Annotated in this window: 58 protein-coding genes and 1 pseudogene (1 of these 59 only partly in view); 27 read left to right on the top strand and 32 right to left on the bottom strand. The window is 44.2% G+C overall.

Annotated features, from left to right (window positions below):
- The 6 genes in view from CRENPOLYSF2_RS07175 to CRENPOLYSF2_RS07150 are tightly spaced (at most 24 nt apart) and all read right to left on the bottom strand, a layout consistent with a single transcriptional unit that may run on beyond the window.
- Positions 1 to 175: the 5' portion of a pyridoxamine 5'-phosphate oxidase family protein gene (locus tag CRENPOLYSF2_RS07175; RefSeq protein WP_245807935.1), read on the bottom strand. Its footprint begins 431 nt before the window's first position; 175 of the gene's 606 nt are visible here — the first part of the coding sequence; its start codon is at positions 173 to 175; the stop codon falls past the left edge of the window.
- Entirely contained in the window at positions 144 to 677 is a 534-nt protein-coding gene (locus tag CRENPOLYSF2_RS07170; protein WP_087143270.1) for a hypothetical protein, read from the bottom strand. The genes CRENPOLYSF2_RS07175 and CRENPOLYSF2_RS07170 overlap by 32 nt, the downstream gene beginning before the upstream one ends.
- A gap of 24 nt (positions 678 to 701) precedes the next feature.
- Positions 702 to 1,313, bottom strand: coding sequence for a hypothetical protein (locus tag CRENPOLYSF2_RS07165; RefSeq protein WP_087143269.1), 612 nt, complete (start codon positions 1,311 to 1,313; stop codon positions 702 to 704).
- A 19-nt stretch (positions 1,314 to 1,332) separates the two neighbouring features.
- Complete coding sequence (locus tag CRENPOLYSF2_RS07160; RefSeq protein WP_245807934.1) at positions 1,333 to 1,725, bottom strand: copper resistance CopC family protein; 393 nt, start codon at positions 1,723 to 1,725, stop codon at positions 1,333 to 1,335.
- The gene (locus tag CRENPOLYSF2_RS07155; RefSeq protein ID WP_087143268.1) at positions 1,718 to 2,143 is read right to left on the bottom strand and encodes a hypothetical protein; all 426 of its coding nucleotides are present in this window, start codon (positions 2,141 to 2,143) and stop codon (positions 1,718 to 1,720) included. Before CRENPOLYSF2_RS07155 ends, CRENPOLYSF2_RS07160 begins: the two co-directional genes overlap by 8 nt.
- Before the next feature lie 11 nt (positions 2,144 to 2,154).
- Positions 2,155 to 2,826, bottom strand: coding sequence for a hypothetical protein (locus CRENPOLYSF2_RS07150; RefSeq protein ID WP_245807933.1), 672 nt, complete (start codon positions 2,824 to 2,826; stop codon positions 2,155 to 2,157).
- Positions 2,827 to 3,138: 312 nt separating this feature from the next.
- On the opposite strand from CRENPOLYSF2_RS07150, the gene CRENPOLYSF2_RS07145 reads away from it, so the two are divergent.
- Complete coding sequence (locus CRENPOLYSF2_RS07145) at positions 3,139 to 3,594, top strand: hypothetical protein (RefSeq protein WP_087143266.1); 456 nt, start codon at positions 3,139 to 3,141, stop codon at positions 3,592 to 3,594.
- 108 nt (positions 3,595 to 3,702) lie between these two features.
- Here CRENPOLYSF2_RS07145 and lipA read toward each other — a convergent pair whose 3' ends face one another.
- From lipA to CRENPOLYSF2_RS07085, 12 genes are all read right to left on the bottom strand, one after another.
- Positions 3,703 to 4,662 (bottom strand): lipoyl synthase, encoded by a 960-nt coding sequence (gene lipA, locus CRENPOLYSF2_RS07140; protein ID WP_087143265.1) that lies wholly within the window; start codon positions 4,660 to 4,662, stop codon positions 3,703 to 3,705.
- Entirely contained in the window at positions 4,659 to 5,264 is a 606-nt protein-coding gene (gene lipB / locus CRENPOLYSF2_RS07135; RefSeq protein ID WP_087143264.1) for a lipoyl(octanoyl) transferase LipB, read from the bottom strand. The genes lipA and lipB overlap by 4 nt, the downstream gene beginning before the upstream one ends.
- A 37-nt stretch (positions 5,265 to 5,301) precedes the next feature.
- Positions 5,302 to 5,568, bottom strand: coding sequence for a YbeD family protein (locus CRENPOLYSF2_RS07130; protein ID WP_087143263.1), 267 nt, complete (start codon positions 5,566 to 5,568; stop codon positions 5,302 to 5,304).
- Positions 5,565 to 6,407 (bottom strand): D-amino acid aminotransferase, encoded by an 843-nt coding sequence (locus tag CRENPOLYSF2_RS07125; RefSeq protein WP_087143262.1) that lies wholly within the window; start codon positions 6,405 to 6,407, stop codon positions 5,565 to 5,567. The genes CRENPOLYSF2_RS07130 and CRENPOLYSF2_RS07125 overlap by 4 nt, the downstream gene beginning before the upstream one ends.
- A complete protein-coding gene (locus tag CRENPOLYSF2_RS07120) occupies positions 6,397 to 7,569 on the bottom strand; it encodes a D-alanyl-D-alanine carboxypeptidase family protein (RefSeq protein ID WP_419185547.1) in 1,173 nt (390 codons plus the stop codon). The genes CRENPOLYSF2_RS07125 and CRENPOLYSF2_RS07120 overlap by 11 nt, the downstream gene beginning before the upstream one ends.
- A gap of 104 nt (positions 7,570 to 7,673) precedes the next feature.
- The gene (locus CRENPOLYSF2_RS07115; RefSeq protein WP_087143260.1) at positions 7,674 to 8,450 is read right to left on the bottom strand and encodes a septal ring lytic transglycosylase RlpA family protein; all 777 of its coding nucleotides are present in this window, start codon (positions 8,448 to 8,450) and stop codon (positions 7,674 to 7,676) included.
- On the bottom strand, positions 8,447 to 9,439 hold the full coding sequence (gene mltB, locus CRENPOLYSF2_RS07110) for a lytic murein transglycosylase B (protein WP_087143259.1): 993 nt from the start codon (positions 9,437 to 9,439) through the stop codon (positions 8,447 to 8,449). Before mltB ends, CRENPOLYSF2_RS07115 begins: the two co-directional genes overlap by 4 nt.
- Before the next feature lies 1 nt (position 9,440).
- Positions 9,441 to 10,571 (bottom strand): rod shape-determining protein RodA, encoded by a 1,131-nt coding sequence (rodA, locus tag CRENPOLYSF2_RS07105; protein WP_087143258.1) that lies wholly within the window; start codon positions 10,569 to 10,571, stop codon positions 9,441 to 9,443.
- The gene (gene mrdA / locus CRENPOLYSF2_RS07100) at positions 10,549 to 12,420 is read right to left on the bottom strand and encodes a penicillin-binding protein 2 (protein WP_087143257.1); all 1,872 of its coding nucleotides are present in this window, start codon (positions 12,418 to 12,420) and stop codon (positions 10,549 to 10,551) included. Before mrdA ends, rodA begins: the two co-directional genes overlap by 23 nt.
- Before the next feature lie 14 nt (positions 12,421 to 12,434).
- On the bottom strand, positions 12,435 to 12,917 hold the full coding sequence (gene mreD / locus CRENPOLYSF2_RS07095; protein WP_087143256.1) for a rod shape-determining protein MreD: 483 nt from the start codon (positions 12,915 to 12,917) through the stop codon (positions 12,435 to 12,437).
- The gene (gene mreC / locus CRENPOLYSF2_RS07090; protein WP_245807932.1) at positions 12,910 to 13,812 is read right to left on the bottom strand and encodes a rod shape-determining protein MreC; all 903 of its coding nucleotides are present in this window, start codon (positions 13,810 to 13,812) and stop codon (positions 12,910 to 12,912) included. Before mreC ends, mreD begins: the two co-directional genes overlap by 8 nt.
- A gap of 141 nt (positions 13,813 to 13,953) precedes the next feature.
- Positions 13,954 to 14,997, bottom strand: coding sequence for a rod shape-determining protein (locus CRENPOLYSF2_RS07085; protein WP_087143254.1), 1,044 nt, complete (start codon positions 14,995 to 14,997; stop codon positions 13,954 to 13,956).
- 481 nt (positions 14,998 to 15,478) lie between these two features.
- On the opposite strand from CRENPOLYSF2_RS07085, the gene gatC reads away from it, so the two are divergent.
- The 4 genes from gatC (at position 15,479) to CRENPOLYSF2_RS07060 (ending at position 19,963) form a co-directional block, all read left to right on the top strand.
- Positions 15,479 to 15,766 (top strand): Asp-tRNA(Asn)/Glu-tRNA(Gln) amidotransferase subunit GatC, encoded by a 288-nt coding sequence (gatC, locus tag CRENPOLYSF2_RS07080; protein WP_087143253.1) that lies wholly within the window; start codon positions 15,479 to 15,481, stop codon positions 15,764 to 15,766.
- Positions 15,767 to 15,776: 10 nt separating this feature from the next.
- Complete coding sequence (gene gatA / locus CRENPOLYSF2_RS07075) at positions 15,777 to 17,228, top strand: Asp-tRNA(Asn)/Glu-tRNA(Gln) amidotransferase subunit GatA (protein ID WP_087143252.1); 1,452 nt, start codon at positions 15,777 to 15,779, stop codon at positions 17,226 to 17,228.
- Between the two features lie 9 nt (positions 17,229 to 17,237).
- Entirely contained in the window at positions 17,238 to 18,674 is a 1,437-nt protein-coding gene (gene gatB / locus CRENPOLYSF2_RS07070; protein ID WP_087143251.1) for an Asp-tRNA(Asn)/Glu-tRNA(Gln) amidotransferase subunit GatB, read from the top strand.
- A 569-nt stretch (positions 18,675 to 19,243) separates the two neighbouring features.
- On the top strand, positions 19,244 to 19,963 hold the full coding sequence (locus CRENPOLYSF2_RS07060; RefSeq protein ID WP_087143249.1) for an SIMPL domain-containing protein: 720 nt from the start codon (positions 19,244 to 19,246) through the stop codon (positions 19,961 to 19,963).
- A gap of 34 nt (positions 19,964 to 19,997) precedes the next feature.
- Here the strand turns inward: CRENPOLYSF2_RS07060 and CRENPOLYSF2_RS07055 are convergent, their stop codons facing one another.
- Positions 19,998 to 21,293, bottom strand: a complete 1,296-nt coding sequence (locus tag CRENPOLYSF2_RS07055) for an MFS transporter (RefSeq protein ID WP_087143248.1) — start codon at positions 21,291 to 21,293, stop codon at positions 19,998 to 20,000.
- Positions 21,294 to 21,468: 175 nt separating this feature from the next.
- Here CRENPOLYSF2_RS07055 and CRENPOLYSF2_RS07050 point away from each other — a divergent pair, with 175 nt between their 5' ends.
- The 11 genes from CRENPOLYSF2_RS07050 to CRENPOLYSF2_RS07000 all read left to right on the top strand — a co-directional run bounded on the left by CRENPOLYSF2_RS07050 (position 21,469) and on the right by CRENPOLYSF2_RS07000 (position 30,916).
- Positions 21,469 to 22,146: a uracil-DNA glycosylase gene (locus CRENPOLYSF2_RS07050; protein WP_087143247.1), complete on the top strand. Its 678-nt coding sequence runs from the start codon at positions 21,469 to 21,471 to the stop codon at positions 22,144 to 22,146.
- 2 nt (positions 22,147 to 22,148) lie between these two features.
- The gene (gene rimI, locus CRENPOLYSF2_RS07045; RefSeq protein ID WP_087143246.1) at positions 22,149 to 22,688 is read left to right on the top strand and encodes a ribosomal protein S18-alanine N-acetyltransferase; all 540 of its coding nucleotides are present in this window, start codon (positions 22,149 to 22,151) and stop codon (positions 22,686 to 22,688) included.
- 429 nt (positions 22,689 to 23,117) lie between these two features.
- Positions 23,118 to 23,321, top strand: a complete 204-nt coding sequence (locus CRENPOLYSF2_RS07040) for a DUF2281 domain-containing protein (protein WP_087143245.1) — start codon at positions 23,118 to 23,120, stop codon at positions 23,319 to 23,321.
- 796 nt (positions 23,322 to 24,117) lie between these two features.
- Entirely contained in the window at positions 24,118 to 25,917 is a 1,800-nt protein-coding gene (gene lepA / locus CRENPOLYSF2_RS07035) for a translation elongation factor 4 (protein ID WP_087143277.1), read from the top strand.
- 42 nt (positions 25,918 to 25,959) lie between these two features.
- Entirely contained in the window at positions 25,960 to 26,736 is a 777-nt protein-coding gene (gene lepB / locus CRENPOLYSF2_RS07030; RefSeq protein ID WP_087143244.1) for a signal peptidase I, read from the top strand.
- 42 nt (positions 26,737 to 26,778) lie between these two features.
- Positions 26,779 to 27,156 (top strand): DUF4845 domain-containing protein, encoded by a 378-nt coding sequence (locus CRENPOLYSF2_RS07025; RefSeq protein ID WP_087143243.1) that lies wholly within the window; start codon positions 26,779 to 26,781, stop codon positions 27,154 to 27,156.
- The gene (gene rnc, locus CRENPOLYSF2_RS07020; RefSeq protein WP_087143242.1) at positions 27,153 to 27,836 is read left to right on the top strand and encodes a ribonuclease III; all 684 of its coding nucleotides are present in this window, start codon (positions 27,153 to 27,155) and stop codon (positions 27,834 to 27,836) included. The genes CRENPOLYSF2_RS07025 and rnc overlap by 4 nt, the downstream gene beginning before the upstream one ends.
- Entirely contained in the window at positions 27,833 to 28,717 is an 885-nt protein-coding gene (era, locus tag CRENPOLYSF2_RS07015; RefSeq protein WP_087143241.1) for a GTPase Era, read from the top strand. The genes rnc and era overlap by 4 nt, the downstream gene beginning before the upstream one ends.
- Positions 28,707 to 29,429, top strand: a complete 723-nt coding sequence (recO, locus tag CRENPOLYSF2_RS07010; RefSeq protein ID WP_087143240.1) for a DNA repair protein RecO — start codon at positions 28,707 to 28,709, stop codon at positions 29,427 to 29,429. The genes era and recO overlap by 11 nt, the downstream gene beginning before the upstream one ends.
- Positions 29,422 to 30,168: a pyridoxine 5'-phosphate synthase gene (pdxJ, locus tag CRENPOLYSF2_RS07005; RefSeq protein WP_087143239.1), complete on the top strand. Its 747-nt coding sequence runs from the start codon at positions 29,422 to 29,424 to the stop codon at positions 30,166 to 30,168. Before recO ends, pdxJ begins: the two co-directional genes overlap by 8 nt.
- Positions 30,169 to 30,181: 13 nt before the next feature.
- Complete coding sequence (locus CRENPOLYSF2_RS07000) at positions 30,182 to 30,916, top strand: PP2C family protein-serine/threonine phosphatase (protein ID WP_087143238.1); 735 nt, start codon at positions 30,182 to 30,184, stop codon at positions 30,914 to 30,916.
- A 26-nt stretch (positions 30,917 to 30,942) separates the two neighbouring features.
- Here the strand turns inward: CRENPOLYSF2_RS07000 and CRENPOLYSF2_RS06995 are convergent, their stop codons facing one another.
- The 3 genes from CRENPOLYSF2_RS06995 to leuB form a co-directional block, all read right to left on the bottom strand.
- Positions 30,943 to 31,902 carry a sigma-54 interaction domain-containing protein gene (locus tag CRENPOLYSF2_RS06995; RefSeq protein ID WP_087143237.1) on the bottom strand — a complete coding sequence of 320 codons (960 nt, stop codon included), beginning with the start codon at positions 31,900 to 31,902 and terminating at the stop codon, positions 30,943 to 30,945.
- Positions 31,903 to 31,912: 10 nt separating this feature from the next.
- Entirely contained in the window at positions 31,913 to 32,644 is a 732-nt protein-coding gene (locus tag CRENPOLYSF2_RS06990) for a sulfite exporter TauE/SafE family protein (protein ID WP_087143236.1), read from the bottom strand.
- Between the two features lie 255 nt (positions 32,645 to 32,899).
- Positions 32,900 to 34,009: a 3-isopropylmalate dehydrogenase gene (gene leuB, locus CRENPOLYSF2_RS06985; protein ID WP_087143235.1), complete on the bottom strand. Its 1,110-nt coding sequence runs from the start codon at positions 34,007 to 34,009 to the stop codon at positions 32,900 to 32,902.
- Positions 34,010 to 34,492: 483 nt separating this feature from the next.
- Between leuB and CRENPOLYSF2_RS06980 the strand changes: the two genes are divergently transcribed.
- Positions 34,493 to 35,089, top strand: a complete 597-nt coding sequence (locus CRENPOLYSF2_RS06980; protein ID WP_087143234.1) for a Uma2 family endonuclease — start codon at positions 34,493 to 34,495, stop codon at positions 35,087 to 35,089.
- Between the two features lie 49 nt (positions 35,090 to 35,138).
- Here CRENPOLYSF2_RS06980 and CRENPOLYSF2_RS06975 read toward each other — a convergent pair whose 3' ends face one another.
- Positions 35,139 to 36,110, bottom strand: a complete 972-nt coding sequence (locus CRENPOLYSF2_RS06975) for a 2-hydroxyacid dehydrogenase (RefSeq protein WP_087143276.1) — start codon at positions 36,108 to 36,110, stop codon at positions 35,139 to 35,141.
- Positions 36,111 to 36,181: 71 nt separating this feature from the next.
- Positions 36,182 to 37,348, bottom strand: coding sequence for an aminotransferase class V-fold PLP-dependent enzyme (locus CRENPOLYSF2_RS06970; protein WP_087143233.1), 1,167 nt, complete (start codon positions 37,346 to 37,348; stop codon positions 36,182 to 36,184).
- A gap of 388 nt (positions 37,349 to 37,736) precedes the next feature.
- Between CRENPOLYSF2_RS06970 and CRENPOLYSF2_RS06965 the strand changes: the two genes are divergently transcribed.
- The 3 genes from CRENPOLYSF2_RS06965 to sucD are packed head-to-tail and all read left to right on the top strand — an operon-like array spanning position 37,737 to position 40,792.
- The gene (locus CRENPOLYSF2_RS06965; protein ID WP_087143232.1) at positions 37,737 to 38,687 is read left to right on the top strand and encodes an HpcH/HpaI aldolase/citrate lyase family protein; all 951 of its coding nucleotides are present in this window, start codon (positions 37,737 to 37,739) and stop codon (positions 38,685 to 38,687) included.
- A 23-nt stretch (positions 38,688 to 38,710) separates the two neighbouring features.
- Positions 38,711 to 39,904 carry a malate--CoA ligase subunit beta gene (locus tag CRENPOLYSF2_RS06960; protein WP_087143231.1) on the top strand — a complete coding sequence of 398 codons (1,194 nt, stop codon included), beginning with the start codon at positions 38,711 to 38,713 and terminating at the stop codon, positions 39,902 to 39,904.
- Positions 39,905 to 40,792 carry a succinate--CoA ligase subunit alpha gene (sucD, locus tag CRENPOLYSF2_RS06955; RefSeq protein WP_087143230.1) on the top strand — a complete coding sequence of 296 codons (888 nt, stop codon included), beginning with the start codon at positions 39,905 to 39,907 and terminating at the stop codon, positions 40,790 to 40,792.
- 76 nt (positions 40,793 to 40,868) lie between these two features.
- Here sucD and CRENPOLYSF2_RS18805 read toward each other — a convergent pair whose 3' ends face one another.
- The 8 genes and pseudogenes from CRENPOLYSF2_RS18805 to CRENPOLYSF2_RS06920 form a co-directional block, all read right to left on the bottom strand.
- Positions 40,869 to 41,039, bottom strand: a complete 171-nt coding sequence (locus tag CRENPOLYSF2_RS18805) for a hypothetical protein (RefSeq protein ID WP_176371058.1) — start codon at positions 41,037 to 41,039, stop codon at positions 40,869 to 40,871.
- Positions 41,040 to 41,420: 381 nt separating this feature from the next.
- Positions 41,421 to 42,683: a hypothetical protein gene (locus CRENPOLYSF2_RS06950; protein ID WP_140396822.1), complete on the bottom strand. Its 1,263-nt coding sequence runs from the start codon at positions 42,681 to 42,683 to the stop codon at positions 41,421 to 41,423.
- A gap of 12 nt (positions 42,684 to 42,695) precedes the next feature.
- A pseudogene (locus CRENPOLYSF2_RS06945) lies at positions 42,696 to 42,971 on the bottom strand (type ISP restriction/modification enzyme); the annotation flags it as partial.
- 97 nt (positions 42,972 to 43,068) lie between these two features.
- Positions 43,069 to 43,602, bottom strand: a complete 534-nt coding sequence (locus CRENPOLYSF2_RS06940; protein ID WP_087143228.1) for a hypothetical protein — start codon at positions 43,600 to 43,602, stop codon at positions 43,069 to 43,071.
- Positions 43,599 to 44,069 (bottom strand): helix-turn-helix transcriptional regulator, encoded by a 471-nt coding sequence (locus tag CRENPOLYSF2_RS06935; RefSeq protein ID WP_087143227.1) that lies wholly within the window; start codon positions 44,067 to 44,069, stop codon positions 43,599 to 43,601. Before CRENPOLYSF2_RS06935 ends, CRENPOLYSF2_RS06940 begins: the two co-directional genes overlap by 4 nt.
- Complete coding sequence (locus CRENPOLYSF2_RS06930) at positions 44,053 to 44,328, bottom strand: hypothetical protein (RefSeq protein WP_176371057.1); 276 nt, start codon at positions 44,326 to 44,328, stop codon at positions 44,053 to 44,055. The genes CRENPOLYSF2_RS06935 and CRENPOLYSF2_RS06930 overlap by 17 nt, the downstream gene beginning before the upstream one ends.
- Before the next feature lie 180 nt (positions 44,329 to 44,508).
- Entirely contained in the window at positions 44,509 to 49,488 is a 4,980-nt protein-coding gene (locus CRENPOLYSF2_RS06925; protein WP_087143225.1) for a DEAD/DEAH box helicase, read from the bottom strand.
- Between the two features lie 287 nt (positions 49,489 to 49,775).
- Positions 49,776 to 50,570, bottom strand: a complete 795-nt coding sequence (locus CRENPOLYSF2_RS06920) for a cytochrome C assembly family protein (RefSeq protein ID WP_087143224.1) — start codon at positions 50,568 to 50,570, stop codon at positions 49,776 to 49,778.
- A gap of 208 nt (positions 50,571 to 50,778) precedes the next feature.
- Here CRENPOLYSF2_RS06920 and ffh point away from each other — a divergent pair, with 208 nt between their 5' ends.
- The 7 genes from ffh (at position 50,779) to CRENPOLYSF2_RS06885 (ending at position 56,806) form a co-directional block, all read left to right on the top strand.
- Positions 50,779 to 52,137, top strand: coding sequence for a signal recognition particle protein (gene ffh, locus CRENPOLYSF2_RS06915; protein ID WP_087143223.1), 1,359 nt, complete (start codon positions 50,779 to 50,781; stop codon positions 52,135 to 52,137).
- A 93-nt stretch (positions 52,138 to 52,230) separates the two neighbouring features.
- Positions 52,231 to 52,482, top strand: coding sequence for a 30S ribosomal protein S16 (rpsP, locus tag CRENPOLYSF2_RS06910; RefSeq protein WP_087143222.1), 252 nt, complete (start codon positions 52,231 to 52,233; stop codon positions 52,480 to 52,482).
- Between the two features lie 3 nt (positions 52,483 to 52,485).
- Positions 52,486 to 52,992 carry a ribosome maturation factor RimM gene (rimM, locus tag CRENPOLYSF2_RS06905; protein WP_087143221.1) on the top strand — a complete coding sequence of 169 codons (507 nt, stop codon included), beginning with the start codon at positions 52,486 to 52,488 and terminating at the stop codon, positions 52,990 to 52,992.
- A gap of 8 nt (positions 52,993 to 53,000) precedes the next feature.
- Entirely contained in the window at positions 53,001 to 53,738 is a 738-nt protein-coding gene (trmD, locus tag CRENPOLYSF2_RS06900; RefSeq protein ID WP_087143275.1) for a tRNA (guanosine(37)-N1)-methyltransferase TrmD, read from the top strand.
- A 9-nt stretch (positions 53,739 to 53,747) separates the two neighbouring features.
- Positions 53,748 to 54,092 carry a 50S ribosomal protein L19 gene (rplS, locus tag CRENPOLYSF2_RS06895; protein ID WP_087143220.1) on the top strand — a complete coding sequence of 115 codons (345 nt, stop codon included), beginning with the start codon at positions 53,748 to 53,750 and terminating at the stop codon, positions 54,090 to 54,092.
- 186 nt (positions 54,093 to 54,278) lie between these two features.
- Positions 54,279 to 55,025, top strand: a complete 747-nt coding sequence (gene pssA, locus CRENPOLYSF2_RS06890) for a CDP-diacylglycerol--serine O-phosphatidyltransferase (RefSeq protein WP_087143219.1) — start codon at positions 54,279 to 54,281, stop codon at positions 55,023 to 55,025.
- Between the two features lie 236 nt (positions 55,026 to 55,261).
- Positions 55,262 to 56,806 carry a 2-isopropylmalate synthase gene (locus CRENPOLYSF2_RS06885; protein WP_087143218.1) on the top strand — a complete coding sequence of 515 codons (1,545 nt, stop codon included), beginning with the start codon at positions 55,262 to 55,264 and terminating at the stop codon, positions 56,804 to 56,806.
- Positions 56,807 to 57,144 lie beyond the last annotated feature (338 nt).

Here is a 57,144-nt window from a genome sequence, read left to right as displayed (position 1 = left end):
CCATACCTTTAGGCGATAGGTTGACCCGACTGTCGGCAGTGGCGGTTGCCACGAAAAATATTTTTTGTGCCGCGATGAAGTGCGTGTGTTTGTCGGATAATTCGTTATAACGCTGCCCCATAGTTTGCCTTTGTGCGTTGCGTTTACGGCGTATTTTTAAACGACTGGTTAGCAAACGGATTGCTAACAGGCCGTTGAATCACATTAAAACCAAAGTCATTAGCTTGGTGGCAACTATTACAGCCTGCTGTTATATTGTCGTAACCGGTGCGAAAATCAGCGGCATTTTTGGCTTTAATAGCGGTTTCTGTTTGTGCTAATGGCGCTTTCATATAAGTCGCCATTAGGTCAGGAATAGAGCCTTTAACTTTATCATGGGTAGGATGGTATTTAGCCAGATCATCCAAACCTTCGTGGATTTCTTCCAGTTCATAATCCGCTAATTGCCAGTTTTTGGCTTTACCGGCATACCATAATTTATGATGCCGAGTACTGATTTGTGCCATAAATTCACCTAAACCAGGTGCGTAAGCCGTGTTTTGAGGGGCAGCACTGATTTGCGGTGGGATGGCCTTGACGGGTTGTGCAATGTGTTCAGCACACGCCGTCAGTAATTGAGTTTCACACAGCACAGCGGCAATCAGCAGCAATTTTTTCAACGGAGAGTAATTCGACATGATGGATTCCAGAATGGCTTGAGATTAAGCCGTGGCTTTCGGCTTAAGAAAGCGTGGCAATAACACGGCCAGCGCAATGGCTAAGGCGGCCATAAAACCAAAAAATGACAGCATGGCTGATTTGGAAGCCGGTTCTACAATATCCATTGCCACGGTAATAGGAATGCGCAGCGCACTGATTTCGGTGGGCGTGTGCAAATCGTTATCAGTAATAGTGAGTACTACGGTGTAAGCACCTTTGGTTTTAAAATCTACCGTGCCGGTAATAACGCCTTGTTTGGCCATAGTGGGCGGTGTTTCTAGCAATACTTCGCCTTTGTCGCCGCTAATTTTCATGCTGACTTCCTTGTGGCGCACGTCTTTATCCAGCAAGTCTACGGCAATCTGTGTTTGCCCTAATGCGGGGAGGGTGACGCATTCCGGTGGCGGCATTTTTTTAGGGTCTATGGCTTTGCCAACTGGGGTTTGAAACGCGGCAAAGTTGGCGATGTAATAATCGTTGCTTTGCATACAGCCGTACAAATCGTATTTGCCATCGGTGGATTTTCTCACGCCGCCCAAAGGGATGGAGGCAAACACGGTGCTGCTAGTTAATAATAAAGCGGCGCTGATTAGGTTTTTTGTTAATTGATTCATAATTTCACCGGTTGGCGCTTTAGTTTTTAATGGTAAAGCGACGAATGCCGCTGACGATTAAACCGTCTTCGGTAACCACGCGATAGCGGATAACGTAAGGGCCTGCGGCCAGTGTTTTGGTGCTGGCGGTTAATTTGCTGCGTGGACCAATCACTAAGGCGACATCTTTATTGTCTACGCGCGTACCAGTGCTGTCGACAACCAACAAAGAAGGCCAGCGTTCGCTGACATTACCGCTAAACGATAAGTTGATTTTGCCGTCGAATTTCGTCAGTTCGGCATTGTCTTGCGGCTGTCCTGCTAATAATACCCCTTCGGCATGCAGCGCGGGTAGGTATGTGAGTGTGGACAGTAATACAATGCACAGTGTTATTTTATGAGAGGTGAATGTCATAGGTTTCAGTTTACGCATAGCCAAATAGTCCGGCGATAAATAAGACAACGGGATCGATTAATGGGTGGAACAGGCCGAGCATTAAGAAAGCTAATGCACCTAAGAAAAACGCTACAAAAGCCCGTAAAGAAAAATCCTGTTTACGCCATAAATAATGGAAAATCAGCCAGGTGGCCAGCCAGACAAACACGGCAAGTGTCTCTTTACCGCTGTAATTGCCAATGCTGCCATCAGGGCCTGTGCCGGTAGAGCCTGGCATCCAGTAACCATAAGAGTGAATGAGTTTGTCCAAGCCTTTGGTTAAGCGCGAGATGTGGTGGGTTACCACCAAGGTCAGCATACCTAATAAAGCTGACAAGGTCGCGGCAATCACAGGGCCTGAATACGTAGGCGTATCGGTTTCTAGTGGGGTTGAACTTTGTTTATCAGTGTTCATGTTTTATGCCCTTAAACAAAGCGCAGCTTTGCCAAAATTAATCCGGATACAAAACCCAGCATGATAAAAAACCAAGCCGACATAATAATAATACCGAGAAATTGTTTGATGTCATGACGAATGTGTAGCGTGTTTTTATAGTACAGCACAATAAAGCTGGCGATAACCATTAAAGGGAAGGGGAATAAAGATACGAATTCTTTAAATTCCATCAATATATTATGAAAATCGGGTACGGATTGTAATATCCAATCTCTGGGGCCATCTTGTCCCCGATAGCGCATGTAAATCCAGTTACCGCTGATAATGGCCAATAAATTGAGGAAAGTCGATGCCAGCGTCCAGTTTCTGAGTGATGGATAGTTGGTTTTTGCACCACGCAATAAAAAATACGCACGGTGGGTCATAAACGTACCGACCACCAGTGCCGAAATAGTAGAGACACCGTGTACAGCAGCTTTTAACGCATATTGCGAGGGGAAAAATAAATCAAAGCCCACCAACATCAGTAACAAGGTTAATGCGCCACCGGCTTGCAGACGTATTAAAATTTTGGTTAATTGCTGAGAATCAATAGCATCATGAGCCATAGTGATGTAAGTACCTGTGTGTTGAGTGTCATTGCGTATCGGTATTAATGTCTTAGAGGTATAACGCACCGATTTATTGCTTGTTTGAGCCAACAGAGGATTATCGCTGATTAACGCTGTTTTGAAAACTACATTATTAGCATGGCGTGAGTCTAAAAGGTTAGGCTAGCTGTTGTTTGGCAACCGAGCATGTACAACTTGACAGTATTAGGCTGAGAAAAACGTTTAATTTACAGCCTATATTTTGTCTTAATTTAAGCTGATGGCTAAAATAAAGCTATCGGTTTAAGATGGACAATAAGTGATTTTAAGCTAGTCTTGTGAATAGTAATCAAAGATATTTGCAAAAAATAGTATATTTTGTTGTTGTATTGGTTACATAAGTTAATTACTTTGGAGATTATTATGTTGAAATTTCGTTGTTTTCCTGCTGTTTCATTAATTTTATTAGCAGCGACTACATCCGTATCCGCCACAACGTTGATGCGAAAATCGACAGTCCCAGGCTTTGTTATGCAAGAATTTTCTTTGTATACAACATGTACTTTAGATGATAAAGGTATAGTGACAACAACAAATCAGCTAAATGGTTTAATATCCAGTAAGGCAGCATCGGTACACGTAAGTGTTGAAAGTTTAAAAGACGCTATTACTGAAGCGGCCTTAGGTATTATAAAAAAACCAGCGCTTCAAATAGCCGATATGCCAGTAACAACCTATGTTGCTTATCAAAAATTGGATGATGTTAGGTTAAAAAGAGTATTTTTATACGAAGACAACGGTAATCAAGATAACAGTACTTACAATGAAAGCTCAAAAGCATTGATGCTGCGCAATTTTATGGATGCACTGTGTAAATAACAGCTGCTAAGGAGCGTGCATGAAATAACTTGAACAACTTAAACGCCACCACCGTTCGTGCTGAGCCTGTCGAAGCATGAACTTGCTCAAGTTATTTCGTGCGCGTTCCTAAGCAATGATGGCTTGCGCTTGAAGATCAGCATGATAAGACGATCTTACCATCGGCGCACTGGCCACTTGTTTAAAGCCTAACGAAGTTGCCATTGTGCCGTAGTCATCAAATTGTTGTGGGGTTATGTAGGCTTTAACCGGTAGATGGGCTTTACTAGGTTGTAAATATTGGCCTAAAGTGAGCATAGATGCCCCGTGTGCCAACAAATCTTTCATCACTTGGTGAACTTCTTCAGGTTCTTCGCCCACACCTAACATTAGGCCGGATTTGGTCGGGATATGCGGCAACGCGTGGTTGTACTGGCGCAGTAAATCCAATGAACCTAAATAATCAGAACCAGGGCGTACTTGCTTGTATAGTCTGGGCACGGTTTCCAGATTATGGTTAAACACGTCACACGGCGCTTGCGCCAAAATAGTCACTGCTTTTTCAACACGGCCACGAAAATCCGGCACCAAAATTTCTATTTTGGTGGCTGGGCTTTGCTGGCGAAGCTTATTAATACACTCGGCAAAATGGCCAGCACCACCATCGCGTAAATCATCACGGTCTACCGAGGTAATCACTACGTATTTTAATGCCATTGCGGTGATCGCATCGGCCAGGTGCTGTGGTTCGTTGGCATCTAAGGGCAACGGTTTGCCGTGCGCGACATCGCAAAACGGGCAGCGCCGAGTACATAAATCACCCATAATCATAAAGGTTGCCGTACCGTGGTTAAAACATTCGGCCAGATTGGGGCAGGCAGCTTCTTCGCATACGGTGTGTAATTCGTATTGGCGTAGCAGTTGTTTAATGCGGGTAATTTCGCTGCTGGCGGATACTTTCACGCGAATCCAATCCGGTTTGCGTAATACGGTTTCAGGCTGTTCCACTTTAATCGGTATGCGTGACAGTTTTTCGCTGTTACGCTGGTGCGATTGCGGGGTAGAACGCGAAGGAGCTTGATAGGTCATGAATGTAATGCCGTGGTGAGGGCGTTGGCAACGCGGTTTGCAAGTTGGTCAGTTGCAATGATTATACCGAGATCGGCCAGTTGTGTGACTTTTAGATCTGCATAACCGCACGGATTTATATGATCAAACGGGCGTAAATCCATGTGATTATTCAGGCTTAAGCCATGATAGCTACAGTTTTTTTTAATACGTATACCAATGGAGCCAATTTTTTTAGCGCCGACATACACACCGGGTGCATCAGCTCTGGCTTTGGAGTCTATGCCGTAACTGGCCAATACATCAATCATGGCATGCTCTAATAGGCTAACCAATTGGCGGATATTGAGTTTTAAGCGGGTTAAATCCAGTAAAGTATACATAACAACTTGGCCAGGGCCGTGGTAAGTCACTTGGCCGCCACGGTCGCAGTGGATAACGGGGATGTTGCCGGTGTTTAGTAAGTGTTCGCGTTTGCCGCTTAAGCCTAGCGTGTATACAGATGGGTGTTCTACTAGCCACAGTTCATCTTCGGTTTCGGGCGTGCGATTAACTGTGAATTGCTGCATGTCGCGCCAGATGGCTTCGTAGTCTTGTGTGCCTAGGTGGCGGATGGCAGTCATTGGTTGAATAGTGCGTAAGCGATATGAACAATAACCGCTATATCACCATTAAAATATGCGGATGGCCACTTAAATCCTGATAAATGGCATCCAATTGCGGCTTGCTAGTAGCGGTGACAGTGACGGTGATTGACACATACGTGCCATTTTTGCTGGGGCGTGTGCTGATGCGGTCTTCGGTTAAGCTATCGGTATGGCGACGTACAATGTCAATCACCAGCAAATCCAGCTCCACATCGGCCTTTCCCATCGCTTTAATGGGAAATTCGCACGGAAAGACTAAGAGTGTTTCTTCTTCGCTCATGCTAACGATTGTTTATATGCTTGAAATAACTGGTTCATTTTAAGCCATACCGCGCCAGGTTTACCGTCACCAACCATGCGTTCATCACACTCAACCACAGGAATAATCTCGCGGGTAGAGCTGGTAATCCAAATTTCGCTGGCGGTTTGTAGTGCGGCTAAACTGAAGCTCTGTTCTTTACAGGGAATAGCATTTTTTTGAGCAAGCTCCAAAATCACATCACGGGTAATACCGGGTAATATGTCAGCGCTTTTGGGCGGTGTTATTAACACGCCATCAATCACCGCAAATACATTGCTGGCAGCGCCTTCGGTCACATAGTCGTCTTTAATTAACAAGGCTTCTGCACAGTGTTGATCGATGGCTTCTTGCCGGTGCAAAATATTGGCCAGCAAGGTGATAGCCTTGGTATTGCACAGCTTCCAGCGGCTATCGGTCATGGTCAGCACCTTAACGCCGCTATCGCGTTCTGCCATCGGCACAATCGGCGAACACATGGCAAACACGGTCGGTGGGGTATTTTCCGGAAAGCCATGATCTCTTTTGGGCGCAGTACCACGGGTAATTTGCAGGTAAATGTACTGATCCTGTGTACCGATTAATAGCGGCGTTAAAATAGCCGACCATTGCTCACGGCTGTGCGGATTGGCTAAGCGTATTGCCGCCAAACTGTTTTCCAGCCTAATAAGATGCTCTTCGAAATGAAATAAGTGTCCGTTGTAAGCAGGAATGACTTCATAAATACCATCACCAAATAAAAAACCTCTATCCAGTACGGATATTTTGGCTTCGTTCAGCGGTAAATAGTCGCCATTCAAATACACGGTATTATTTTGCATCGGATTTTTCCATTAATTGCAGAGCGCTATCGATCAGTCGTCTAAAAATACTGCCTTTTTCCACTGCTTTCAGTGCGATTAAGTCTTTTTTAATCAGCATTTCGCCTTTTAACGTTACGTCAACTGAGCCAAATTTATCACCGACTTTAACAGGGGCGAGAATTTTTTTGTCGACATTAACCACGGCTTTCATGTCTTGATAATGACGGCGTGGTACGGTGACGTATAAATCTTCTGCTAAACCCAGTGGTAATATTTTTTCCTGGCCTTTCCAAATTCTGGCTTCGTTTAAGGCTTTGTTGCCTTCATATAAACGGTGTGATTCAAAAAACCGGAAGCCGTAATTCAACAAAGTCTGGTTTTCGACGGCTCTGGCGGTCTGGCTTTTGGTGCCCATAACGATGGAGATAAGCCGCATTTCTTCTCTTAGCGCAGAAGCGACCAGGCAATAGCCAGCTTCTTCGGTATGCCCGGTTTTAACGCCATCCACCGTGCCATCGCGTGACAATAATAAGTTACGATTTTGCTGGGTAATTTTATTGTAGGTAAATTCTTTTTGCGAAAACCATTTGTAATGCTGGGGAAATTCTTTAATCAGTGCGCGGGTTAAAATACTCAGATCCCGCGCTGTGGTGTAATGTTCTTCAACCGGTAAACCATCCGCATTTTTAAAATGCGTGTTTACCATGCCTAATCGCGCGGCATTTTGGTTCATCATTTCAGCAAAGGTGTTCTCATCACCAGCAACGTGTTCGGCGAGGGTTACACTGGCATCGTTACCCGATTGAATAATAACGCCTTGCAACAGGTCTTCAATTTTAACGCGGTCGTTAACCTGAACGAACATTTTAGAACCGCTGGTTTTCCAGGCTTTTTCACTGACAGTCGCCACATCATCCAAATGCAGGCGGCCACTTTCAATTTCTTTGAACACCACATAGGTGGTCATGATTTTGGTTAGACTGGCGGGCGCTAATTTAGCATCGGCGTTGTTTTCCGCCAAAATTTTGCCAGTGTGAAAATCTAACAGGATATGGCTACTAGCCGCAATAGTGGGTGGCGCAGGCGTTTCAAATTTGCCAGGTTCGGTCAGTGAAACAGGCGCTGCCGGAACAGGTACAATCTTGGCATCTTCCGCCAGTATCTGGGAAGATGCGCTCAAAAGACTGCAAGCTAAAAATAGGTGAAAATGGGTAAATCCTTTGGCAGGCATCATTATTATAGAGAAAGTTCAAGTAAAACATTCTCTATATTGTAGCATGTGATTTACATTTGTTTGGCTTCAGCAATAAATTGTGTGTTTTTTATGCCTATTCTTGATAGCTTGTCGGCGATTTGATCGGCATGTTGTTCTGATTTTATAGGGCCGATTTGCACAGTATAAAATATGGATTTTTTATAACTGGATTGAGTGATACTTGATGTGGGTAAATTTTGTTGGGTAAGTGTATGTCGCATAGCCATTGCCGTTTTTTGGCTAGGGAAACTGCCCACTTTTACATAAATATTTTGTTCAGAGGCTGCGGCGGCTACTTGCTCGGTGTGTGCTGGTGTTGTAGCGGCTCTATGAGGACTGCCGATGGCTTTAATAACTACAGATCCTGCGCCTTGGCTTTGTATGCCAAGTTTTTTAGCGGCAGCATAAGATAAATCTAGAATTCTATTGCCGTGAAACGGGCCACGGTCATTAATACGGACGATAACGCTACGGTGATTAACAAGATTAGTGATTTCTGCGTAAGATGATAAAGGCAGGGTTTTATGCGCGGCGGTCATGGCGTACATATTAAATTTTTCGCCATTAGCAGTTTTTTTGCCGTGGAAGCCAGGGCCGTACCAAGAGGCGACCCCTTTTTTTATATAGCCGGTAAAGCGGGGCAGGAAGCTATCTTTGTCAGACTCTAGGTCTGATTCGATAGTGTTGTAACTGTTAGAAGAGGGGGTAGTGCTGTAATAATTTTGCCGAGAAGCTTGAGCGGTTAGGCTGTGGGCAGACAGAAAACACAGCATAACGCCCGAAACAACTAATTTTAATCTGGTCATGGAAAAGAACCCTTTTTATTTAAGATAGATTCACTTAGCTGAAAAACTGCCATGGCATATAAGGGGCTGTGGTTATATCGGGTAATGACATAAAAATTGTTTAAACCCGCCCACAACTCGTTGCCCTGTGGCTGTTCAAAGCTAAGCAGCTTTACTTCAGTGTCTAAAGGTAGTGCTTTCAATGTAGTTAAGTTGAGTGATTCTAACGCAGCTATTCTTAACTCCGGCTTAAGGTCTTTGCTTAATTTGGCTTTATAATCATCGTTTTTGGCTATTATTGGCACGGCAATAAGCTGATTTTTTTGCCAGTGGTGTTGTGCCAAGTAGTTGCCAATACTGGCGATGGCATCATCGGGCGTATGCCAAATATCGGCATGGTTATCTTGGTTGAAATCAATTGCATAATTTAAAAAACTGCTGGGCATAAATTGTGGCAACCCCATAGCCCCGGCATAAGATCCGGTTGGGGTGAGTGGATTTAGTTGCTGTTTTTTGCACAGTTCTAAAAATTTTTCTAATTCACCGGTAAAAAATTGACTGCGTGGCGGATAGGCAAATGATAAGGTCGATAAAGCATCAATGACGCGGTAATTGCCGGTTTTTTGTCCATACAGGGTTTCTACGCCCAAAATGGCGACAATGATTTGCGCTGGTACGCCATAATATTGTTCGGCTTTTGCTAAGGTGGCCGCGTTGTCTTGCCAAAATTTTACGCCTGCGTTAATACGGGTATCGGTTATAAATATTTTGCGGTATTTATACCAAGGCATTGCTTCGGCGGGTGATGAGATTTTTTTGATGATGTCGTCTTTAATTTCAACAGATTGAAATAAATGATCTAACTCCGCTCTATTATACTGATGGTCAGTCACCATGCGCTCAATGAAGGCAGTTTTAGCATCGGTTTGATTGGGCGAATGGGCACACGAGATCAATGCCACACAGGCACAGCATAGAGCGTTGCGTAATAGGGGTTTTGATAGTTTCATATTAACGGGGTAATAGTTTTCTGTGCGTGTGTATCGACATTAAAATGCCAAAACCAGCTTGTAAGGTAACAGCCGAAGTGCCGCCGTAACTGATTAACGGCAGTGGCACGCCAACCACCGGTAATATGCCAATCACCATGCCAATATTAACGAAAACATAAACAAAAAAAGTAAATGCCAAGCTACTGGCTAATAAGCGGCAGTAAACGTCTTGTGCTTGTACAGCAATATAAAGACAGCGGCCAATAATAAATAAGTACAGGGTCAGCAAGCCTAAACAACCAAATAAGCCAAATTCTTCGGCAAATACCGCAAAAATAAAATCAGTATGGCTTTCGGGTAGAAAGTTAAGCTCGGATTGGGTACTGCCGGTCCAGCCTTTACCGTAAATCCCACCGGAGCCAATAGCAATTTTCGATTGAATAATGTGATAGCCTTTACCCAAGGGATCAGCTTCGGGGTTGAACAAGGTAATAACACGGGATTTTTGATAGGGAATCATAAAGTGCCAGATGATCGGCGCTAAGCCTGCAAGTAAACCTGCTAGACCTGCGATAAGCCACCACGATAATCCTGCAAAAAATAACACACCCGCACCGGCACTGGCCACTAATATGGCAGTACCTAAATCTGGTTGTTTAGCGATCAACAAGGTGGGTATTAGGATAAGGACGATAGCAATACACAAATGCTGTGGTCTTGGCGGTAAAGGGTGTTGCGACATATACCAAGCGATCATCATCGGTGTGGTAATTTTGATGATTTCCGAGGGCTGAAATTTCATAAAGCCTAAGTCTAACCAACGCTGTGCGCCCTTGCCTATCGTCCCCATAATTAATACGGCCAGCAGCAAAAAAACGCCCAAGCCAAATAAGCCAGCCGAGTAATGTTTCAATTGATTAGGATTGACATGCGCGAGCAGTATCATCAGGCTAAATGCCATGACCATACGTGTGGCTTGGCGAGTTAACATCCCCATATCTTGTCCGCCTGCGCTGTACAGGATGAAAAGGCTTAGTAATGAGGTGAGTACCAAGGCAATAAACAGCGGAATATCAACATGTAACCTCCTGAGAATATTGCCTAAAACGGAAGGTCGCTGAAAATGCTCATGGCGGGTTTCGGTTCTCACCAGTGCCTCCTAAAAATTGCTTGATAACTTTGGCGGCGATAGGTGCTGCGACTGAGCCACCGTGACCACCGTGTTCGGCAATAACGGCAACAGCAATTTGTGGGTTATCTGCCGGGGCAAATGAAATAAATAACGCATGATCATGCAATTTAAAACCGATGCTTCTTTCATTATATTTTGCGCCTTGTTTAATATTAAACACTTGTGCAGTACCTGTTTTACCCGCAATTTGGTAGTTTATGTCGTGACCTATGCTTTTTGCCGTACCGCCAGCACCGTGTACCACGTTAATCATGGCTGAAAAAATGCTGCTGACATTGCTGGCATTTAAATGTAGGTTGTCCTGGTGGATTTCAGGGCCTTTAGTGGTGGCGGTGGCGGCAACAATTTTATCAACTAAAAAAGGTGTGACGACATCGCCTTTGTTGGCTAAAGTGGCGGTAGCACGCGCCAATTGCAGGGGGGTAACCAGTGTAAAGCCTTGGCCTATGCCGGTAATAAGGGTTTCACCAGGATACCAACGTTGTTTTTTTTCGGTCATCTTCCATTCTTTAGAGGGATAAACTCCTGCTTTTTCACCCATGAGATCAATGCCGGTTTTTTCGCCAAAGCCCATTTTTTGCATAAAATTATGCATACGCTCTATACCCAGTAAATTGGCCAGACGATAAAAGTAGACATCGCAGGATTGGGTGATTGCAGCACTCATATCCACGGAGCCGTGACCGGATTTTTTCCAGTCGCGGAAACGGTGTTTATCATTAGGTAATTGATAAAATCCTGGGCAGTGTAGTCGGGTTTGCTTGCCGATGGCTTCATTTTCAAGCCCTGCCAATGCAATAAACGGTTTAACGGTAGAGCCTGGTGGATACAAGCCGCGTAGAGCGCGATTATATAACGGCTGGTCATCTGACGAGGTTAAGGCCTTGTATTCGGGGCCGCTGATGCCGGATACAAAAGGGTTGGGGTCAAAACCGGGTCTACTGGCAAATACTAATACGCCGCCAGTTTTAATCTCAATCGCTACCACCGCGCCATTGAATTTATCCAGGGCATCGTAAGCGGTTTTTTGTAAATCTATATCTAAAGTAAGATAAAGATTTGCCCCTGCGACAGGATTGACTTCATTTAAGGTTTTAAGAGCCCGCGCCTGTACGTTGGTTTCCATTTCTGCATAACCGGTTTTGCCATGTAATGTCGTTTCATACGAGCTTTCTATGCCCAGTTTACCCACGTACGTGGAGCCGCTGTATTCAGTCGTTGGTAAAGATTTAAGGTCTTTTTCGTTGATACGGCCTACATAGCCCACCACATGTGCGGTTAATTCTTTGAAAGGATAGTTTCTGACCAGATGGGTTTTGATGTCTACACCGGGAAAATACGGCCTGACCACGGCAAATTTTACCATCTCGTCGTTAGACATATTGGTCAGTAGCGGTGTGGGGGCAAAACGTTTTTGTCGTATTCTAAGTTTATGGAATAATTCAATTTTATCAGGCGATATAGTTAATAATTGTTGCAGACGCTGTAGCGTTTTTTCAAGATTTTCGGGCTCTTTGCCAGTTTTTTCTGGTGTTATTTCTAAGGTAAAGGTTTGGGTGTTTTCTGCCAGTACTCGGCCTTTACGATCGTAAATCATGCCGCGTGTGGGTACCAGCGGTGTGATTTTAATGCTGTTTTCTTTGGCTTTGGTTGAGTAAAGTTCGTGTCCTACAATTTGCAAGTACACCAGTCTTGTAACCAAGCCTGTGGTTAGTAAAGCAATAAAAATAAAAGCCGCGACGATACGATTGAGAAATATCCGCTCTTCCAGAAATTTATCTCGGATGGAGTAATTATGCGATGGCATTGTATTCTCCTGATTTACTTTGAGTTATGCAGAAGACGAACAAAGCGCAGTGTTTTGTAAACCAGTGGCCAACACACGGTGCCGGTTAATACCGGTAACCAAAAAATCGCTGGCAGCTGACCTGGTGTGTGTAGGCTTTTTATCCAAAAAAGTAATAATTGCGAGACTAGCAGAAATAAAAATATAAACAATTGTTGTTGCAACAATGGAAAAGGTCGTAGTCGTTTATGAAATTTTATACAGGCATAACTGATTAAAGAATACGCCAAGGCATGTTGTCCAAATAGTCTGCCAGTGAGTACATCGGTTAACAGGCCAAACGTCCAGGCGTGGAATATACCAACACGTTCAGGTAAGGCTAATGTCCAGTAAATCAGTGTCAGTAACACCCAATCTGGATTGAGGGCAACCATAAAGTCTGGCCAAGGTGCTATTCTTAAAATCATCGCAATAGCAACGGTTGATAAAATACGGCCAAGACTGTATTGGTCAATCATGGTTGCTTTTCTGTGTGGCAGGTTTACTGGTTGTTGTGGGTATTGCGGTATCTAGCGGCTTAAGTACGGTATTTTTTGTATCAGCTTCGCTGGTTGTTGGGGCTACGCCTAAGGGAATTGGGGTGGATTTCGTCCACACAATCATTAATTCCCTGTTCCTGTCGAGCATGGCTTTAGGGGTTGCGGTAATAGCTGGGAACGGTTTGGTTGATTCAGGCGTAAAATCATCAACAACACCCACCGGATAACCCGGCGGAAAAGTACCGCCCAAGCCCGATGTAATGAGTAAATCGCCAGGACGAATATCGGCATTATTGGGCAAAAATGGTAAGTTTAAGCGGTTAAGTTGGCCGCTGCCTACCGCAATGGTTAACAGGCCGTTGCGGTTGATTTGTACAGGGATAGCGTGGTTAAGATCGGTAATAAGCATAATTTCCGAGCTAAACGGCAGCGCCCTAAAAACCTGTCCGACAATGCCGTTGGTATCAAGTACCGGTTGTTGGGCATGGACACCAAAGCGAGTGCCTTTATTAACCACAACAATATGTTCATACGGTGCCATCTTAATGGACAGCAGCTCCGCAATGAGTACTTGTTCACCCAGCTTAAATGAGTTTTCTAATAAAGCGCGGAGACGGATATTTTCTTTTTCTAAGGCATCAAATTTAAGTAATTTGGATTTATTTATATATTGCTCTTCGCGCAAGACTTTGTTTTCTGCTTTTAAGCTTGTTTGCGAACTGATGGCTGTCTGGGTATTTTTAAAAACCATGACAGGCATATCAACCAAATATTTTAATGGGTCAATTAAAACTGACAAACCTGAGCGTAAGGGATCTAAGCGAGGACTTTTGTGTTCAGTTATCAGTAATGCTATAGAAGCAATAAGAGCCACAAGTAGACGGGCTGTGCTGGATGGGCCGGTAGCAAATATAAGTTTTATGGCGGGTATCTCGTATTTGGTTAATTAAAGCCATGCGACCGAGTTAAATTATTTCGGTCGCTACCAGAGTAAATAATTTATTTATGTGGAATGTTATTCTAAAGAGAATGTTGATACGCCTTTTTTGTCCAGCATTTCTAATACCATGCCGCCGCCTCTAGCAACACAGGTAAGTGGGTCATCTGCAATGTAAACGGGTAAGCCGGTTTCTTCGGATATTAAACGATCAATATCTTTTAGCAAAGCGCCGCCGCCCGTTAAATAGATGCCGCGATTAGCAACATCAGAACCTAGCTCTGGGGGAGTTTGTTCTAAGGCTAACTTTACTGCGCCAACGATGCCAGACAGTGGCTCTTGTAATGCTTCCAGAATTTCATTGCTGTTTAGTGTAAAGCTGCGCGGTACGCCTTCGGCTAAGTTGCGGCCTCGCACTTCAATTTCTCTGACTTCACTGCCTGGGTATGCAGCGCCGATTTCAATTTTTATCAGTTCTGCGGTAGCTTCACCGATTAAGGTGCCATAATTTCTACGCACATAGCTAATGATGGCTTCATCAAAACGGTCGCCACCGATGCGAACAGATGATGAGTACACGATACCATTAATAGAAATAATAGCGACTTCCGAGGTGCCGCCGCCGATATCTAATACCATAGAGCCAGAGGCTTCATCTACTGGAAGACCTGCGCCGATAGCCGCCGACATAGGTTCTTCAATTAAATACACTTCGCGGGCACCTGCCATTGCAGCCGATTCGCGAATGGCGCGGCGTTCAACTTGGGTTGAGCCACACGGTACGCAAATTAAAATGCGTGGACTTGGACGCAGCCATTTATTTTCATGTACTTTATCGATAAAATAACGCAGCATGCGTTCGGTGACGGCAAAGTCAGCAATAACACCATCTTTTAAAGGGCGTATGGCTGTAATATTACCAGGGGTTCGTCCTAGCATTTGTTTGGCTTCTGCACCTACCGCAGCAATAGTTTTGTGGCCACGTACTTTGTCTTCTTTTATGGCAACAACCGAGGGTTCATTAAGTACTATTCCTTGGCCTGGCATGTAAATCAGTGTGTTAGCAGTTCCCAGATCTATGGACAGGTCATTAGAGAACATGCCGCGAATTCTTTTGAACATTTCTACTTGTATCCTTCAGCAGGCGATAATAAAAAATAAGTGTACTTTATCAATCAAGCGGGTATTTGAGCAAGATATAAAGTATTATACGATTGAAATATGTGTAAAAAAACATTGTCTTGAAATAATGCCCTAATTGTTTAACTAGAGTGTCTGTCAAGTAGCTTTTACAGTTACTTTCTGCACTTAATACGTTAGCTATTTTTAAAGTAAAAATAGCACAGCTTAGATATTTAATTTTAGTAAGTTAATAAATATTGTTTTAGCAATAACCATGCCTATTTTTTATGTTGCTGAATAATAAATGATGTTTTTTTGTGTATGGATTTAACTGTGCATATTTTTTTAGAAAAGCTAAAAAAATTGACAGTAAGCAAAAAAATACGCTGATTATTAGTGGTTGGATTAAGTGAAGTAATGCGTGTTTAGTATTATTTTGTTGATTTTTAGAGTATTTTAATATTTTTTTGGGTAAAAAATAATGTCGTTAACGGCGAGTGATGTAAAGAAAATTGCGCATTTGGCGCGGCTAGGGATAGATGAGCTGGATATTGAGGCTTACACCCATGACTTATCTGGCATGTTGAATTTAATGGTGCAGATGAGTGATCTGAACACTGACGGCATAGAACCTATGGCGCATCCTATGGAACAGGGTCAACGTTTAAGAACAGATGAAGTAACCGAGCGGGATCAGCATAAACAATTTCAGGCGATTGCGCCACAAGTAGATTCGGGACTTTATTTAGTGCCCAAGGTTATTGAGTAAGGACACTATCATGCACACTAAAACCATTATTGAACTGGCGCAGGGTTTGCGTGCCGGTGACTTTTCCAGCGTTGAGTTAACGCAAACTTTCCTAAATAGAATTAAGCAGTATGACACGCTTAATGCTTATATCACTGTTACCGAAGACTTGGCCTTGCAAACGGCTCAAGCGGCTGATTTAAAATTGGCGACAGGTGAAGCTAATTTACTCACCGGCATTCCTATTGCCCAAAAAGATATTTTTTGTACCCAAGGTGTTAAAACCAGTTGTGGTTCTAAAATGCTGGATAATTTTTTGGCACCCTATAACGCCACGGTGATAGAAAAATTTAACACTGCGGGCGCAGTAATGCTAGGTAAGCTCAATATGGACGAGTTTGCGATGGGCTCTTCCAACGAAAACAGTTATTACGGTGCGGTTAAAAATCCTTGGGATCTGAACGCTGTACCCGGCGGCTCGTCCGGTGGTTCGGCGGCGGCGGTTGCAGCGGGTTTGGCGGTATGTGCCACCGGTACCGATACCGGTGGATCTATCCGTCAACCGGCTTCGCATTGTGGTATTACCGGTTTAAAACCCACTTACGGTCGCGTATCGCGCTATGGCATGATTGCCTATGCCTCCAGTTTGGACCAAGGTGGGCCGATGACGCGCAGTGCGGAAGATGCGGCCATCGTGTTACAGGCTATGGCGGGATTTGATCCGAAAGATTCCACTAGCGTTGACTGCGCTGTGCCGGATTATCTGGCAGGGCTTAATACCAGCTTACAAGGTTTAAGCATTGGCTTGCCAAAAGAATTTTTTGGGGAAGGGTTAGCGCCCGATGTGGCGGCGGTGATTGAGGCGGCCATTAAGGAATATCAAAAGCTTGGCGCAATCATCAAGGAAATCTCCATACCGAATTTAAACTTGGCGATCCCTGCTTATTATGTGATTGCATCCGCTGAATGCTCGGCCAATTTGTCGCGCTTTGACGGCGTGCGCTTTGGCTATCGCTGCAAAGATCCTGTCGATTTAACCGATTTGTACGTGCGCTCACGCGGTGAGGCATTTGGTAAGGAAGTTAAGCGCCGTATCCTGATGGGAACCTATGCGTTATCCGCCGGTTACTATGATGCCTATTATCTAAAAGCCCAAAAAGTACGGCGTTTAATTGCCGAAGATTTCAAACGCGCCCTGCAAGAAGTGGATGTCATTATGGGGCCGGTTGCGCCGTCGGTAGCATTTGGTATCGGTGAAAAAATCAATAACCCGATTGAAATGTATCTCTCCGATATTTACACCATTGCCATTAACCTGGCCGGTTTGCCGGCGATGTCGGTTCCGGCGGGTTTTGCACAACACAAGCCGGTGGGTCTGCACATCATCGGCAATTATTTTGCCGAACAGCGCTTATTAAATATCGCCCATCAGTATCAAAAAATCACCGATTGGCATCAAAAAAGTCCTAAAGGCTTTGAGTAGGGGATGGCTATGGAAAATTGGGAAGTCGTAATCGGTCTGGAAATCCATACCCAGCTGGCAACAAAATCAAAGATTTTTTCTGGGGCAGCGACTGCGTATGGTGCGGCACCTAATAGCCAAGCCTGTGCGGTTGATTTGGGTTTTCCGGGCGTGTTGCCGGTATTAAACCAGGAAGCCGTGCGCATGGCGGTTATCTTTGGCATGGCGATTGAGGCGCATATTGCACCTTATTCCGTGTTTGCGCGGAAGAATTATTTTTACCCTGATTTACCGAAAGGTTACCAAATCAGTCAGATGGATTTGCCCATTGTTGGCATAGGGCATCTGGATATTGACGTGGATGGCGAAACCAAGCGTATCGGCATTACCCGTGCCCATTTGGAAGAAGATGCCGGTAAGTCGCTGCATGAGAACTTTCAGGGCTTGAGCGGTATTGATTTAAACCGTGCCGGTACGCCATTGCTGGAGATTGTCTCCGAACCGGATATGCGTTCTGCCAAAGAAGCGGTGGCGTATATGCGCAAGCTGCACGAGCTGGTGCGTTATTTAGGCATTTGTGACGGCAATATGCAGGAAGGTTCGTTCCGTTGCGATGCCAATGTCTCGGTGCGCCCAAAAGGCCAGGCGGAGTTTGGTACGCGTGCCGAAATCAAAAACATCAATTCCTTCAAGTTTGTCGAAAAAGCCATTAACCATGAGGTCGAGCGCCAAATCGAGCTGATCGAAAGCGGTGGCAGAGTAGTGCAGGAAACCCGTTTGTATGACTCGGTGAAAGATGAAACCCGCTCGATGCGCAGCAAGGAAGAAGCCAATGATTACCGCTATTTTCCCGACCCTGATTTGCTGCCTGTCATTATCAGCGAGGAATTTAAAGCGCAGATTAAAGCGCAGCTACCTGAATTACCGGTGGCCAAAAAACAGCGCTTTAAAGAGGTGTATGGCCTGGATGAAGACAATGCCACGCAATTGACATCATCTCGCCCGTTGGCGGATTATTTTGAAGCCACGGTTGCAGCATCCGGCTGTGATGCCAAATTGTGTGCCAACTGGATTACCGGTGATTTGTCGGCGGCGCTGAATAAGGCGGGTCTGGAAATTTCTGATTCGCCGGTTAATTATCCACGTTTGGCGGGTTTATTGGCACGTATCAGCGATGAGACTATTTCCGGCAAAATCGCCAAGCAGGTGTTTGAGGAAATGTGGCAACATCCAGTCAGTGCTGATGATGTCATCAATGCCAAAGGCTTAAGGCAGATCAGTGATAGCGGCGCTATAGAAAGCATTATTGATGGCATTATGGCTGCTAATATGGATCAGGTTGAGCAATATCGCAGTGGTAAAGACAAGGTATTCGGTTTCTTTGTCGGGCAGGTGATGCGGGAAATGCAGGGCAAGGCTAATCCGGCTGAAGTCAACAAGAGGCTGATGGCGAAATTGAAGGGTTGATTTTGCTTGTTTTTAGCACCAGTACATCCTATGGCTCTGCCTGTAGGGTGTTTGCTGGCGCGAAATCACCCTACGATTCAACTATCTTACGCGCTATAGCGGGTAGAGATGCCATCCGTCATGGGACAATAAAAAAAATTCGTCGGCAAACAGTTCAACCCCCCAAGGTGCCAGTAGGCAAAAAAGAGCCATCGTTAAACGGTAAAGCCATAATGTTGTTGACGTAGATAAGTTGCTATGCGTAAACAAGCTGTCATTAAGGGAAGTGGGATTTTGGTAAATATTGCCTTGTTTCATGATAATACTCTCTTTAAGTGTTTTGGATGAGGTCTATAATCATGAATTTATATTAAACGGTGATGACAATTTTGTGACATTTGTATGACAGAATGTACTGAATGAAGCGCATCATTTCGCTCTGCCTGTAGGGTGGTTTGCTGGTGCGAAACCACCCTACGATTCTATAAAATCAGCCAACGTGTGGTGCAATAACAGATGGGGCGAACGCTACGTAAGCAACATATGATTGTCGTGTATCTTAATTAATTGAAACGCCTTTGGAGAAAAAAATGCAAGAAAAGCAAAATACCAGTGCATTTATTTTAGGATTGTTTATTTTTTTAGGATTAGCAGCATTAGGTTATTTTTTAGGTGATGCCGCTATTCGCTTTAAAGAATACGAACGCACCGTTGCGGTAAAAGGCTTATCTGAGCGCGAAATGCCTTCAGATATTGTTATTTGGCCGATTCAATACGCCGTAGCCGATAACGACTTGGGAAAGTTGTACGGTAGCCTTGAAAGCAATGCCAAAACTATTAAAGACTACCTATTGCAAGCCGGTATCAAAGAAGCTGAAATTACTGTTTCACCGCCTGCAATCACCGATAAATCGGCACAAGCTTACAGTGATGGTACGCATGCCGATTTTAGATATACCGCTTTGCAGGCCGTAACGGTCTATTCAAGTAACGTGGCGCTGGTGCGTACACACATGAGCGCCATTTCGGAATTAGGTAAAAAAGGTATTGCATTAACCGGCAGTAGTCAAGGACAAACGGAAGAATATTTGTACAGTCAACTCAATCAGATAAAGCCAGAAATGATTCAGGAGGCCACTACTAAAGCGCGGGAAGTGGCGCAAAAATTCGCTGGTGATTCCAACAGCAAACTGGGTAAAATCAAACAAGCTTCGCAAGGCCAGTTTACCATTGAGCCACGAGACACTAACAATCCGCATATCAAAAAAATCCGCGTAGTCTCTACCGTTGAATATTATTTGTCTGATTAAGGCAGAGGAGCCTGGTGATTAAAAGCGCTGTTTGTCAAATGGCAACCCGTCTTTGCACTAATATTAACAATCCCATGGCCATTAATAAGCCTATTGACAACACATACAGCCCTGCACTTAAATTATGCGTGGTGTCTTTAATCCAGCCCAGTAAAAACGGCCCGATATAACCGCCTAAACCGCCCAGCGAATTAATCATAGCGATACCGGCCGCAGCAGTCATATTGGTGTTGGAGAGGATTTTGGTGGGAATTGTCCAAAATAGCGTAAAACACGCCATGATGCCAGTACAGGCTATAGAAAGACTGAGTAACGATAAGCTGATCGGCGATTGAAACCACGCGCTGGCAAATAAACCCAGCGCACCCACCAGCATGCACGCCAGCATGATGCGGTAACGTTCGTTGTGCTTATCTGAATAATAGGCGATTAGCCCCATGCCGATACTGGCGCAGAGATACGGAATTGAGCTGAGCAAGCCGGTAGTAACCAAACTGGTTTGGCCAAAGTCATGGATGATTTGTGGCAGCCAAAACGAAATACTGTACAAACCCGCCACCAACAAAAAATAAATGCCACTGAGCAGCCAGATATTGGCATTGGCCAAAATTTCTTTAAATGCGGCGTGTTGAGTTACCGCCAGTTGTTGTTCGGCAGTAAGATGTTCGCGTACCAAACGTTTTTCATCGGCGGTTAACCACGGTGCATTTTCAGGCTTATCCTGCAAGATAAACGGTGCGATACAGCCTAACAGCACTGCCAGTAAACCTTCCAGTAAAAATAACCATTGCCAGCCACGTAAGTTATGGACGTTTTGCAGATTTTCCATGATCCAGCCGGAAATAGGCCCACTGATAATACCTGAAAAGGCAATGCCAAAAATAAATACGGCGGTACATTTGGCGCGGTAGCGATTGGGAAACCAATAGGTTAAATACAAGATAATGCCAGGGAAAAACCCCGCCTCACCCATGCCCAGTAATAAACGTAAGCCATAAAAACTGAGTGGGCTGTCAGCAAACATCATGGCGCTGGAAATAACCCCCCACATCAGCATAATGCGGGTCAGCCAGATACGTGCGCCAATTTTATGCAACATGATGTTGCTAGGCACTTCAAAGAAAAAGTAACCGACAAAAAAAATGCCTGCTCCCATGCCATAAACCGTATCGCTAAAGCCTAAATCACCGGCCATTTGTAACTTGGCAAAGCTGACGTTCATGCGGTCGATATAGGCAGCCACATAACCAAAAAACAAAAATGGCATTAAGCGCCAAGCGATTTTTTTGTACAGCGTGTTGGTATTGGTAGTATCAGTTGCGATAGGCATATTGAGAATGGGGAAATTGATTTACACTATGCCCATAAATAGGGCGCTTTGAGTTATTGACGGGGTTATCTTAAAATGCCTAGCATGTTACTTGCATTATGCGTTCAGTGGTAGTGCTGATAAGGCTTGGCTGATATTATGCTTATTGAAATACTGACAAGGACAATGAACCGCTTTGGATAACTCAATACGTTTACATTATCTTCAGGCGCTGGGTGTTGATGTATGGCTGCCCAAAACGTCGCTTATCGACACGCCAATCGCCGCTATTGTTGAGCAATTTATACCCGCAATAAACGATAACTGGGACGCATTGCAAGCGGAAGTTACCGACTGTAAACACTGTGTTTTGTGTGAGACGCGCACGCAGACGGTTTTCGGCTCTGGTAACAAAAATGCTGAGTGGATGATTATTGGTGACGCACCAGGCCAGCACGAAGACGCGCAAGGCCTGTCGTTTGTTGACAGTGCAGGGCAGTTATTGACAGAAATGCTGCGTGCCATTGGTTTAAGTCGTGACGCTGTTTTTATCACCAATATCGTAAAATGTAGGCCACCGAATGACCGTAAGCCCCATGTTGATGAGCTTGAAAGTTGCCATCAGTACTTATTGCGGCAATACGCCTTGGTGCAACCCAAGATAATTTTGGTACTGGGTGCATTGGCTGCTCAAACCTTGTTAAAGGTAGATGTGCCAATTTCCGAACTGCGCGGTAAAGTTCATGCTTTTAATAAATCGCCAGTTATTGTAGTCTATCACCCTGCGTACTTGTTACGCGCTCCGTCAGAAAAGCAAAAGGCTTGGCTGGATTTACAATTGGCAGTACGCACACTAAAAGATATAAAAGGTTAATTATGCGAGGGCTGTTGGACAAGATTAAAAACTTTGTAGTTTACGATGCCGATAGAGAATTTTATGCACAACTATTCCCTGATTCAGTGAGCAGAAACGATTTGTTACGTATGCGCACCATGCTGCATTCCGATTTGCCGCGTGTGATGGAGATTGAAACCAAAAACTATCCTTTCCCCTGGCAAGAAGATATTTTTACCGACTGTTTCAGGGTGGGTTATAACTGTTGGGTCTGCGAAGAGCAAGGCAATGTGCTGGCGTATTGCTTGGCATCTGTGGCGGTAGGTGAAGCGCATATCCTGAATATTTCAGTTGACCCTGCCGAACAAAAACAGGGCATAGGCCGAAAGATGATGGAGCATATTATTGAATCAGTGCGTGGCAAGGTTGAGACGGTTTTTCTGGAAGTGAGGCCGTCTAATGTTGGCGCTATTGGTCTTTATGAGAGCCTTGGGTTTAACGAAATCGGGGTTCGAAAAGATTATTACCCCGCCGAAAATGGCCGCGAAGATGCGATTATGCTGGCCTTGCAATTATTTTAACCGATATTTTTGGTGATTGATGATTGGCAGTGAGTTATTTTGCTAGTACACCAAATTGTAAATCAACAGGATTTAAATATTAACTTGATGTAGTACACAACAGCGTTTTATTCATGATTTGAAGATTTTTATTATCCTGTTTTTATATGATTTGATGTACTAGTAATAATCTGGGGAAAATACCTACTACACCAAATTGTAAATCAACAGGATTTAAATATTAACTTGATGTAGTACACAACAGCGTTTCATTCATGATTTGAAGATTTTTATTATCCTGTTTTTATATGATTTGATGTACTACAGCGTTTTCACAGTTCAATAGTTACAGCGTAACCGTTCGCACTGAGCTTGTCGAAGTGTGCCGTTCGTGCTTCGACAAGCTCAGCACGAACGGTGGCTGTAACTGTCCTAAGTTGAAAACGCTGTATGCACGGCCAAAGACTTTTACAAGAAATTGAAATCCTGCCCCCTGAACTGCAAAAACAAGTTTCGGATTTTGTCGTTTTTTTGCGCAAACAACAAAAAAACGCTATTAAAAAACGAACTGTGGGTGAATACAAGGGCAAAATTACTATCCATGATGATCTTGACGAAGCATTAACTGATGATTTTTGGCTGGATGAATCATGAACATACTCTTGGATACGCATGCTTTTTTGTGGCTGAAACATGCCCCGAAAAAATTCCTCAAAACGTATTGACAGCGTATTACGATACAAATAATGATATATTCTTAAGTATTGTCAGTATTTGGGAGATGCAGATCAAGCATCAACTGGCAAGCTTGACCTTGAATTGCCGCTCAGTGCATTAATTGCAGAACAGTGCGAAAACAATAGTTTGAAAAATATTACCTATTGAAAACCCTCATGTTTTTGCATTATTTGAATTACTTGCGCATCATAAATATCCTTTCGATAGGCTGTTATTAACCCAAGCTAAATTAGAAAATCTAGCACTGGCCAGCGCCGATAATGTTTTTCGTTATTATCTGATGTTACGCAGGCTGTCAGAAGAATCAAGGGCTGTAGCGAATTCAAAAATTCGTAACTTATTGATCTTTATAAATGGGTGCGTAACATCAGTTATTATCTGATGTTACGTAGGCAAACGAAGAATCAATGACTTACAAAGCAAAAAATAACTGTAAGTTATTGATAGTTCGTAGTCGGTGCGTAACATCAGTTATTATGATATTACGTTATTTTGGTAAAAATTTTGTTAGCCGTGTGGTCCACACGCTGTTAAGGAGTGTGATTTTTAATCCACTTTTGCAGATTCAACGTTGATGGTGGGATCTCGATCCACCTATGTCTGTTATAATCGCCCTCAAAATAATACACACCGCTAACCACATACCAAGCAGGATGAATTTGCTTGATGATTTAGGTTGGTGCTTAGTAACACACAGCCCATCGAAGACTCAGTGGATTTAAAACATATCAGAAACTTCTCCATTATCGCGCATATTGATCATGGTAAATCAACACTCGCAGATCGTTTTATTCAATTATGTGGCGGCTTAACAGCCAGGGAAATGTCAGCACAAGTCCTTGATTCGATGGACATAGAAAAAGAGCGCGGCATTACTATTAAAGCGCAAAGTGTCACCTTGGATTTTAAGGCGCAGGACGGTGAAATTTACCAGCTTAACTTTATTGATACGCCAGGGCACGTCGATTTTTCTTACGAAGTATCCCGCTCGTTAGCCGCTTGTGAAGGTGCGTTGCTGGTGGTTGATGCCGCGCAAGGTGTTGAGGCGCAAAGCGTGGCCAATTGCTACACGGCGATAGAGCAGGGGCTGGAAGTTGTTCCGGTGCTCAATAAGATTGATTTACCCTCCGCAGAACCTGAGCGCGTGCTGACAGAAATTGAAGAAATCATCGGCATACCTGCCGATGAAGCACTGATGATCAGTGCCAAAACCGGTTTAGGTGTTAAAGACGTGTTGGAGCAACTGGTGCTTAAAGTGCCGCATCCTACCGGCAATATTGACGGTCCGTTACAGGCGTTGATTATCGATTCCTGGTTCGACAGTTACTTGGGAGTGGTGTCACTTGTTCGCATTATGCACGGCAGCATCCGCAAAAAACAGAAAATCACTATCATGTCCACCGGTAAATCTTTTATCGTGGATATGGTTGGGGTGTTTACGCCTAAGCGTCTGGAAAAAGACCTCTTAAATACCGGCGAAGTGGGTTATGTGGTTGCTGGCATTAAAGATATTTTTGGTGCGCCGGTGGGCGATACCATTACCTGGACAGATAAGCCAGCCCTGGAGCAATTGACCGGTTTTCAGCGTGTGCAACCACGGGTTTTTGCCGGTTTGTACCCGGTTAGTTCCGACGATTATGAAGGTTTGCGTGAAGCGTTAAATAAATTAAACCTTAATGATGCCGCCTTGCAGTTTGAGCCGGAAACCTCGCAGGCTTTGGGGTTTGGTTTTCGCTGTGGCTTTTTAGGCATGTTGCACATGGAAATTGTGCAAGAGCGCTTAGAGCGTGAATACAATGTTGACCTGATCACCACCGCGCCGACGGTAATTTACGAGGTGATTACTCAGACTGGCCAAGTTTTGATGGTCGACAATCCGGCCAAGTTACCGGATGGCGGCATTGTTAAGGAAATCAGGGAGCCGATTATTCGCGCCAATATCATGGTGCCGGAAGCTTACGTTGGCAGTGTCATTACTTTGTGTATTGAAAAGCGCGGCGTGCAAAAAGACATGCAGTACGCAGGCAGGCAAGTGGCTTTGCATTACGAAATGCCACTCAGTGAAGTGGTGTTAGATTTTTTTGACCGTTTAAAGTCGGTCAGTCGTGGCTTTGCCTCTTTTGATTATGAGTTCTTGCGTTTTCAGGAAGCCGATCTAATCAAGTTGGATGTATTAATTAACGCTGAAAAAGTCGATGCCTTGTCAATTATCGTACACAGGGATTTGAGCAATAATCGTGGCCGCGATCTGGTTGAGAAAATGAAAGACTTGATTCCTCGGCAAATGTACGAAGTGGCTATCCAGGCGGCAATAGGATCTAAGGTTATTGCCCGTTCTACCGTTAAAGCCATGCGTAAAAACGTGATTGCCAAATGTTACGGTGGTGATATCAGCCGTAAGAAAAAATTACTGGAAAAACAAAAAGCCGGTAAAAAACGCATGAAGCAAGTTGGGAATATTGAAATTCCTCAGGAAGCATTTTTGGCCGTGTTACAACTTAATAAAGAATAGCTGCGACCAGCGTTCACCCCTATAAACTTTGGGCTTACTGTTATGGACTATGATTTTTCGTTTTTTCTGTTTATCGCCACTTTGGTTACCGGTGTTATCTGGGGTGTGTATCTGTTGATACTTAAATCCAGAAACGAAGCGTTTGATGAAGACAAAGAGCCCATCTTGGTCGAGTATGCCAGATCGTTTTTTCCGGTGGTGTTTATTGTCTTATGTTTACGATCATTTATAGCTGAACCGTTTCGCATTCCGTCGGGATCAATGATGCCTACCTTACTGGTGGGTGATTTTTTATTGGTTAATAAGTTTACTTACGGCATACGCTTGCCAGTCATCAACAAAAAAATTATTGAAATCAATGAACCCAAACACGGCGACATCGTGGTGTTTCGTTTCCCTAAAGACCCTACGGTTGATTACATTAAACGCATTATCGGTTTGCCGGGTGATAAAGTGTCGTACCATAATAAGCAGTTGTTTATTAATGGAAAATTAGCTGATCAATTGTCATTAGGTATTTATCAAGGCGTAGGGCAGGGGGTGGAAATGACAGGTTCCGAACGTTTTACAGAAAACTTAGACGGTGTCGAACACGGTATTTTAGTACGGCATGGCGCAGAATCTGCGGAAGGTGATTATGTGATACCGAAAGGCAGTTATTTTGTGATGGGCGATAACCGTGATAACAGTAATGATGGCCGTTACTGGGGCGTAGTGCCAGAAGCCAATTTAGTTGGCAAAGCCTTTTTTATCTGGATGAATTGGGATTTAGATAATAAAGGTATTGACTTCAGTCGCATCGGCACTGTTTTAAAATAAGCTACACTTCTAGGCAGTCAAATAACTTTTTCGGAGGAAAGAATGACATTATTGCCTAGTCGTCAGCGAGGATTAACCTTGATTTCAACTATTTTACTGTTGGGGGGTATCGCGGTTTTTGTATTAGTGTTGCTTAAGATAGTGCCGGTTTATCTTGATCACAATAAAGTTGCTAATGCATTGAGTGCATTGGAAAAAACAGCAGCAGTTGAGAGTAAAAGTGAATATGAAATCAGGGATAGCTTAGCAAAACGCTTTAATTTAAATTATGTGTATGATGTGACGCAAGATGATATTAAAATTACCAAACACGGCGGCTATTTGAAAGTTGCTATCCAGTACGAAGTGGTTAAAAAACTCGTCGGTAACTTGAGTATTCTCGCTGAATTTAATGACGTTATCGAGGTCGGACAGAAGTGAATAAAAAGCCACAGGTATTGTGTCATAAATTAGGCTTGGTATTCAATGATCCACAACTTTTCACACTGGCTTTAACGCATCGCAGTGTCAGCTCGTACAATAATGAGCGCTTAGAGTTTTTGGGTGATTCCATTTTAGGTTTTGTGATCGCGCAAAAACTCTTTGAAGCCTTTCCGAGCGCCAGCGAAGGCGTGCTAAGCCGCTTAAGAGCTGGCTTAGTTAATCAAAGTTCGCTTGCAGACTTGGCCAGAGGTGTGCAGTTAGGCGATTATTTATTGTTGGGTGCGGGCGAGCTTAAAAGTGGAGGCTTCCGGCGCGATTCTATTTTATCGGATGCAATGGAAGCTATTATGGGTGCTTTGTATGTGGATCAGGGCATAGAAGCCAGTCGGCGATGGATAGAAAATTTGTTTGTTGAGCGCTTGCAATCTTTATCTTTAGATAACTGGCAAAAAGACCCTAAAACCCAATTGCAAGAGTTGATGCAGGCCAAAAAACTCGACTTGCCGATGTATACCCTGATTACCATGTCCGGTCTTGCTCATGAGCAAGTCTTTAAAGTTCAATGTACTGTTTCCGTACTACCCGATTTTTGTGTAGGCGTTGGAATTTCCAGAAAAAAAGCCGAACAATCGGCGGCTGAACAGATGCTTCAGTTATTAATTAAGAGTAATCAATGAATTGTGGTTTTGTCGCTTTAATAGGTCGTCCTAATGTTGGTAAATCGACTTTGATGAATCATTTGCTGAAACAAAAAATCAGCATCACTTCGCGTAAGCCGCAGACGACGCGCCATCGTATTACGGGTATTAATACCACCGACGCGGGGCAGATTATTTATGTCGATACGCCCGGTATGCACGGCGATGGTAAACGCGCCTTAAACCATTATCTCAATAAAACCGCTGATACCACCATGTTAGGGGTTGATGTGATTGTCTGGTTGATTGACGGATTATTTTGGCATGAATACGATGACATTATATTCAAGAAGTTAGAGCAAGCTGGTTTGCCGGTCATTTTAGCGGTTAACAAGTTTGATAAAATCAAAGACAAAGACGATATTTTGGCGTTTATTGCCACTGCGCAACACCGTTATCCGTTTGAGCATTTAATTCCTATTTCGGCATTAAAAGGCAACAACCTAGAGCAACTGGAAAGTTTGATTATTAAGTTATTGCCCGAAGGTGATTTGATTTACGATGCTGAGCAAATCACCGACCGTTCCGAACGGTTTTTGTGCGCCGAGATTATCAGGGAAAAGCTGACACGTCGTTTAGGTGATGAGCTGCCTTATGAGTCCACCGTTGAAATTGGCCTGTATCAAGAAAAGCCAGGCCTTACCAAAATATACGCGGTTATTTGGGTAGAACGGATGACGCAAAAAAATATTGTCGTTGGTAAGCAAGGCGAAATGCTAAAAAATATTGGTACGGATGCGCGTATGGATATTGAAAAACTGATCGGCCAAAAAGTGTATTTACAGCTGTGGGTTAAAGTGAAAAAAGGTTGGTCAAATAACGAACGAGCCTTACAAAGTCTGGGTTTTAATGATATGTGATGCGGTCTATGAGCAAGCTGGTTTTATTTTAAAACAAAGACAGTACCGCGAAACCAGTTTAATCATTGATGTGTTCACCCAGGATTTTGGTCGGGTCACCTTGCTTGCAAAAGGCGTGCGAAAAGCTAAATCTAAAAGCGCTGCTTTATTGCAACCGTTTACAGCTTTAGCTGTTTCGTATGTGGGTTGTGGCGAACTTAAAATACTCACCCATGTTGATGTTTTGCATGCGGCACTTGAATTGAATGGGCTTGCATTGTATTGTGGCTTTTATATCAGTGAATTAATACTGTGTTTATTGCATCAATACGATCCACACCCTGATGTATTCAACGATTATAACTGTTGTTTATCAACATTGGCCTCGGCAACAGCTTTAGAAATAGAGTGGGCATTGCGGCTTTTTGAAATTAATTTAATTGAAAAAATTGGTTACGGCCTACAGTTAGAATATGATTTTATGACTGGATTGCCTATTGATGCCGCAAAAAACTATGCGTTTAATATAGAAAAGGGTCCTTATGAAGATGCGTTAGGCTACTTATCGGGTGTTACCTTGCAAGTGTTGCACGCTAAGACATTGTACGATGCCAAGGTTTTGAGCGAAGCAAAGTTACTGATGAGAAGAGTTATTGATGTGTATTTACAGGGTCGTCCGTTAAAAAGCAGGCAAGTGATGAATCAAATTATCAAAAGAACACATAATGTCTAAAAAAATGGTTTTGTTAGGGGTTAATATCGACCATATCGCTACCGTAAGACAAGCGCGGGGCGAACGTTACCCTGAACCTGTACAAGCGGCGTTAGTGGCTGAGCAAGCCGGTGCAGATGGTATTACCGCGCATTTGCGTGAAGATCGTCGCCATATACAAGACCGTGATTTGTTTTTACTAAAAGACATGATTCATACACGGTTGAATATGGAGATGGCTGTTACCGAAGAGATGGTAGCTATTGCTGTTAAACTCAAACCGTTTGCTTGTTGTTTAGTGCCTGAAAAACGCCAAGAATTAACCACTGAAGGTGGTTTGGATGTTGTCGCGCATTTTTCGCGGGTACACTCCGCGTGTGAAAAGCTTGCGGCGGCGGGTATTGAGGTGTCGTTGTTTATTGATCCTGATGAAATGCAAATTGATGCGGCGTTAAAAACCGGTGCGCCAGTGATTGAGATACATACCGGTGCTTATGCTAAGGCTAAAGCGCCCTTGCAACAGCGGCAAGAATTAAGTCGCATTAAATTAGCGGCAAGTTATGCACACACGTCGGGTTTACAGGTTAATGCGGGGCATGGTTTAGATTGTTATAACGTTGCCGCTATTTGCGCGTTACCCGAAATTGTTGAGCTGAATATCGGCTATTCAATTATTGCTCAAGCGTTGTTTAGCGGGTTACCGGCAGCGATCAGCGATTTAAAGCACGTTATGAATAATGCGCGTTTGTTGACAAGTTGATACTGGTTATTAAATGGATATCCAGTTTTATCAATTAACTTCGGCGGGTGACCGAGAAACCAATCAAGATTATATGGCGCATGTCATTAACGCTCGGTTTTCGTTGTTCGTGGTTGCTGATGGTTTGGGTGGACATTATGGTGGTGAAAAAGCCTCGCGGTTTTTTTGTCAAGGTCTGGTTAAGTGTGCAGATATTCACGGTAAGCGTATAGAAAAAAGCCCCGTATCCGCATTTACTCAGTGGATTGATGCTGCGGTAGTAGAAATGCGGCGTTTATTTGCCAGCGACATCAGTAGTTATCAGGCTTATACAACCTGCGCCATTCTTTATATGGATAATAATGTTGTGTTAACAGGGCATTGCGGCGATTCGCGTGTGTATAGAATGAATGCACAGCAAGTTGTGTGGCGCACCCGTGATCACTCCATTCCTCAGCAGTTATTTAATAACGGTATGATTACCGACCAGGAAATAGCGCGGCATCCTGAACAAAATAAGTTAACTCGCAGTATTAATGCCGAACGCCCCAGTGCGGTTGAAATTAATATTTATCCTGCACAAAAACCGGGTGATACCTTTATTTTGTGCAGCGATGGATTTTGGGGCAATATTAAGGAACAGGAGTTGTTACAGTTGGCGCAGCCAAGCAGCAATAAAAGTGATTTGGGTAAACTTGCGCAGTTATCGGTTTTGCGAGCAAACGGCATCAGCGATAATGTTACTGTGCAGTGGGTAAGGTGTTTGTAGATAAGTTTACAGTTCGGCATTACCTATCAGTGCGTAGCAAAACCGTGTTTTTGCATACGGTATAGCAACGTATCGCGTGATAAGCCCAGTAATTTTGCCGATTTGCTGCGATTACCTTTGGTGCGGCTGAGTGCCTGATGAATTAAATCCGCTTCTAAATCATCTAGTTGTAAACCATATTCTGGTAAAGTATAGTCGCTTGTTGAGGCGTGTTTGCTTTTGTAAGTGCTGAATTCAAGCGGCAGATTTTCCGGCTCAATGACAGTGCCTGCCAATAAAATAGACAAGCGCTCACACAAGTTACGTAGCTCACGAATATTACCTGGCCACGGATAGGCTTTCAAGGCTTTGAGCGCCAGTTTGCTAAATTTAGGTGCAGGCGTGTGGTGGGTCTTTTCAAACAGCGTTAAAAAGTGCGCCACCAAATAGTCGATGTCTTCGGTGCGTTGGCGCAGCGGGGGTAATTCCAGCGGCACAACATTGAGCCTAAAGTACAAATCTTGCCTAAATTCGCCATCGGCAATTTGCTTGTCCAGATCGCCATTGCTGGCGGCAATAATGCGTACATCAACGGTATAAGATTCGGTATCACCTACTGCCAAACACTCGCCGGTTTCAATAACGCGCAATAACTTGGCTTGTATGCTGATGGGCAATGAATTAATTTCATCCAAAAATAACGTACCACCGTTAGCAGCCTGAAAAATGCCTTCATTACTGCTGGTTGCGCCGGTAAACGAGCCTTTTTTATGGCCAAACAGGGTTGATTCAATCAGGCTTTCGGGTAGGGCGGCACAGTTTAAGGTTAAATAGGGCATAGCTGCACGATGGCTGGCTTGCTGGATAGCGATTGCCATAACTTCTTTCCCAGCACCGGTTTCGCCTTTTAACAGGATAGTCACATCGGTAGCCGCCGCAATTTTAGCACTGCGAATAATCGTGTCCAAAATGGGTGATTTGCTGATAATGCGATCGAAAGAACTCATGGCCTACCTCTTAATGTAATCCGGCGTGTGTCGAAATCAGTGCCATAGGGTTTAGCCAAGGCAGCGCTGCTAATAATGCGAGAGCAATCATAAAAAGGCCAATTGCTTGTTTAAAACGTCGCATTGAAGACAGTCTTGTTAGAATACCGGTCATTATACCTACGCCCATGACCGCTGGTAAAGTGCCCAGTCCAAAAAATAACATGGTGAGGGCGCTTTGTTGAGGGTTACCTGTGGTTGCAGCCAAAGCTACTGCTGAATAAATCAATCCACACGGTAGCCAGCCCCACACCAAACCAAATAGATAAGCGCGGCGGCGGGTTTTAATAGGGATGAGTTTGCGGCCAAACGGCTCGATGAGCTTCCAAAAGCGCATGCCGATTTTTTCGATATAGGCAAACCGAGGCATCCAACCAGCAATGTACAGACCCGCGCCAGTCATAATTAATGCGGAGATTAATTGCAGAATTCGGTGGCCATCAAAGCCTGGAATGGGTAGTGTAATAACCGAACTTGCAAGTCCTGCTAAAGCGCCCGCAATAGTGTAGCTGGTAATGCGGCCAGCATTGTAATTGAATACAAACGGCAATAAGCGTGCTTTATTATTGCGTATGTCTGGGCTAAGGCTAAAAGTTAGCGTGCCGATGATAGAGCCACACATACCTATGCAATGCAGGCTGCTGGCTAAGCCCATCAAAAAAGCATAGAGATAGGAGGTTGTAAAAGCTATATGAAATTCCATGTCGGGCAAACAGTACCATAGCGGGTGGGTAATATAAACAAATATTAGGATTAATGTTGAAGTAGCAACGGTCAACTTTTGGCTATATCCTACCGACAAATTATGGCTGATACTAATATGAATGATAATTCACAGTGATTTTAATGTTAAGTGAGTCATGGGAATTATATAAAACTAGGCCTGTAGGGTTTTTAGAACCTGACAGGCCTGCCGTGTACTTTAGCCTTAAAAATAATTGAATCGACTGTTAGTGGCTTAGCTGACTTTTGGCATAGCCTTAAGTTTTTCAACGACTTTATCACCAAATTGCTCGGTGCTGATCATAGTAACACCGCTACCCGCCTTAGATAAATCAGCCGTGGAATAGCCATCGCTAAACACCGCTTGCATGGCTGCCCAGACATTTTTGGCTTCATCTGCCATATCAAAGCTGTTTTCCAGCATCATGGCGACTGAACCGATCATGGAATACGGATTGGCGATGTTTTTGCCGGCAATATCTGGCGCTGAGCCGTGTGAGGGTTCGTAATACGCTTTGTCATCACCGATGCAGGCCGATGGCATTAAGCCTAATGAGCCCAAAATACCGCCGCCTTGGTCGCTTAAAATATCACCGAACATGTTTTCCATCACCATGACATCAAACTGGGTGGGATTTAAACACAATGCGGTTGCCGCCGAATCGACCAGCATGTTGTAGACGGTGACATCGGGGTATTCCACTGCCACTTCTTCCATGACTTCATTCCACAATACGCTGGATTTTAATACATTACTTTTGTGGATATTGTGCAGTAACTTGCGGCGCTTGCTGGCCAATTTGAAGGCTTGGTGCATAATGCGGCGGATTTGTAACTCGTCGTATTCCAAGGTTTCTTTAACATAACGTAGACCTTGTTCATTGATGCCGCTTTCTTTTTGGCCAAAATACAAGCCGCCGACCAATTCGCGCACAATGACTAAATCGATGCCTTCGCCAATAATTTCAGCTTTGAGCGGTGAAAAATGCGCTAAGGCTTTAGGTAAAGAGACTGGCCTAAAATTGGCATAAGTGTTGTAACGGCGGCGCATAGGCAATAATGCACCGCGTTCGGGTTGCTTGTCGATGGGGATTTTTTTAGATTCTTCGTGGCTTAAACCAATGGGGCCTTTCAGAATAGCATCGGCTTGGTCGCAAATGTCGATGGTGGCTTGAGGGAAGGCATCGCCGGTTGCAAAATACGCACACGCGCCAAACGCTGCGGGCATTAATTCAAACGACACATCGTTACGTTCTTCGATGAGTTTAAGAACTTTAAGGGCTTCACGGGTAATTTCGGGGCCGATGCCGTCACCGGCCAATACTGCAATTTTATAATGCTTCATAGGACTTTGATTTGTTCGCCTGGCTAAGGATAAAAGTCGGTCATTTTACTGTATTTTTTAGGATTATAGTGACTGATTCGAGCCGGTTGATAGGAAGGGCTGTTTAGGTGGCTTTTGGGTTGCTCGGTAGAGCTAGGCAAGATCGATGAATTTTTTGTGACACTATTACAATACTCAGTGCGACCATTTATTTAAATCGGTAGTTCATGCTTCACTCATTTTTTTAGGTTACTTCAATATATTGATTTTCTCGATATGAAAAAAAACTGGAAAATTCGATTTTTAACGTTGAATGACTCATTTTTGCAGGCAACCAAAAGTTTCTGGCAATCAAAGTTATTGTGAAAATTTTGATTTTATAATTAGTCTGCAATCGTGAGAAATACGCCTTATCTTATTGTTATTTAAAAATTATTTTACTTACCGGTAGCGGTGTTGTAGGATGCTGTCGATTTAAAGGTACACTAAATTTTGAGGTGAATCGTGTCTACTGTATTTAAGAAAATCCATTGCACTGCTGAAGAATATTTAACTCTGGAGCGCAATACACTGTATAAAAGCGAATTCCACGATGGTGAAATTTTTGCTATGACCGGAGCAAGTCGCACGCATAATTTGATTGCTTTCAATATTGCACGAGAGCTTGGTTTACAGCTTAAAAATCGCCCTTGCGAAGCTTACATAGCTGATATGCGTGTGAAAGCGGCTAAAGCGCGTAGTTACCATTATCCGGATATTGCTATTGTCTGTGGTACGCCAGAATTTGAAGATGCTCATGTTGATACTTTACTAAATCCAACGCTGTTGATTGAAGTGTTATCGCCCTCTACCGAAGCGTATGATCGAGGTGGTAAGTTTGCGCATTACCGTAAGATTGCCAGTCTTTGTGAATATGTGTTGGTGACACAAGATCAGTTTAGTGTTGAGCGTTACGTGCGGCAGGGCGATGTCTGGATATTGACGGAAGCCGTGGATATTGAAGCTACTGTAACGCTGGAAAGTATAGGCTGTAGCCTTAAGTTGCGCGAAGTTTATGATAAAGTTTTGGATGAGGTCGATCAAAACCTTGAAATCGAATGACATACCCGATTTTGACACAGGCTTGCCCAATAATTTGGTGCTGTAAAGTTTAAACCACTCTATCGCCAGGTTCTTTATTTGTAAAAAACGCATTAATATTTTGCAAAACTCGCTCACCCATTGCAACGCGGGTTTCTTCAGTTGCACTGCCCAAATGCGGCAACAGCGTGACATTATCAAGATTTAAGAACGCGGGATCGATATGAGGTTCATTTTCGAATACATCCAGGCCTGCGCCGGCTATCCAGTGGTGTTTTAATGCTTTGATTAATGCTTTGCTATCTACCACATCACCACGCGCTGTATTAATAAGATGTGCGGTAGGGCGCATTAATTTAAGGCGTTGTTCGTTGATAAGATGTTGTGTGGTAACGCCGCCAGGGCAATGCAAAGATACAAAATCGGATATTGCCAATAATTCTTCAATCGTGTTACAGCGTGTGGCCTGCAAATTATCAATACTGTCTTGCGCCGGTGCAGAAGGTGCATAGAACAAAATAGTCATGTCAAAACCAAAATGCGCTTTCTTGGCCATTGCTTGGGCAATACGACCAAAACCAATTAGCCCCAGGGTTTTACCGGTGACTTTCTGGCCAACCAATTGTGTAGGACACCAACCCGGCCATTGCTGATTTTGTATCATGCGGCTGCCTTCGGCGGCGCGTCGTGCCGACATCAGTAGTAACAACATGGCGATATCCGCCGTACAGTCGGTCAATACATGCGGGGTGTTGGTTACAATTAAACCTTGTTCCTTAGCGGCGGCAACATCAATATTGTTATAACCTACGCCAAAGTTGCCAATGATTTTGGCGCGTTTGTTGGGCACGTTAATGATGTCGGCAGTGATTTTATCTGTTACTGTCGGTAGTAAAGCATCGGCGGTTTGCAGTGCGTGTTTGAGTTCAGCGTCCATCATGGGGATGTCAGTTGCATTCAGCTGAACATCGTAAAGCGCGCTGAGCTGATCTTCAACGCTTTTTGGCCATTTTCGGGTTATTACAAGTTTGGGTTTATTCATGGCAGATTCCTGCAGGGGCTTACAGCAGGGATACAAAGTTTGCATCCCTACTGTCTCGGTTTTAAAGCAGACTATTGCGCGGTAGAGCGGTAATATTCAATCGCCGCCGCCACGCCACTGCCGGGTTTAATGTCAAAACCATTATCGAGTAAGGCCATTTCTACACCAGCAATTGCGCCTAGCATGGACACATCATTCATATCGCCGACATGGCCGATACGGAAGGCTTTGCCTAACAGCTCAGACAAACCGCCACCCAAAGACATATTGTATTTGCTAAACGCAGTAGCAATAACCGTACGTGCATCTTTGTCTTCTGGCACCATAACCGCAGTCACGGTATTGGATTCAAAACCTGGTTGAGCGCATAACTTTAAACCCCAGGCAGCCACCGCTTTACGTGTGCCTTCGGCTAAACGGAAATGTCTGGCGTAAACATTTTCCATGCCTTCTTCCAGCAATAAATCCAGTGCTTTACGCAAACCATATAAAATTGGCAATGCCGGTGTATAAGGCGTGTAGCCATCTTTGTTATTATTCATCTGATCTTTCAGATCTAAAAAACACCGTGGATAGGTGCAGGTATCAACCAATGCCAGCGCTTTTTGGCTAAAGGCTAAAAATGCGCCGCCTGCTGGCATCATAAAGCCTTTTTGTGAGCCACTGATTGCGCCGTCTACGCCCCATTCATCCATGCGGAAATCCAGGCTGGCAATGGAACTCACACCGTCCACAAATAACAGAGCAGGGTGACTGGCTGCATTCATCGCCTTGCGTACACCGGCAATATCGCTGGTAACACCGGTTGCGGTTTCGTTATGGGTGGCTAATACCGCTTTAATAGTGTGTGTGCCGTCTTCTTTTAAACGCGCTTCCAGATGGTCTAACGGAATGCCTTTGCCCCAGGCAACTTGATGAATTTCAACGTCGAAACCCAAGCGTTTGCCCATTTCTGCCCACAAATGGCTGAACTGGCCAAAACGGTAAATTAACACTTTATCGCCAGGATTTAAGGTATTGGTTAGCGCCACTTCCCAGCCTGCGGTACCGGTTGCAGGAAAGATAAAACATTGTCCGGTTTCAGTCTTGAAGATTTTTTTCAGATCTTCTAACAGCGGTTTTAGTAACTTAGGAAACGCCGGTGAACGGTGATCTTCCATAGTAACGTGCATTGCGTTTAAAACTTCATTAGGAACGTTAGTAGGACCTGGGATATATAGGTGGTTACGACCAGCCATGTGTGCCTCTTAGTTGATGGTTTTTGTTAAATACAAGGTGAGTGAAAAACGGAGTTTAACGTTAAAACGACGTTAAAAATGGGCTAATCATGCCATATCTGCTAGTAATCAGCAATCATTGTAAACGGTAAAAATTGACTTTGTTTTTCCTAAAAGTAAAATGGTGGGTTAATTTGCTGTCTGAGTTCAATTGAAATGGATGATTGATCTTAAGATAAGGCGATTTTTAAGAAGAACGATATTTTTTTAAAGTCGGACAAGCCTACAAGGCTTTAAAAAACCTCACTGGGTCTTATTGTTTTTATGTGCCTTGCGTAAGGTATCCGGTATGTTTAATTCTGTGAGTCGCTTAAACCCCACACCCCAAAACTATTGTTAGGAATTTATAATGAGTCACACCTTATACACAACGTCTGTGCAACGCGTACAGCGCTGTGAATTAGCCGTTCCGGGATCAAACCCTGATATGTTTGAAAAAGCCATGAAAAGTGGTGCCGACTTTATCTTCCTGGATTTGGAAGATGCGGTAGCCCCCGACGACAAGTTACGCGCCCGAAAAAACATTATTGAAGCCATTAACGACATGGACTGGAAAGGCCACGGCGTGACCATTTCCGTGCGTATCAATGGCCTGGACACCCAGTACATGGTGCGTGATGTGGTTGACTTGGTCGAACAATGCGGCGCAAAGCTGGATACTATCCTGCTCCCTAAAGTCGGTGTGTATGCGGATGTGTATATGGTGGAAGCCATGCTCAATCAATTGGAAATGCAGCAAGGCTTAAAAAACAAGATCGGCATCGAGGCCTTGATTGAAACCGCTTTAGGTATGGCCAATGTTGAAGACATCGCCCGCAACGGTGCTAGTGGCCGTTTGGAAGCCCTGCATTTTGGCGTAGCTGATTATGCCGCCAGCAACCGTGCTCGTACTACCAATATTGGTGGTTTAAATCCCGATTACCCAGGCGACCAATGGCATGCAGCGATCAGCCGGATGACAGTGGCGTGCCGTGCTTTCGGTTTACGGCCTATTGATGGGCCATTTGGTGATTTTAAAGATCCAGAAGGTTTTAAACTGGCGGCAAAGCGTGCAGCCGCTTTAGGCTGTGAAGGTAAATGGGCGATTCATCCTAGCCAGGTTGAATTGGCTAACGAAGTGTTTACCCCGCCGGCGGCTGAAGTTGAAAAAGCCAAACGTATCCTGGTGGCTTTGCAGGAAGCGGCGGCACAAGGCAAAGGCGCTGCGGCGCTGGATGGTCGCTTGATTGATGCGGCCTCAGAAAAAATGGCCAGTAACGTAGTAAGAGCAGCAGAAGCCATTGCTGCAAAAACCAAATAACAGACATTAAACGAGAGAGAGCTGTGGATATTCACGAGTATCAAGCGAAAGAAATTTTGAGCGGTTATGGCGTAAAAATCGCCGAAGGCGGCTTGGCCTATAGCCCTGAAGATGCTGTACAACGCGCCAGAGACATTGGTGGTCATGTGTGGGCAGTTAAAGCCCAAATTCATTCCGGCGCACGCGGCAAGGCGGGTGGTATTAAAATCTGCACAACCCACGATGAAGTGTCCGATGCAGCCGAACACATGCTAGGTAGACGCTTGGTGACGCACCAAACAGGATCTGCCGGTAAAGTATGTGGGCGTTTATATGTGGAAGCCGGTACCGATATTGCCAAAGAATTGTATTTTTGTTTATTGGTAGATCGCAGCTCTGAACGTGTGGTTATGGTCGGTTCCGCACAAGGCGGCATGGAAATTGAAGATCTGGCCGAGAATAATCCTGAAGCGATTATTAAGATTTATATAGAACCTGCGGTCGGTTTGCTGGACTTTCAGGCACGGGAAATGGCTTTTGCTCTTGGTATCGATTCTGAAGTCATGAGCCATGCGGTCAAAACCATTAAGGGCTGTTACCGTGCCCTGCGTGAATTAGATTGCAGCATGTTGGAAATCAATCCATTGGTGATCACCACAGGTGGTGAGCTTATTGCACTGGATGCCAAAATGAGCTTTGATGACAATGCTTTGTTCCGTCAAACAAAAATCTCTGAATTGCGTGACAAAACCCAGGAAGACCCGCGCGAAATGGCGGCGGCTGATCGGGGTTTAAGCTATGTCGGCCTGGATGGCGATATTGGCTGTATGATTAACGGCGCAGGTTTGGCTATGGCCACAATGGATATGATTAAACTGGCGGGCGGTGAACCGGCTAATTTCCTGGATGTGGGCGGCGGTGCATCGGCAGAGCGTACCGAAAAAGCCTTCCGTTTGGTGTTAGCAGATAAGAATGTTAAAGCCATGTTAGTCAATATTTTCGCCGGTATCAATCGCTGCGACTGGATTGCTGAAGGTGTGGTGCAGGCGGTCAGAAAAATTGATATGACAGTCCCGCTCATCGTGCGCTTGTCGGGTACTAATGTAGAAGAAGGTCGCCGGATTATTGCCGAAAGCGGTTTGCCGATTATTACTGCTGACACCTTGGCAGAAGCTGCCGAAAAAGCGGTACAGGCACGCAATGAACAAGTGGCTAAAGAAGCGGCGCAGGAGAACTAAATGGCTATTTTAATTGATCAAACAACACGTATCATAGTGCAGGGCTTTACCGGCAAAATCGGTACTTTTCACGCTCAGGACATGATTAATTACGGCTCTCATGTCGTGGGCGGTATTACTCCCGGCAAAGGTGGCCAAAAGCATTTAGGCTTGCCGGTTTTTAACACCGTTAAAGAAGCCGTGCAACAAGTGGGCGCGGAAGCCAGTATTATTTTTGTACCACCTGCGTTTGCGGCAGACTCCATTATGGAAGCCGCCGAAGCCGGTATTAAATACTGTGTAGCGATTACTGACGGTGTGCCGACACAAGATATGATGACGGTGAAAAATTTTCTGCGCCGTTTCCCAGAGGACCAGCGCATGATTCTGACCGGCCCCAACTGTGCGGGTACTATCAGTCCAGGACGTGCCATGCTTGGCATTATGCCTGGCCATATTTATATGCCGGGCAATGTTGGTATTGTCGGGCGCTCTGGGACTTTAGGTTATGAAGCCGCCGCACAAATGAAGGCGTTGGGCATTGGTGTCAGTACCTCGGTAGGTATAGGCGGTGATCCGATTAACGGTAGCGCTCATTGGGTTATCTTAGAAAAATTCGAGCGTGATCCAGACACCAAAGTGGTGGTGATGATTGGTGAAATTGGTGGTCCACAAGAAGTGGATGCCGGTGTATTTGCCAACGAAAATATGAAGAAACCGGTTATTGCTTACATTGCAGGTTTAACCGCGCCAGAAGGTCGTCGCATGGGGCATGCCGGTGCCATTATTTCATCAGCGAGTGAAGGTGCGGCAGAAAAAGTAGCAAGACTGAGGGATTTGGGAGTGATTATCTGCCCAACCCCGGCTGCTATGGGCGCAACGGTGGCTGAGGTTTTAGCTAAATTGTAAGCTTGCGTTGACGAGAGATGAAAAAACGCCCATTAATTACGTGTAATGGGCGTTACTTGCGGGGATGAGATGAGCATCATCCGTTGCTGCCTACAGTAGCGTTTAATCTACGGCTCATTTCGACATTACTGAAAATAGCCGCTGCGCCAAACAACACGGTAGAAACAATAAATTCACCGGAAATAAAACCTACCACACCGATAGTGAACATCACGCCAATTACTGCATCTTTATAAAAATCATTCATGGTTTATAGCCTTGCTGGTCAATTAAATTAAGGAGTATAGTGTATTCGTTGAATACAGCTTAACTATAGTTTGTTCTTTATTGAATGACAATGGTGTCAATTGAAGATACATTGTTTCCATATTGGAAACAGTAGCCAGAAGTTGTCTTGTCTCTATTGCGTTGGTAATGGGTTTAAAAATAATACTGCTATCGAAAAAAATAACCTTGTTAAAATCACTTTTCTAAGTGTATTAGCGCATTTAACTTCTTGAAGTGGTTGTCAAAGGGTAGGATTTTGTGCCACGCTTACTGTCTTATGACAATATTTGCAGCGCCATGAAATATGTAGAAATTTTATTTTTATGGTAACTAAAATGCAATTGTGTCATCGCATAATGCGCTACAGGTCAGAAATATGAAATGTTTTTTCGACTAATCCTGAAGGCGATGTGGAGACAATATACACGGTATTAGCATCAATAAAAATACCATCAGTCCCCGAATAATGCCATTGATAATCATCTGCAATAGGATTTTTTAAAGTAATTGTCGATGCTGTCATTGACAGTACCATTAACCCGCTGGGTGCTGTTGGTTGTATTACCTTAACAGTATCAGGTTGCTCCCACGCAATCGATTGCGATTCGCGAATAATCGCGGGTAATACTTTGTTGCTGGACATGATATTACCATCTTGATCTAATAAATAAGCGAATCCGCCTCCCGTATGATAAGCACCGAGTATCAAAAAACGCTCAATTGACGGCAAATAGGTGACGCTATAGGTATAATACTTAATTGCTGACTCAATTTTTAATGGCTTTAAAATGGTTTTTTTGCTTTTAACATCAACAATAGATACCATCAAGTCGCTGTAGGTTTGGTTATCAACATAACGCTGCCAGACAAGCGCGGCACGGGTTTTTGATCCAGCAACCAATGGCCACCAGTCGCGTGTTGTATCGCCAACTGCAATATTTAATCGACTCTCCAATACACCGGTAGCACTGTAAATATGAGCTTTAACATCATTGCCAGAACCTAGGTTATCGACACCACCGCCTTCTACCCAGTCATCGCAATAAAACATAACGAAGCGATTATCAACAGCGGCGACGTGGCCGGAGTGACCGCCATCAAAAGCCATATGTGGGTAAGCTAATACCGGACTAAAATCGCTATTATAAACACCGTATCGCTGAGCAACTTGGTTATCTGTGTGCCAACCGTCTTCCATTGTGATCATGATATGACCGTCAGAAGTAATAGCGGTGCTAACAGGTTCTTGTGCTTCCGGATTGGCAATCAGTGTAATAGGTGTGATTACAGGATTTTTAGGGTTAATTTTGGCATAATAAATATCGTGTGGCCAACTGCCATTAGGCTGTGCACCTGTAGGCGGATTGCCAGAGCTGGCCCACGTTAAGTAATAGTTTCCGTCGGCTAACGGCACAAAATCTATGCCGTGCTGGTAAGATCGTACATCTTCAGTTTGGGTGGTATTAAGAACGATAGTGTTATTCTTTACTGGCGCTTGGTTTACCGAAATATCGCTACCCTGTGTTTCGGTATCATCTATTCTTTGACTGCAGCCAGCTAGGCTTAGTGCCAAAATAATGTGTGTTAAGTGACGTATAAATTGCGCTATTTTGAAGTTTGTCATGGGTGGATTCAGCTAATTTAAGCAAAACATTAATAATTTCCATAGTCTCCAAGCTGACGGTAATCGTCTGTTGAAACACAGTAACGGATAACGCGCATTTTTCATGGTTTCTATTGCCCAGCCGTTGGCATCGTTGGTTATGCCACTGTCTTTGTGGGTGCTTACGTCTTGCCGTTCCCTTACCCATTCCAGCGCGGGTTTGCCGTTGACCACGTATTCATAAGCTGCCAAGGGAATGTCTTTGATGGTGATTTTGTGGTTATAAACCACAGTGGATTTGTCGGTTTTGTCGGCAACAACATTTTGGCGACGTAAAAATCCGCGTCTTTGAGGCTGGTTTTATTTACAATCTACGATACGCTGAATTTTAGCGTAGAAACATCAATTACACTACACAACTTGGAATATCTGCCTTCGATTTTTCTATTTCTTTGTTTATTACATACATAGGCATTATAGACACTGGGAGCGACATGCGAATACAGGTTGATTGACAATATTCTCTCCAATAAGGCCATACCTGATGAAGTACATTTATTCGGCCAAATTCAGTGATTGAATCTTGAGCTAATTCTTCAGAGCAATTAATAATATATTCGGACGTGAAGACAGTGACTATTTCAGCAACCGTGAGACTATTCAATTGTTCCTCACTTTCTAAAGGCTCTGGTATTGGGGTTTTTAAATAACGCATACGTGCTTCAGTTTGGTAGACTAAAACTTTACGGTTATTGTCAGTTGCTCCATCTTGAAATTCTTTAATGCGATAAGATTGGGCGGCAATATTGAATTGCGCTATAAGTTCTTGATTGGGAACTAAAGGATCAAATTCATTGTGCAAGTAGGCAGTTGTAGTGCGCACATAGATCATCGCTATCGATAAGTTATTTATCGCGTTTTTTAATGCTACGTGATTCATGCTGCTTTTTTAGAAAAATCACAATAGGTTACATTAACAGTGGATTGCCCAGTTTTTACTGGATTGCCCCACAATGGCGCTTCGCCATGCCCATATCCGTTTTGAGAAAACGCTATTAAATCTTCTGTCCGTGATGTGCGTTTTAGAGATTGCTGATCCATTTTGGGTATATCTAAGATGCCGGTACTAAATTTTTCAAAAGATACTTTCACTGTCAAATCAAAAGCCTTGGCGAGTTTGCGTAGGGTTTTGATTGTCCACGCATCGTAATCAACATCTTCAAGTGCAGAAATGCGTTCTTGCTTCATATTGGCGGCTTGTGCAAGTTGATGTTGTGTCCAGTTGCGTTGTTCGCGTAATGCTTTTATTTGTGCAGCGATAGCCATATTGGAAAATTCTTCCATATAAGCATGGGCGTATTCTTTATCACCAAATTCAGATACCAGTGTTTTAACTAATTCTTTCATTGGGACATCTCCTCGTAGGATTGTTTTTAATTATTTGTTTACGTTGGTTCGCGGTTTGATCTGCTTTATCAGGTACAAATTTAGAATCACGTTCGGTTACACCTATCAGTAAGGTGTACTCTTTTTCGTTATCAATCGGGCCTTTGCATAACATTGGCCTAAGCTGAACTTTGCCTTTTACCCTAAGCTTTTGGATGCCTGGCGTAGGTGTGTCGGTCAGTACGTGTGGAAATAGTTCGTGGCCTTTAGATGTCAGCATGTCGAGTTTTGCATTTAGCTTTGCCCGATCTGTTTTTTGTAATCCGTTCGTCCACTCCTTAATTTCGTTGTTACCATTTTCAGAAGTGTAGTCGAATAGGGAGAAAATCATATAATAAAATTATTATAATTACTATGGAAATATTGAAATGTAAGGAGATATTGTAGTTTATTTAGCCGGTTAGACCGTAATATCTAAGGGTGGCAAGGCATTAACAATCTTCATAGTCTCCAAACTTACCGTAATCACTCGCTGAAACAATTCCAACGGATAACGGGCATTTTTCATGGTTTCTATTGCCCAATCGTTGGCATTGTTCACGATGCCGCTGTCTTTGTGGGTGCTTACGCCTTGCCGTTCCATTACCCATTCCAGTGCGGGTTTGCCGTTTACCACGTACTCATAAGCCACCAATGGAATGTCTTTTAGGGTAATTTTGTGGTTGTAAACCACGGTGGATTTGTCGTTTTTGTCGGCAAACTTCATTTTGGTGACGTAAAAATCCGCGTCTTTTAAATCACCAAATTTGGTTTTGCCGCAATCGAAGGTGACGGGATACGGAACAACGGTTTCATAGTTGATGTGCCATTCGGCTAAGGCGCGACCTGCTTTGCTGAATGCCCAAAAATCCGCCGCTTGTATTACGCAGGGTATGCGCGGTAATTCTTTGGTCAGGTTATCGGCATAGCGGGTTTTGTAGTCTTCTGAATGCAGCAAGCCGTAGATGTAATAAAACAGGTCTTCTTTGTTGAGGGTTTCGTTTGGGTAGGCGGTTTGAAAGTGCGCTAAACCGGCATCGGTAATGCCATCTTTAACGGTATAGCGGGGCTGATTTGCGGCTTGTTCAAAAACATCAACATTTTGCCCGATGTCATCGTTACCGAATAGGTCGGCTTGTTTTGTTTTTCCATTGGGCTGTTCAGCGTCAAGTGTGGGTTCGTACAGATTCAGAGGGAAACACTGACCACCATGTATAGCATGCATATCAGGAATAACTTTGCTGGCTATAACTGAAAATTGACGGTCTTCGCCTTTATTCGGAAGAACGATTACTACATTAGCTTTATTTTCTACATTTGAATTTGGAAAAATGCTTAGCATTTGTCCTACACGATGATTGAACATACCGTCAAAATATAACGATTGTTTTGTAAATGGTCTATATAAACTCTGAGTAATATATTGGGAGTCATATTTGCCATTTTTCCCACTTATAAAGTCTAGTATTAGGCTGCTTGACCAACTGATTTGCGTTGAATTAGTATTTATAAATCCTTCTGCTAACGATTCACGAACTTTTCGAGTTTGAACTCCATGTATAGCATTAAATCTTGATAATTCGCTATTGTAGAAATCAATCATTCGTTTCATGTTCCTTGCTACAGTAGTTTTGCTGGCGTTGTAACACCACGCATCTCGACTAGTACCAATGCCCTGCGAAAAATTTTCAAATAGTTTGATGGAATTCCCTTTTTTATCCCCCAGTACAATAAAACCGCTAAAACTGTCATCACGCTGATTTAACCAATCATTATGTTGGTCGGGAATTATTTTTTGCCAGCCATCCGCTGCTGTAATACCGTTAATGCCTTTTAGGTCGCTTATTTTTTCCAGTTTCTGTGTTTGGGTTAAATAGTCGCCAATATCGTGAAAGTAGATTTTGCCGTTTTCTGTTGCGTTGGGATTTTTGATATAAATGGTAATGGCAATTGGTGCGCGGCTGCCACTGCCAAAAATTTTACCGCCTTCTCTGCGTGATAATTCGCCTGATGTGCGTTGATTACCACGTAAATGAAAAATATAAATACTGCTAAATTCATCGGCTAAGCACTTGCGTAAACCGTCGGCGGTATTGGCTTCAATAAAACCCGCATTGGTGACAAAGCCAATGATACCGCTATCACCCACGCGATCACTTGCCCACCGAATCGCCCGTATATAGGAATCGTATAGAGCGTTTTTGTTGGTGGCGGTGGAATTTGCGGCATAGGTTGAGCGGATTTTGCCGTCCAAAGATTCATACGTCACGTTGGCATTGTTGTCATTCGCGCTGTCCTGCCCTGTTGAATACGGTGGATTACCAATAATCACCCGAATATCCAAAGCTTTTTGCTTGGTACGCCGTGCGCTGTTGTCCACCAAAATCTGGCTAACCAAATCGTCTTTTTCATACAACTGGAATGTATCGGTTAAACAAATGCCATTAAAAGGCTGGTACGCACCACCCACCAATTCGTGATACACCGCTTCAATATTAATCGCGGCAATGTAATAGGCCAGCAACACAATCTCGTTGGCATGAATCTCGTTTTGGTACTTGTAAGGCAGTTGCGCGGGGCTGATTAAACCGCTTTGCAGCAAACGAGTAATAAACGTGCCGGTTCCGGTAAACGGATCAATAATGTGAACGTTTTTATCACCCAAAGTTTGGCCAAACTCGTTTTGTAGCGCGTCATTCACGCTGTGGATAATAAAATCCACCACTTCCACCGGCGTATAAACAATGCCCAATTTCTCGGTCATACGCGGAAAGGCATTACGGAAAAACTTATCGTACAGCTCCACCACAATCTTTTGTTTGCCAGCCGCGTTGTCGATGCCTTCAGCACGCATTTTTACGCTGTCATAAAAGCGTTGCAGGGTATCGGCTTCTTTGTCGATATGATGTTCCTGCAACTTGTCCAAAATGTCTTGCATGGCTAGCGACATCGGGTTGTGTTGGGCAAAGCTGTAATCTTGAAACAGCGCATCAAACACCGGCTTGGTAATCAGGTGCTGTGCCAACATTTCGACAATTTCATTATCGGTAATAGCATTGTTCAGATCGTCGCGTAATTCCTTGGCAAAGGCATTAAAGGCGGCGATTTCTTCGGTATTGGTGGGCGTATCTAAAATCGCCTGAATGCGGGTGATATGGGTGCGGGCAATTTTGGCAATGTCGTTCGCCCAATCTTCCCAATGGCCACGGTTGCCGCATTTTTTCACCACCTTGGCATAAATGGCGCGTTGGATGTCGTCAATTTCAAACGGGATTTCCACTTTCTCCGGTTCGGGGCCGTAGTCTTTTTTAACCTTTTTGCCAATGCCAAACTCACCTTTGCCCGTGTCTTTTTTACCGGCTTCCCGTTTGCTTTTACGGCTGATTTTGTCAGTAATGGCAATCACTTCCATTTTGCTGGTGTCTTTACCGATTAAATCCAGCTTGTTAATCATGGCATCAAAGCGGTCATCATGGGCGCGTAAAGCTTGTAGCACTTGCCAGACGACTTTGTAGGTCTTGTTGTCATCCAGTGCCTTATGCGGTTCCATGCCAGCGGGGATAACCACCGGCAACACAATATAACCGCGCTTTTTGCCAGCCGCCAAACGCATTACCCGCCCCACCGATTGCACCACATCCACCTGAGAATTACGCGGTGTTAAAAACAGCACCGCATCCAAAGCCGGAACATCCACACCTTCGGATAAACAACGGACATTGCTTAAAACGCGGCAAGTGTTATCCGGTGTTTCGGCTTTTAGCCACGTCAGCTTGGCTTCTTTTTCGCTGGCATTCATGCTGCCGTCGATATGCGCGGCCTCACATTCCAGGCTAAGCGCGGGTTGTGTGTTGCGGTCGTCTTTAAGCTCCTCTTCCCGATACGCCTCCACCACGGCCTGAAACATGCTGGCAATATTTTTGGAACTGACTTTATGGGTTCTGGGATTGTTTGCAGGTTCTATGACTTGGCAAAACGCTACGGCACGGCGCATGGGGTTGGCATCATCGCTTAAATCTTGCGCTGAGCCTTGTTTGGATAACGCCTTCCAGCAACCGATAATCTTGGCGGCATCATCCACTTTAAGCTGGTTGTTTTCATCCGCCAGCAACTTTTGCAGCTTTTGGCTAACGTGCGCTTCATCTATCGCCAACACGATCACTTTATAATCCACCAACAATTCCCGCTTTACCGCCTCGGAAAAGCTAATCACATACAGCTCTTGCCCGAACAGCGTTTCATCATCCATCGAGCATAAAGCCACGTTGTCTTTTTCTGCGGTCGCCTTGGCCATATCGCCATAAATTCTGGGGGTGGCGGTCATGTACAGGCGTTTGGCGGACTTGATAAAATCAGCATCGTGGACTTTAACAAACATGGATTCGTCAGCATCGTCAAAGGTTGCGCCGGTGGTACGGTGCGCTTCGTCACAAATGATCAGGTCAAAATCAGCCATAGCATGGTGTATTTGGGCGTTGCTAATCACCTCAATGGAATGGTAGGTGGAAAACACCACGTTCATGTGGCGCAGGTCGTAGCGTTTGGCCATTGCTTCTGCCAGCCGTGCCGCGTTAGTGGTGGCGGGGTAGCGCAACTCATGGGTGAAGGTTTGTACGATGTCATCGTCTTTTTTGCGCTTCTTGCCGACATCGCTATCCGAACACACGGCAAAGCTGTGCAACGGCGTGGCAGTCTCTTGCGTCCATTCGGTCAAAGTCTGTGATAACAAAGACAACGACGGCACTAAAAACAACACGCGTTTGCCTTTACCGGCGAGTTTTTCGGCAATCTTAAGGCTGGTAAAGGTTTTGCCCGTGCCACAGGCCATAATCAGCTTTCCGCGCTCAGCATTTTCTAAACCCAATTCCACACCATTCAAGGCGGCGGTTTGGTGGTCGCGTAACTGTTTCTTTGCCTTCAGTACCGTGGGTTGATAAGGTTGGTAACTCGCCCAATCAATTTGGCTGTTTTCCAAATCATTTAAATCAATCTTGCTGACTGGCGGCTGTTGATCTTGTAGCGCGTCTTCGGCGTGTTCGCTCCAATTGTTGGTAGTGCTAATAATAATCCGGTGCGTAAATGGCTTTTTACCCGACGCGGTAAAAAAGCTGTCAATATCGCTTTTTTGGATTCGGTAATCCTCAGCATAAAATTTACATTGTATAGCGTGGAATTCGTCGGTTCCCGCTGTTTTGGCCACCAAATCGATGCCAGTATCACGGGCATCTAAGTCTTGCTCACGCGCCCAATCCGCATAAACCCACACTTGGCTGTACAAATCCTTATAACTGGCCTCATTACGTAAATAAGTGCAAATTAGGTCTTCAAAATACGTACCTTTTTCGCGGTGGGTTTGGGCGGCATTGCGGTAGGCTGAAAGCAGGGTTTGTAGGGCGGTCATGGGGTTGGTCTAAAGTTTTAAAGGGGAATAAAAGAATACCATTACATATCAATAGGCAACAAAAAACCCGCCAAGCCTTAAGCTTACGGGTTTTAGTAGGATGGCAGCCAGTGTATTCCTGATAACTTCAACACTAATGCGCTGATTAACATGGTTTGCAATAAACCAACAGCGACTACCTATCGTATTAATATTGACTATTTCGCGGATTTTCAAAAAGAATTTCTTCCAATAAGCTGTGCTGTGTTCGCTGTAGTGGTTTGCTGTCGCGAAAAACTACCCTAGCGTTATTGTCGTTGTAAAATCAGTTCCAACACGAGTTTGCTGCCAAAATAAGCCAATAACAAAGCGACAAAGCCAATCAGCGTCCATTGAATAGCGGTTTTACCGCGCCAGCCGTAACGGCTTCTGCCGACTAATAAGCCAGAAAATATAAACCACGCCAGTATCGACAGCACGGTTTTGTGTACCAAATGCTGTGCGAACAAGTCTTCAATAAACAAAAAACCACTGCCTAACGAGACGGTGAGAAAAAATATCCCCGCACCCAGCATTTGAAACAGCAACACTTCCATGGTTTGCAAAGAAGGCAATTTTTGAATAAAACGCTTGGGTGGATGGCTTTTCAGTTGCTGATTTTGGATGTACAACAAAATAGCTTGTAAAGCAGCAATGTTTAACAAGCCAAACGCAATCACCGAGCTTAAAATATGGGTGTTCATTTGCCAGTTACTGGCAAGCAAGCGATGGGTTTGTTGAGGGATAATCATCGCCAGCGCTAACATTAATCCGGTCAGGGGAAATAACACAATACCCAGTTGAACCACGGGTTTGTTCAGCGAGGTCATCAGCAGTAACATGCTGGCCATTAAAGCAATCAGTGAGCCAATGGTAAAAAAGCCAAAATTAAACGCATTATGGTGTTGCACACTCAGAGCGATGGACGACAAATGTGTGCTCACTGCTAGCCAAGCTAAATACGGGGTTTTTGCGTTGCTGTTTTGGTAAAATCGCCGAATAATCAAGCCGGTTTCGCCAAGATAAGCCATGATGGCGATGAGGCCAAGTATCAAAATGATCATGAGGTTTTTATTTGAGGATTAATCACAGCCGCGCCTATTAATTATAAACAGTTTGCTCGCTCGATTGTGACAGTGAGTCTTTTAAGGTGATGACTGGCCTCACAGCGAGTGCAAAGGTTTTACCTAGTATGTTAAACTAAGCCTCACAATAGTCCTAGTGCATTTGTGCTGGCACGGTTTCCTTTGGCGTAATAATACAGACCTAGATATGTTTGATAATTTAAGTAATCGATTAAGTGGTACCCTTAAAAAACTGAAGGGCCAGGGCCGACTGACTGAGGACAATATTAAGGACACCCTGCGTGAAGTCCGTATGGCCTTGCTTGAGGCCGACGTGGCTTTGTCGGTAGTTAACGACTTTATTGAACAAGTGAAGGCGGGCGCACTGGGTCAAGATGTGCAAAGCAGTCTGTCGCCAGGACAAGCTATGATTAAACTGGTTCAGGCTGAGCTGGTTAAGGTGATGGGGGCTGCCAATGAAACCTTAAATTTCAGAGCAGTACCGCCAGTCGTTATTTTAATGGCCGGTTTACAAGGCGCGGGTAAAACCACCACGGTTGCTAAACTGGGGCGCTGGCTTAAACAAAATCAAAAAAAGAAAGTTGGTGTGGTCAGTGTCGACGTGTACCGTCCTGCGGCTATCAAGCAATTGCAGGTATTGGCAGAAGAAATCGGTGTTGATTTTTATGACAGCGACATCAGCCAAAGTCCTATAGACATTGCTAAAAATGCCATAGAAGCGGCAAAAAAGAAATTCCTCGATGTCATCATTATTGATACCGCTGGCCGATTGCACATTGATGATGAAATGATGGGCGAAATTAAAGCCTTACATGCCGCCATCAATCCTATCGAAACCTTGTTTGTGGTCGATAGCATGACCGGACAAGATGCGGCGATTACTGCCAAAGCCTTTAACGATGCGTTGCCATTAACCGGTGTTATCCTCACCAAGACCGACGGTGATGCGCGTGGTGGGGCGGCGTTATCGATACGTCATATCACTGGCAAGCCGATTAAGTTTATGGGGTCGGGCGAAAAAACCGATGCCTTAGAGCCATTCCATCCAGATCGCTTGGCTTCGCGTATTTTGGGTATGGGCGATATGCTCAGCTTGATTGAGCAGATTGAGCAAAATGTCGACAAAGAACGCGCAGCAAAGTTTGCCAAGAAAATGCAAAAGGGCAAACCTTTTGATATGAACGATTTTCGTGAGCAATTGCAGCAAATGCAGGAAATGGGCGGTGTCAGCTCCATGATCGATAAGTTGCCAGGACTGGGTAAAATTACTCCAGAAATGAAAGCTAAAATCAATGACAGAGAGATTTCGCGCCAAGTGGCCGTCATTTGTTCGATGACGGAACAAGAGCGCAAGCACCCTGATTTGATTAAAGGTACGCGTAAGCAACGTATTGCCGATGGTGCTGGCCAACAATTACAAGATGTTAATCGCATACTCAAGCAATATCTGATGATGCAAAAAATGATGAAAAAAATAAAAGGCGGCAATATGGCCAATATGTTGCGCGGTATGAAAGGCAATATACGTGGCGGTATGCGACGCTAGATTACCGGTAGTTTTATTTTGTTTTTCACTTATGCAAAAAATCGCGTACAATAGGTGGATTAACAATGACTAAATGATTTTGAGGAATTAAGAATGGTAACCATTCGTCTTTCAAGAGGCGGCGCTAAAAATCGCCCTTTTTACCACGTTGTAGTAACCGATAGCAGAAGTTCACGCGATGGTCGTTATATTGAACGTGTTGGATTTTTTAATCCTTTAGCACGCGGCAATGAAGAAAGATTGCGTTTAGACAGCGCCCGCGTTGACTATTGGAAAGCAACCGGCGCTCAGCCATCTGAACGCGTTGCAAAATTGATTAAAGACGCGCTGAAGGCTGCTGCGTAACTTTTGACTACGGAAAAACTGATTAACGTTGGGAAAATTTCTGGCGTTTTTGGTATTAAAGGTTGGGTCAAAGTGTATTCTTTTACTGAACCGACTGACAATATTATCAAGTACTCGCCGTGGACGCTGCAAAAAGGCACTGAGACTCAGCGTGTTAAAGTACTGGGTGGCAGGGTTCAGGGTAAAGCTATTGTTGCTGAAATTGAAGGTATTTCCGACCGAGATGTTGCTGCTACTTTGGCAGGTTGGGATATTCTGGTTGAGCAAAACCGATTACCTAAGGTGGCTGGCAATGAGTATTACTGGTTTGACCTGGTTGGTTTGCGGGTTGAAAATACGCAAGGGAATAACTTCGGTATTGTCGACAGCCTGATGGAAACGGGCGCTAACGATGTTGTTATCGTTAAAGGTGACAGAGATCGTGCCATTCCGTTCTTGCAAGGTCAAACTATTATCAGTATTGATCTGGCAGCCGGTTTAATGGTGGTTGATTGGGAGCTTGATTTTTAGTGACCGCGCTGCGTTTTGACGTTATCAGCTTGTTTCCCGACATGATTTCGTCCGCTGTGGTACACGGGGTAACAGGTCGCGCCATAGAGCGCGGGATTGTTAGCGTGTCAACCTGGAATCCCAGAGATTATACCCACGACCGACATAAAACTGTGGATGATCGGCCTTATGGCGGTGGTCCTGGTATGGTGATGAAATATCAGCCTTTGCATGATGCAGTTGAGGCTGCAAAGCACGGTGCGGGTGAATTAACTAAAGTTGTTTATTTGAGTCCACAAGGTAAGGTGATTACCCAGGCTTTGTTGGCGAATGCCTGTGCGCTAGGTCAGCTGATTTTGGTAGCAGGGCGTTATGAAGGCATTGACGAACGTTTTGTTACACTGGATTGTGATGAAGAATGGTCGATGGGTGATTATGTTATCAGCGGTGGTGAATTGGCAGCATTAGTCGTTATTGATGCCGTAACGCGATTATTGCCCGGTGTGTTGGGTGATGAAGAATCGGCCAACCAAGATTCGCACAGTGATGGTTTATTGGATTGTCCGCATTATACGCGGCCAGAGAGTCTGCAAGATTTAGATGTGCCCAAGGTGCTGCTCGGCGGCAATCATGCCGAAATTGCCAGTTGGCGTATGCAGCAAGCCTTAGGCAGAACCTGGCAAAGACGGCCGGATTTGCTGGAAAAAAAGAATTTAAGTGCAGAACAACAGCGTCTGCTCAAACAGTTTAAAGTTGAAGTTAACTAGGGTGTGGTAATGAGTAATATTATTGATGAATTGGAAAACGAACAGTTAAGACAAATTCCTGAATTTAGTCCAGGTGATACTGTTGTGGTACAGGTTAGAGTAAAAGAAGGCGAGCGCGAAAGAATTCAGGCGTTTGAAGGCATTGTTATCGCTAAGCGTAACCGTGGCTTAAATTCGGCTTTTACCGTTAGAAAAATTTCTCATGGCACCGGTGTTGAGCGTGTTTTCCAAACACACAGCCCTATTATCAGTGAAATTATCGTTAAACGTCGTGGCGATGTTCGTCGCGCCAAGTTGTATTACCTGCGTGATTTGACAGGTAGAGCGGCACGTATTAAAGAAAAACTGTCTTAAGCGTTATCAGCAGTGATAAAAAAGGCAGCTATAGGCTGCCTTTTTTGTGCGCTAAAAAATATAACTCTATTTTCCTGTTTAGGGAAGTTGAATGCTGCGGCTAATCTTAAATATTGTATAATTCAAAGGCAGTGACCTCGTTTACCAACGTTAACGCATTAAGCACAAGGATGACAGGAAACAGTTATGACAACAGAAAAACGTTCTATTCGCCGTCGAGGCATTTATTTATTACCCAATTTGATTACCACCGGTGCCTTGTTTTCAGGTTTTTACGCGATAATTTCGGCAATGGGCGGGCGCTTTGAAACGGCTGCCATCGCCATTTTTGTTGCTATGATATTAGATGGCTTAGACGGGCGTGTTGCCAGATTAACCAATACCCAAAGTGAGTTTGGCGTGCAGTACGACAGTCTATCTGACATGGTGTCATTTGGTGTAGCACCGGGTTTAGTGATGTATTTATGGGCATTTTTCAGTTTAGGCAAGCTAGGATTATTTGCTGCTTTTGTACATACCGCAGGCGGTGCATTACGCTTGGCACGGTTTAATACTCAAGTGGGCACAGCAGACAAACGTTATTTTCAGGGCTTACCCAGCCCTGCGGCAGCGGCAGTTTTGGCGGGGTTTATCTGGTTTTGTTTAGATCGTGGTTATAACCCCGAATCGTTAAGCTATATAGCCGTACTGTTAACCATGAGTACCGGTTTACTTATGGTGAGTAACTTTCGCTACTCTAGTTTTAAAGAAATTGATCTTAAAGGCAAAGTACCTTTTTTTGTCGCTATTTCGGTTATGCTAAGCATTGCTTTTATTATGGCGCAACCGCAGACCATGCTATTTCTGTTATTTTTAGCTTATGCAGTGTCAGGGCCGGTAATTACCTTGGTAATGCGTCGCCGTAAACGCAGAATGCAAGCGAATAAGCCGTAAAATCTGCTTGAGTGCCTACTTTGATTGGCGTATAGTCTTGTGATGGTTGAATATAATATAACTTCTGTATCTGCTTTTAGCGCCGCCGCAAACATTTGTTTTTGTGGCGCTGCATTCCTGTCTTTAAGATTTCTGCCCTAAGGGGCATACATCTTTGTTATTAAACACATCCAAACCTACCTTAATTTTATACATGCCTCACTGAGTGTGGCGTGTTTTCCCTGAATGGCGTTTTTATGAAAGACAAATTAATTATATTTGATACCACCTTGCGCGATGGTGAGCAAAGCCCTGGCGCGTCGATGACCCGTGATGAAAAAGTCCGAATAGCACGGGCGTTGGAACGCTTGCGTGTGGATATTATCGAAGCTGGTTTTCCTGCGGCAAGTCCTGGTGATTTTGAATCGGTACAGGCAGTGGCTAACGTTATAAAAGACAGCACCGTGTGTGGTTTGGCCAGAGCTTTAGATAAAGACATCGACCGTGCTGGTGAAGCATTGAAAGGCGCTAAGCAATCGCGTATCCATACTTTTATTGCCACTTCGCCGATACACATGCAAATGAAATTGCAGATGACACCGGAACAAGTGATTGAACATGCGGTGCGAGCGGTAAAACGCGCGCGGCAGTACACCGATGATGTGGAATTTTCACCGGAAGATGCGGGACGTTCTGATGAAGATTTCTTGTGCCGTATTTTGGAAGCGGTGATTAATGCTGGCGCTAGAACGCTCAACATACCGGATACCGTGGGTTATAGCGTGCCGCAGCAGTTTGGCGCGACTATTGCCAATTTAATCCAGCGCATTCCTAATGCGGATAAGGCGATTTTTTCGGTGCATTGCCATAATGATTTAGGTCTTGCGGTGGCCAATTCCTTGGCGGCGGTAATGAACGGCGCGCGGCAAGTGGAATGTACTATCAACGGCCTGGGTGAACGTGCTGGTAACGCTTCGTTAGAAGAAATAGTGATGGCCGTGCGTACTCGCCATGATGTCTTTGATTGCCAAACCCGCATTGATACACGGGAAATTTTGACCTGTTCCAAGCTGGTTTCGTCGATCACTGGTTTTCCGGTACAGCCCAACAAAGCGATTGTCGGTGCCAATGCCTTCGCCCATGAGGCAGGTATTCACCAAGATGGCGTGTTAAAAAGCCGCGAGACTTACGAAATCATGCGGGCTGAAGATGTGGGTTGGTCGGCAAATCGCATGGTATTAGGCAAGCATTCTGGTCGTAACGCTTTTAAAAGCCGTGTGATAGAACTGGGTTTTGAGTTTGCCTCTGAAGCCGAATTAAATGATGCCTTCTCGCGCTTTAAGCAATTGGCCGATAAAAAACACGAAATTTTTGATGAAGATTTACAGATGTTGATTTTAGAAGCAGGATTTGAAGCCGAAGATGAATACATCAAGCTTATTGCGTTAAAAGTTTGCTCAGAAACGGGTGAAATACCCAATGCAAAAGTAACGTTACGGATTAATAATCAGGAGCTTACTGGTAATGCAGGCGGTGGTGGTGCGGTAGATGCCAGCTTAAAAGCCATTGAAAAACTGGTGATGTCCAATGCGGTTTTAGAACTGTATTCGGTTAATAACATCACTAATGGTACTGATTCCCAGGGTGAGGTTACCGTGCGTCTTGAAAAAGCAGGGCGTATTGTTAATGGCTTGGGAGCAGATACCGATATTGTGATTGCTTCTGCTAAAGCGTATATTAATGCGTTGAATAAGTTACAAAGTCCCGATCAGCGACAGCATCCGCAAAAAGGCGATGTTTGATTGTTGAGGTAATTCACGCCGCCAGCGTTTCTTATTTTACAGCTACCTGTTTAAGTTAGAACACGTTTTGTAAGTTGGGGTGAGGTAACGAAGCCGGGCAATGTGGTGCATCATGTGTTGGGGTTCCTCGCGTTACCCCAACCCCACACCAGCCGTATTACATTTTTTCCTGTATTAAGCGGGTAGTCATTATTTGTTTTGATTGTACCACCCAGTCATTAAAATCTTTAACCGATAAGGGTTTACTAAAATAGTAACCCTGAACAATATCGCAGTTGGGTGTGATTAAAAGTGCGGGGAATCTCATGCAGCTGCTGCGATTGGCAAATTACGCCAAT

This window comes from Crenothrix polyspora, assembly GCF_900163755.1.
Classification (GTDB): domain Bacteria; phylum Pseudomonadota; class Gammaproteobacteria; order Methylococcales; family Methylomonadaceae; genus Crenothrix; species Crenothrix polyspora.
The sequence above is the reverse complement of the archived record's forward strand: the minus strand, read 5'-3'. Positions and strand labels throughout refer to the sequence as shown.

Bases quoted from the DNA above. Each gene is read 5' to 3' on its own strand.
- CRENPOLYSF2_RS07130 (WP_087143263.1), bottom strand. From the start codon at position 5,568: ATGAGCGAAGAAGAAACACTCTTAGTCTTTCCGTGCGAATTTCCCATT.
- CRENPOLYSF2_RS06965 (WP_087143232.1), top strand. From the start codon at position 37,737: ATGAGTCACACCTTATACACAACGTCTGTGCAACGCGTACAGCGCTGT.
- rimI (WP_087143246.1), top strand. From the start codon at position 22,149: ATGCGAGGGCTGTTGGACAAGATTAAAAACTTTGTAGTTTACGATGCC.
- CRENPOLYSF2_RS06990 (WP_087143236.1), bottom strand. From the start codon at position 32,644: ATGGAATTTCATATAGCTTTTACAACCTCCTATCTCTATGCTTTTTTG.
- CRENPOLYSF2_RS07145 (WP_087143266.1), top strand. From the start codon at position 3,139: ATGTTGAAATTTCGTTGTTTTCCTGCTGTTTCATTAATTTTATTAGCA.
- lepB (WP_087143244.1), top strand. From the start codon at position 25,960: ATGGACTATGATTTTTCGTTTTTTCTGTTTATCGCCACTTTGGTTACC.
- CRENPOLYSF2_RS07000 (WP_087143238.1), top strand. From the start codon at position 30,182: ATGGATATCCAGTTTTATCAATTAACTTCGGCGGGTGACCGAGAAACC.
- CRENPOLYSF2_RS07060 (WP_087143249.1), top strand. From the start codon at position 19,244: ATGCAAGAAAAGCAAAATACCAGTGCATTTATTTTAGGATTGTTTATT.
- CRENPOLYSF2_RS06950 (WP_140396822.1), bottom strand. From the start codon at position 42,683: ATGACAAACTTCAAAATAGCGCAATTTATACGTCACTTAACACACATT.
- mreD (WP_087143256.1), bottom strand. From the start codon at position 12,917: ATGATTGACCAATACAGTCTTGGCCGTATTTTATCAACCGTTGCTATT.
- sucD (WP_087143230.1), top strand. From the start codon at position 39,905: ATGGCTATTTTAATTGATCAAACAACACGTATCATAGTGCAGGGCTTT.
- CRENPOLYSF2_RS06930 (WP_176371057.1), bottom strand. From the start codon at position 44,328: ATGCTGACATCTAAAGGCCACGAACTATTTCCACACGTACTGACCGAC.
- rpsP (WP_087143222.1), top strand. From the start codon at position 52,231: ATGGTAACCATTCGTCTTTCAAGAGGCGGCGCTAAAAATCGCCCTTTT.
- pssA (WP_087143219.1), top strand. From the start codon at position 54,279: ATGACAACAGAAAAACGTTCTATTCGCCGTCGAGGCATTTATTTATTA.
- mrdA (WP_087143257.1), bottom strand. From the start codon at position 12,420: ATGCCATCGCATAATTACTCCATCCGAGATAAATTTCTGGAAGAGCGG.
- CRENPOLYSF2_RS07040 (WP_087143245.1), top strand. From the start codon at position 23,118: ATGCACGGCCAAAGACTTTTACAAGAAATTGAAATCCTGCCCCCTGAA.
- CRENPOLYSF2_RS07165 (WP_087143269.1), bottom strand. From the start codon at position 1,313: ATGAATCAATTAACAAAAAACCTAATCAGCGCCGCTTTATTATTAACT.
- CRENPOLYSF2_RS06925 (WP_087143225.1), bottom strand. From the start codon at position 49,488: ATGACCGCCCTACAAACCCTGCTTTCAGCCTACCGCAATGCCGCCCAA.
- CRENPOLYSF2_RS06935 (WP_087143227.1), bottom strand. From the start codon at position 44,069: ATGAAAGAATTAGTTAAAACACTGGTATCTGAATTTGGTGATAAAGAA.
- CRENPOLYSF2_RS06885 (WP_087143218.1), top strand. From the start codon at position 55,262: ATGAAAGACAAATTAATTATATTTGATACCACCTTGCGCGATGGTGAG.
- CRENPOLYSF2_RS06970 (WP_087143233.1), bottom strand. From the start codon at position 37,348: ATGGCTGGTCGTAACCACCTATATATCCCAGGTCCTACTAACGTTCCT.
- gatB (WP_087143251.1), top strand. From the start codon at position 17,238: ATGGAAAATTGGGAAGTCGTAATCGGTCTGGAAATCCATACCCAGCTG.
- rplS (WP_087143220.1), top strand. From the start codon at position 53,748: ATGAGTAATATTATTGATGAATTGGAAAACGAACAGTTAAGACAAATT.
- lipB (WP_087143264.1), bottom strand. From the start codon at position 5,264: ATGACTGCCATCCGCCACCTAGGCACACAAGACTACGAAGCCATCTGG.
- leuB (WP_087143235.1), bottom strand. From the start codon at position 34,009: ATGAAGCATTATAAAATTGCAGTATTGGCCGGTGACGGCATCGGCCCC.
- pdxJ (WP_087143239.1), top strand. From the start codon at position 29,422: ATGTCTAAAAAAATGGTTTTGTTAGGGGTTAATATCGACCATATCGCT.
- gatA (WP_087143252.1), top strand. From the start codon at position 15,777: ATGCACACTAAAACCATTATTGAACTGGCGCAGGGTTTGCGTGCCGGT.
- CRENPOLYSF2_RS06995 (WP_087143237.1), bottom strand. From the start codon at position 31,902: ATGAGTTCTTTCGATCGCATTATCAGCAAATCACCCATTTTGGACACG.
- CRENPOLYSF2_RS07125 (WP_087143262.1), bottom strand. From the start codon at position 6,407: ATGCAAAATAATACCGTGTATTTGAATGGCGACTATTTACCGCTGAAC.
- gatC (WP_087143253.1), top strand. From the start codon at position 15,479: ATGTCGTTAACGGCGAGTGATGTAAAGAAAATTGCGCATTTGGCGCGG.
- CRENPOLYSF2_RS07155 (WP_087143268.1), bottom strand. From the start codon at position 2,143: ATGAACACTGATAAACAAAGTTCAACCCCACTAGAAACCGATACGCCT.
- CRENPOLYSF2_RS07025 (WP_087143243.1), top strand. From the start codon at position 26,779: ATGACATTATTGCCTAGTCGTCAGCGAGGATTAACCTTGATTTCAACT.
- CRENPOLYSF2_RS06920 (WP_087143224.1), bottom strand. From the start codon at position 50,570: ATGATCATTTTGATACTTGGCCTCATCGCCATCATGGCTTATCTTGGC.
- mltB (WP_087143259.1), bottom strand. From the start codon at position 9,439: ATGAAACTATCAAAACCCCTATTACGCAACGCTCTATGCTGTGCCTGT.
- CRENPOLYSF2_RS07170 (WP_087143270.1), bottom strand. From the start codon at position 677: ATGTCGAATTACTCTCCGTTGAAAAAATTGCTGCTGATTGCCGCTGTG.
- era (WP_087143241.1), top strand. From the start codon at position 27,833: ATGAATTGTGGTTTTGTCGCTTTAATAGGTCGTCCTAATGTTGGTAAA.
- CRENPOLYSF2_RS18805 (WP_176371058.1), bottom strand. From the start codon at position 41,039: ATGAATGATTTTTATAAAGATGCAGTAATTGGCGTGATGTTCACTATC.
- ffh (WP_087143223.1), top strand. From the start codon at position 50,779: ATGTTTGATAATTTAAGTAATCGATTAAGTGGTACCCTTAAAAAACTG.
- CRENPOLYSF2_RS06975 (WP_087143276.1), bottom strand. From the start codon at position 36,110: ATGAATAAACCCAAACTTGTAATAACCCGAAAATGGCCAAAAAGCGTT.
- CRENPOLYSF2_RS07055 (WP_087143248.1), bottom strand. From the start codon at position 21,293: ATGCCTATCGCAACTGATACTACCAATACCAACACGCTGTACAAAAAA.
- recO (WP_087143240.1), top strand. From the start codon at position 28,707: ATGATATGTGATGCGGTCTATGAGCAAGCTGGTTTTATTTTAAAACAA.
- CRENPOLYSF2_RS06940 (WP_087143228.1), bottom strand. From the start codon at position 43,602: ATGAATCACGTAGCATTAAAAAACGCGATAAATAACTTATCGATAGCG.
- CRENPOLYSF2_RS07085 (WP_087143254.1), bottom strand. From the start codon at position 14,997: ATGTTCAAAAGAATTCGCGGCATGTTCTCTAATGACCTGTCCATAGAT.
- CRENPOLYSF2_RS07115 (WP_087143260.1), bottom strand. From the start codon at position 8,450: ATGACCAGATTAAAATTAGTTGTTTCGGGCGTTATGCTGTGTTTTCTG.
- lipA (WP_087143265.1), bottom strand. From the start codon at position 4,662: ATGACCTATCAAGCTCCTTCGCGTTCTACCCCGCAATCGCACCAGCGT.
- CRENPOLYSF2_RS07160 (WP_245807934.1), bottom strand. From the start codon at position 1,725: ATGCGTAAACTGAAACCTATGACATTCACCTCTCATAAAATAACACTG.